General features: G+C 63.2%; 55 protein-coding genes and 1 pseudogene (2 of these 56 running past the window's edge). 24 read left to right on the top strand and 32 right to left on the bottom strand.

The annotated features are described in order from the left end of the window. Both J2Y41_RS11610 and J2Y41_RS11605 read left to right on the top strand, forming a co-directional pair. On the top strand, positions 1-113 hold the 3' portion of the coding sequence (locus J2Y41_RS11610) for an amino acid permease (RefSeq protein WP_309928552.1). It extends 1,192 nt beyond the left edge of the window; only the last 113 of its 1,305 coding nucleotides appear in the window; the start codon falls outside the window, past its left edge; its stop codon occupies positions 111-113. Next, a complete protein-coding gene (locus J2Y41_RS11605; protein ID WP_309928550.1) occupies positions 88-900 on the top strand; it encodes a hypothetical protein in 813 nt (270 codons plus the stop codon). The genes J2Y41_RS11610 and J2Y41_RS11605 overlap by 26 nt, the downstream gene beginning before the upstream one ends. 51 nt (positions 901-951) lie before the next feature. Here the strand turns inward: J2Y41_RS11605 and J2Y41_RS11600 are convergent, their stop codons facing one another. Next, positions 952-1,845 carry a sigma-70 family RNA polymerase sigma factor gene (locus J2Y41_RS11600; protein ID WP_309928549.1) on the bottom strand — a complete coding sequence of 298 codons (894 nt, stop codon included), beginning with the start codon at positions 1,843-1,845 and terminating at the stop codon, positions 952-954. Positions 1,846-1,862: 17 nt separating this feature from the next. Then, the gene (locus tag J2Y41_RS11595) at positions 1,863-2,321 is read right to left on the bottom strand and encodes a carboxymuconolactone decarboxylase family protein (protein ID WP_224089223.1); all 459 of its coding nucleotides are present in this window, start codon (positions 2,319-2,321) and stop codon (positions 1,863-1,865) included. A 92-nt stretch (positions 2,322-2,413) separates the two neighbouring features. On the opposite strand from J2Y41_RS11595, the gene J2Y41_RS11590 reads away from it, so the two are divergent. Continuing rightward, positions 2,414-3,451 carry a zinc-dependent alcohol dehydrogenase family protein gene (locus tag J2Y41_RS11590; protein ID WP_309928548.1) on the top strand — a complete coding sequence of 346 codons (1,038 nt, stop codon included), beginning with the start codon at positions 2,414-2,416 and terminating at the stop codon, positions 3,449-3,451. A gap of 77 nt (positions 3,452-3,528) precedes the next feature. Here J2Y41_RS11590 and J2Y41_RS11585 read toward each other — a convergent pair whose 3' ends face one another. The 13 genes from J2Y41_RS11585 to J2Y41_RS11525 form a co-directional block, all read right to left on the bottom strand. After that, entirely contained in the window at positions 3,529-4,755 is a 1,227-nt protein-coding gene (locus tag J2Y41_RS11585; protein ID WP_309928668.1) for a pyridoxal phosphate-dependent aminotransferase, read from the bottom strand. 52 nt (positions 4,756-4,807) lie between these two features. Then, complete coding sequence (locus J2Y41_RS11580; protein WP_309928547.1) at positions 4,808-5,737, bottom strand: PASTA domain-containing protein; 930 nt, start codon at positions 5,735-5,737, stop codon at positions 4,808-4,810. 54 nt (positions 5,738-5,791) lie between these two features. Beyond that, positions 5,792-6,265 carry a hypothetical protein gene (locus J2Y41_RS11575; RefSeq protein WP_309928545.1) on the bottom strand — a complete coding sequence of 158 codons (474 nt, stop codon included), beginning with the start codon at positions 6,263-6,265 and terminating at the stop codon, positions 5,792-5,794. Beyond that, on the bottom strand, positions 6,262-6,825 hold the full coding sequence (locus tag J2Y41_RS11570; RefSeq protein ID WP_309928544.1) for a phage tail protein: 564 nt from the start codon (positions 6,823-6,825) through the stop codon (positions 6,262-6,264). Before J2Y41_RS11570 ends, J2Y41_RS11575 begins: the two co-directional genes overlap by 4 nt. Further along, positions 6,818-9,421 (bottom strand): baseplate J/gp47 family protein, encoded by a 2,604-nt coding sequence (locus J2Y41_RS11565; protein ID WP_309928543.1) that lies wholly within the window; start codon positions 9,419-9,421, stop codon positions 6,818-6,820. Before J2Y41_RS11565 ends, J2Y41_RS11570 begins: the two co-directional genes overlap by 8 nt. Positions 9,422-9,429: 8 nt before the next feature. Beyond that, a complete protein-coding gene (locus J2Y41_RS11560) occupies positions 9,430-9,864 on the bottom strand; it encodes a GPW/gp25 family protein (protein WP_224089213.1) in 435 nt (144 codons plus the stop codon). 13 nt (positions 9,865-9,877) lie between these two features. Then, the gene (locus J2Y41_RS11555) at positions 9,878-10,216 is read right to left on the bottom strand and encodes a hypothetical protein (protein ID WP_309928541.1); all 339 of its coding nucleotides are present in this window, start codon (positions 10,214-10,216) and stop codon (positions 9,878-9,880) included. Between the two features lie 3 nt (positions 10,217-10,219). Then, positions 10,220-11,740: a phage baseplate assembly protein V gene (locus J2Y41_RS11550; protein ID WP_309928540.1), complete on the bottom strand. Its 1,521-nt coding sequence runs from the start codon at positions 11,738-11,740 to the stop codon at positions 10,220-10,222. Between the two features lie 13 nt (positions 11,741-11,753). Then, the gene (locus J2Y41_RS11545; protein WP_309928538.1) at positions 11,754-12,512 is read right to left on the bottom strand and encodes a hypothetical protein; all 759 of its coding nucleotides are present in this window, start codon (positions 12,510-12,512) and stop codon (positions 11,754-11,756) included. Between the two features lie 1,178 nt (positions 12,513-13,690). Then, positions 13,691-14,170, bottom strand: coding sequence for a phage tail protein (locus J2Y41_RS11540; RefSeq protein WP_159708998.1), 480 nt, complete (start codon positions 14,168-14,170; stop codon positions 13,691-13,693). Position 14,171: 1 nt separating this feature from the next. Further along, entirely contained in the window at positions 14,172-15,656 is a 1,485-nt protein-coding gene (locus tag J2Y41_RS11535; protein ID WP_309928536.1) for a phage tail sheath subtilisin-like domain-containing protein, read from the bottom strand. A 36-nt stretch (positions 15,657-15,692) separates the two neighbouring features. Further along, positions 15,693-16,334: a hypothetical protein gene (locus tag J2Y41_RS11530; protein ID WP_309928535.1), complete on the bottom strand. Its 642-nt coding sequence runs from the start codon at positions 16,332-16,334 to the stop codon at positions 15,693-15,695. 186 nt (positions 16,335-16,520) lie between these two features. Next, the gene (locus tag J2Y41_RS11525) at positions 16,521-17,474 is read right to left on the bottom strand and encodes an NAD-dependent epimerase/dehydratase family protein (RefSeq protein ID WP_309928534.1); all 954 of its coding nucleotides are present in this window, start codon (positions 17,472-17,474) and stop codon (positions 16,521-16,523) included. 136 nt (positions 17,475-17,610) lie between these two features. Here J2Y41_RS11525 and J2Y41_RS11520 point away from each other — a divergent pair, with 136 nt between their 5' ends. From J2Y41_RS11520 to J2Y41_RS11510, 3 genes are read left to right on the top strand one after another with little or no spacing between them, the layout of a single operon-like run. After that, positions 17,611-18,351, top strand: a complete 741-nt coding sequence (locus J2Y41_RS11520) for a WHG domain-containing protein (RefSeq protein ID WP_309928532.1) — start codon at positions 17,611-17,613, stop codon at positions 18,349-18,351. A gap of 41 nt (positions 18,352-18,392) precedes the next feature. After that, entirely contained in the window at positions 18,393-19,199 is an 807-nt protein-coding gene (locus J2Y41_RS11515; RefSeq protein WP_224089180.1) for an oxygenase MpaB family protein, read from the top strand. Next, a complete protein-coding gene (locus J2Y41_RS11510; RefSeq protein WP_309928531.1) occupies positions 19,192-20,163 on the top strand; it encodes a DUF817 domain-containing protein in 972 nt (323 codons plus the stop codon). Before J2Y41_RS11515 ends, J2Y41_RS11510 begins: the two co-directional genes overlap by 8 nt. A gap of 21 nt (positions 20,164-20,184) precedes the next feature. Here the strand turns inward: J2Y41_RS11510 and J2Y41_RS11505 are convergent, their stop codons facing one another. Then, positions 20,185-20,751 carry a hypothetical protein gene (locus J2Y41_RS11505; RefSeq protein ID WP_309928530.1) on the bottom strand — a complete coding sequence of 189 codons (567 nt, stop codon included), beginning with the start codon at positions 20,749-20,751 and terminating at the stop codon, positions 20,185-20,187. A 253-nt stretch (positions 20,752-21,004) separates the two neighbouring features. On the opposite strand from J2Y41_RS11505, the gene dnaK reads away from it, so the two are divergent. The 6 genes from dnaK to J2Y41_RS11475 all read left to right on the top strand — a co-directional run bounded on the left by dnaK (position 21,005) and on the right by J2Y41_RS11475 (position 26,411). Then, on the top strand, positions 21,005-22,870 hold the full coding sequence (dnaK, locus tag J2Y41_RS11500; RefSeq protein ID WP_216926739.1) for a molecular chaperone DnaK: 1,866 nt from the start codon (positions 21,005-21,007) through the stop codon (positions 22,868-22,870). Positions 22,871-22,872: 2 nt separating this feature from the next. After that, the gene (locus J2Y41_RS11495) at positions 22,873-23,553 is read left to right on the top strand and encodes a nucleotide exchange factor GrpE (protein ID WP_309928529.1); all 681 of its coding nucleotides are present in this window, start codon (positions 22,873-22,875) and stop codon (positions 23,551-23,553) included. Between the two features lie 154 nt (positions 23,554-23,707). Next, a complete protein-coding gene (locus J2Y41_RS11490; RefSeq protein WP_223934638.1) occupies positions 23,708-24,682 on the top strand; it encodes a DnaJ C-terminal domain-containing protein in 975 nt (324 codons plus the stop codon). 10 nt (positions 24,683-24,692) lie between these two features. Then, positions 24,693-25,112 (top strand): heat shock protein transcriptional repressor HspR, encoded by a 420-nt coding sequence (locus J2Y41_RS11485; protein WP_224089172.1) that lies wholly within the window; start codon positions 24,693-24,695, stop codon positions 25,110-25,112. Positions 25,113-25,205: 93 nt separating this feature from the next. Next, positions 25,206-25,973, top strand: a complete 768-nt coding sequence (locus tag J2Y41_RS11480; protein WP_309928528.1) for a carboxymuconolactone decarboxylase family protein — start codon at positions 25,206-25,208, stop codon at positions 25,971-25,973. 135 nt (positions 25,974-26,108) lie between these two features. Then, entirely contained in the window at positions 26,109-26,411 is a 303-nt protein-coding gene (locus J2Y41_RS11475) for a DUF3040 domain-containing protein (RefSeq protein ID WP_309928527.1), read from the top strand. Between the two features lie 85 nt (positions 26,412-26,496). Here J2Y41_RS11475 and J2Y41_RS11470 read toward each other — a convergent pair whose 3' ends face one another. Beyond that, a complete protein-coding gene (locus tag J2Y41_RS11470; RefSeq protein WP_309928526.1) occupies positions 26,497-26,955 on the bottom strand; it encodes a hypothetical protein in 459 nt (152 codons plus the stop codon). Positions 26,956-27,041: 86 nt separating this feature from the next. Continuing rightward, positions 27,042-27,662 carry a CG0192-related protein gene (locus J2Y41_RS11465; RefSeq protein ID WP_309928525.1) on the bottom strand — a complete coding sequence of 207 codons (621 nt, stop codon included), beginning with the start codon at positions 27,660-27,662 and terminating at the stop codon, positions 27,042-27,044. 109 nt (positions 27,663-27,771) lie between these two features. Between J2Y41_RS11465 and J2Y41_RS11460 the strand changes: the two genes are divergently transcribed. The 3 genes from J2Y41_RS11460 (at position 27,772) to J2Y41_RS11450 (ending at position 30,403) form a co-directional block, all read left to right on the top strand. Beyond that, positions 27,772-28,110 carry a hypothetical protein gene (locus tag J2Y41_RS11460; protein WP_224089164.1) on the top strand — a complete coding sequence of 113 codons (339 nt, stop codon included), beginning with the start codon at positions 27,772-27,774 and terminating at the stop codon, positions 28,108-28,110. Positions 28,111-28,562: 452 nt separating this feature from the next. After that, positions 28,563-29,228, top strand: coding sequence for a GntR family transcriptional regulator (locus J2Y41_RS11455; protein ID WP_309928524.1), 666 nt, complete (start codon positions 28,563-28,565; stop codon positions 29,226-29,228). Further along, positions 29,225-30,403, top strand: coding sequence for an MFS transporter (locus J2Y41_RS11450; RefSeq protein ID WP_309928523.1), 1,179 nt, complete (start codon positions 29,225-29,227; stop codon positions 30,401-30,403). The genes J2Y41_RS11455 and J2Y41_RS11450 overlap by 4 nt, the downstream gene beginning before the upstream one ends. Before the next feature lie 190 nt (positions 30,404-30,593). On the opposite strand, the gene J2Y41_RS11445 is transcribed toward J2Y41_RS11450, so the two are convergent. Together J2Y41_RS11445 and J2Y41_RS11440 are read right to left on the bottom strand one after the other, a co-directional pair. Beyond that, entirely contained in the window at positions 30,594-32,765 is a 2,172-nt protein-coding gene (locus J2Y41_RS11445) for an FG-GAP-like repeat-containing protein (RefSeq protein WP_309928522.1), read from the bottom strand. Positions 32,766-32,835: 70 nt separating this feature from the next. Then, the gene (locus tag J2Y41_RS11440; RefSeq protein WP_309928521.1) at positions 32,836-36,294 is read right to left on the bottom strand and encodes a DEAD/DEAH box helicase; all 3,459 of its coding nucleotides are present in this window, start codon (positions 36,292-36,294) and stop codon (positions 32,836-32,838) included. Between the two features lie 165 nt (positions 36,295-36,459). On the opposite strand from J2Y41_RS11440, the gene J2Y41_RS11435 reads away from it, so the two are divergent. After that, on the top strand, positions 36,460-37,308 hold the full coding sequence (locus J2Y41_RS11435) for a hypothetical protein (RefSeq protein ID WP_309928520.1): 849 nt from the start codon (positions 36,460-36,462) through the stop codon (positions 37,306-37,308). Positions 37,309-37,582: 274 nt separating this feature from the next. Next, positions 37,583-38,557, top strand: a complete 975-nt coding sequence (locus tag J2Y41_RS11430; protein ID WP_396133522.1) for a hypothetical protein — start codon at positions 37,583-37,585, stop codon at positions 38,555-38,557. Positions 38,558-38,649: 92 nt separating this feature from the next. Here J2Y41_RS11430 and J2Y41_RS11425 read toward each other — a convergent pair whose 3' ends face one another. Continuing rightward, positions 38,650-39,198, bottom strand: a complete 549-nt coding sequence (locus tag J2Y41_RS11425; protein WP_224089148.1) for a hypothetical protein — start codon at positions 39,196-39,198, stop codon at positions 38,650-38,652. A gap of 150 nt (positions 39,199-39,348) precedes the next feature. On the opposite strand from J2Y41_RS11425, the gene J2Y41_RS11420 reads away from it, so the two are divergent. Together J2Y41_RS11420 and J2Y41_RS11415 are read left to right on the top strand one after the other, a co-directional pair. Beyond that, complete coding sequence (locus tag J2Y41_RS11420) at positions 39,349-39,846, top strand: sigma-70 family RNA polymerase sigma factor (RefSeq protein ID WP_224089146.1); 498 nt, start codon at positions 39,349-39,351, stop codon at positions 39,844-39,846. Further along, positions 39,843-40,517, top strand: coding sequence for a zf-HC2 domain-containing protein (locus J2Y41_RS11415; RefSeq protein WP_309928518.1), 675 nt, complete (start codon positions 39,843-39,845; stop codon positions 40,515-40,517). The genes J2Y41_RS11420 and J2Y41_RS11415 overlap by 4 nt, the downstream gene beginning before the upstream one ends. 33 nt (positions 40,518-40,550) lie before the next feature. Here J2Y41_RS11415 and J2Y41_RS11410 read toward each other — a convergent pair whose 3' ends face one another. From J2Y41_RS11410 to J2Y41_RS11385, 6 genes and pseudogenes are all read right to left on the bottom strand, one after another. After that, positions 40,551-41,033 (bottom strand): SRPBCC family protein, encoded by a 483-nt coding sequence (locus J2Y41_RS11410; protein ID WP_309928517.1) that lies wholly within the window; start codon positions 41,031-41,033, stop codon positions 40,551-40,553. Continuing rightward, complete coding sequence (locus J2Y41_RS11405) at positions 41,034-41,423, bottom strand: hypothetical protein (RefSeq protein ID WP_224165467.1); 390 nt, start codon at positions 41,421-41,423, stop codon at positions 41,034-41,036. Between the two features lie 21 nt (positions 41,424-41,444). Then, positions 41,445-42,350, bottom strand: coding sequence for a tRNA (guanosine(46)-N7)-methyltransferase TrmB (gene trmB / locus J2Y41_RS11400; RefSeq protein WP_224165466.1), 906 nt, complete (start codon positions 42,348-42,350; stop codon positions 41,445-41,447). A 144-nt stretch (positions 42,351-42,494) separates the two neighbouring features. Continuing rightward, on the bottom strand, positions 42,495-42,734 hold the full coding sequence (locus J2Y41_RS11395; protein ID WP_309928515.1) for a toxin: 240 nt from the start codon (positions 42,732-42,734) through the stop codon (positions 42,495-42,497). Next, positions 42,734-42,994 carry a ribbon-helix-helix domain-containing protein gene (locus J2Y41_RS11390; RefSeq protein WP_309928514.1) on the bottom strand — a complete coding sequence of 87 codons (261 nt, stop codon included), beginning with the start codon at positions 42,992-42,994 and terminating at the stop codon, positions 42,734-42,736. The genes J2Y41_RS11395 and J2Y41_RS11390 overlap by 1 nt, the downstream gene beginning before the upstream one ends. 12 nt (positions 42,995-43,006) lie before the next feature. Then, positions 43,007-43,303 (bottom strand): annotated as a pseudogene (locus J2Y41_RS11385) (Rid family hydrolase); the annotation flags it as partial. 167 nt (positions 43,304-43,470) lie between these two features. Between J2Y41_RS11385 and J2Y41_RS11380 the strand changes: the two are divergent. Then, the gene (locus J2Y41_RS11380; RefSeq protein WP_396133521.1) at positions 43,471-44,760 is read left to right on the top strand and encodes an MFS transporter; all 1,290 of its coding nucleotides are present in this window, start codon (positions 43,471-43,473) and stop codon (positions 44,758-44,760) included. A 71-nt stretch (positions 44,761-44,831) separates the two neighbouring features. On the opposite strand, the gene J2Y41_RS11375 is transcribed toward J2Y41_RS11380, so the two are convergent. After that, entirely contained in the window at positions 44,832-46,124 is a 1,293-nt protein-coding gene (locus J2Y41_RS11375) for an MFS transporter (protein ID WP_309928513.1), read from the bottom strand. Between the two features lie 31 nt (positions 46,125-46,155). Continuing rightward, positions 46,156-47,373, bottom strand: a complete 1,218-nt coding sequence (locus J2Y41_RS11370) for a M20 family metallopeptidase (protein WP_309928511.1) — start codon at positions 47,371-47,373, stop codon at positions 46,156-46,158. A gap of 140 nt (positions 47,374-47,513) precedes the next feature. Here J2Y41_RS11370 and J2Y41_RS11365 point away from each other — a divergent pair, with 140 nt between their 5' ends. Next, positions 47,514-48,551, top strand: a complete 1,038-nt coding sequence (locus tag J2Y41_RS11365; protein ID WP_309928508.1) for an Lrp/AsnC family transcriptional regulator — start codon at positions 47,514-47,516, stop codon at positions 48,549-48,551. A 101-nt stretch (positions 48,552-48,652) separates the two neighbouring features. Here the strand turns inward: J2Y41_RS11365 and J2Y41_RS11360 are convergent, their stop codons facing one another. After that, positions 48,653-49,417, bottom strand: a complete 765-nt coding sequence (locus tag J2Y41_RS11360; protein WP_396133520.1) for an SAM-dependent methyltransferase — start codon at positions 49,415-49,417, stop codon at positions 48,653-48,655. A gap of 228 nt (positions 49,418-49,645) precedes the next feature. Here J2Y41_RS11360 and J2Y41_RS11355 point away from each other — a divergent pair, with 228 nt between their 5' ends. After that, positions 49,646-51,538 carry an FG-GAP-like repeat-containing protein gene (locus tag J2Y41_RS11355; RefSeq protein WP_309928505.1) on the top strand — a complete coding sequence of 631 codons (1,893 nt, stop codon included), beginning with the start codon at positions 49,646-49,648 and terminating at the stop codon, positions 51,536-51,538. Here J2Y41_RS11355 and soxR read toward each other — a convergent pair. After that, complete coding sequence (gene soxR, locus J2Y41_RS11350) at positions 51,535-52,005, bottom strand: redox-sensitive transcriptional activator SoxR (RefSeq protein WP_309928502.1); 471 nt, start codon at positions 52,003-52,005, stop codon at positions 51,535-51,537. The genes J2Y41_RS11355 and soxR overlap by 4 nt on opposite strands. 68 nt (positions 52,006-52,073) lie before the next feature. Between soxR and J2Y41_RS11345 the strand changes: the two genes are divergently transcribed. Both J2Y41_RS11345 and J2Y41_RS11340 read left to right on the top strand, forming a co-directional pair. Further along, positions 52,074-53,468, top strand: coding sequence for an MFS transporter (locus J2Y41_RS11345; protein WP_309928501.1), 1,395 nt, complete (start codon positions 52,074-52,076; stop codon positions 53,466-53,468). Between the two features lie 290 nt (positions 53,469-53,758). Next, positions 53,759-55,504: a DEAD/DEAH box helicase gene (locus J2Y41_RS11340; protein WP_309928500.1), complete on the top strand. Its 1,746-nt coding sequence runs from the start codon at positions 53,759-53,761 to the stop codon at positions 55,502-55,504. Positions 55,505-55,522: 18 nt separating this feature from the next. Here J2Y41_RS11340 and J2Y41_RS11335 read toward each other — a convergent pair whose 3' ends face one another. After that, positions 55,523-55,689 carry the final stretch of an MBL fold metallo-hydrolase gene (locus J2Y41_RS11335; RefSeq protein WP_309928499.1) on the bottom strand. Its footprint extends 484 nt past the window's final position, so 167 of the gene's 651 nt are visible here — the last part of the coding sequence; its start codon lies off the right edge, out of view; its stop codon occupies positions 55,523-55,525.

The raw sequence follows: 55,689 nt of genomic DNA, 5'->3' as shown, positions 1-55,689 counted from the left end.
GGGCGTTGCTGGTGCCCGCAGTGCTGGGTGCTGCGGCATTGTTGGTAGGGCGCTTGTATTTGAAACCCCCGGTGCCACAATTGAGCCATGGCCGCAGCGTGGTCAATTCGTGAGGGGTTCCGCAGCGGGCCTGACCCTGATGCCCTGCGCCGCCCCTTCTTCATTGCGGCCGTTGTTGTCTTTGCCCTGGTAGTCCTGGCCGAGGTGGGGATGTCGCTCCTGTTGGGGCAGACCGCCGTCGATCCCGTCTCGGCAAACGACGCCAACAACCTGGGCGTTCCGCTGGATGTCTTCCTCAAGACGCAGCGGGCCGATGCCGAACCGCCAGGCGCGGGCATTGGATTCCTCGCATTCCTGGATGGCTTGCTGCTGTTCACCGTGGTGATGCTCGGGCTCAGCCTGATCATCGATCTTCGAACATATGGCCGGATCCAGGGGCTCACGACGTTCATCGTGACGCTGCTTTGGGTTATCGCGGCGTTCCTCACCGCAATGTTGGCTTTGGCGAAGCTGTTCCTGATGATCGGGTTGTTCGTGGCTACCCCGTTTGGAACCATTGCCTACCTTGCCCTGTGGGGGAGCTTTCCTACCGGGCAGGCAGCGGCGATTCTGGGACTATTGCTGGTCCTGAAAATCGTGTTCGCAGTGTTGCTGATTCTCAGCCAGCCAAAGTTCCTCAAAGTCACGGGACTCGTGGTGCTGCTGGTGGTGTCCGTGCTGCTTCAGATGATCCTGGGGCTGATCCACGGGTTCCTGCCCGGTCCGCTGGTGTCCATTGGAGATCAGTTCTGGGCGCTGATCACTGTGGTGGTGGCGCTGGTGTGGGCATTGATCATGCTGATTGCCTCGATTCCGGCCATCATCAACGCCCTGCGCGTGAGCGGTTCGGCGGGGGACTAGCCTTGCCGCCAGTCCGGTGATTTCGCGGGAATCCTGCCACTTCGAGTCAACTCACAGCGAAACCCGCGTCAGCTTGTCCGGATTCGAGATCTGCCGCAACCCGCGGATGGTGCCGTCAGGGCCGCCGTCGAGCACCAGGACGTCGGCGCGGCCCGAGTGCCGGAGTACCAGCGCTGGTTCACCGTTCACAGCGATGAGCTCGGCGGTGACGGGCTGTACGGGATCGAAAACCACTGCTTTGCCGAGGATGCCCGCGAAGAACCGCCCGATCCGCTCTGCCCCGAACACCGGGTTCATTGCGCTCTTGACCTTGCCGCCGCCGTCGGCCCATAGCACTGCATCCTGGTCGAGCATCGCCACTACCGTGTCAATGTCACCCTGCTCGATGGCGCGTACCAGCTTCTCTAAGGCTGCGCGATCCTTGGTCCTGGGAGCGGGAGCGTCCGGGTCGATGTCCAAGCGGCGCTCGGCCCTGGAGATCATTTGGCGGACGGCAGTGGGAGTCTTTTCCAGGATGTCCGCGATTTCCGGCGCGGACATCCCAAAAGCGCGGTGGAGCACCAGAGCAGCCCTCGCCTCCGGCGCCAGCTGCTCGGCCAGGTGAAGCAAGGTCAAGGACAGGAGCTCGCGGTTGGCCACGGTTTCCTCCGGAAGCCTGGAAGTGTCCACCGGCTCCGGCAACCAAGGCCCGGTGTAGTCCTCGCGCGCAGCAGCGAGTTGGCGGACCCGGTCAACCGAGCGCCGCACGCACACTGTGGTCAACCACGCGGGCCAGGATTCCACGCGGTGGCCATCGGCCTTGCGTTCCTGCCGAACGGCGTCGATGGCAACCTCGGAGACGACGTCCTCCGCATGGCCGAAATCTCCCAACATCCGGTAGGCGATTCCCAGCAAACGATTCCGTTCGCTCTGCCACGCGGCCGTGGCCGATACCGCAAGACTCATGCCCTCCACGCTACCCCTCAGACGATCGGGTTCTTCTCGTCTACCGGTGGCTCCATTTGCGTGCTCACGGCAATCCTGTTCCACACATTGATCGTGGAGATGGCCAGGATCAAACCGCCCATCTGGCTGTCGTCGAAATGGGTGGCGGCCGCATTCCAGATCTCGTCGGTGACGGTATCCGGACCGAGCTGCGTGACGGCGTCGGTCAAGGCCAGCACCGCCTGCTCGCGGGCATCGAAGAACACCTTCGAATGCTGCCACGCCGCCACGGCATGCAACTTGCGGGCAGGAATCCCGCGCTTCCGACCGTCAGTGGAATGCATGTCCACGCAGAAACCGCAGCCATTAAGGATGGAGGCGCGGAGCTTGATGAGTTCGTACAAGTCGGGATCAACCGACTTCCGGGCGTAGCCCTCCAGCCCGATGACAGCGGCGTAGCCGAGTTTGTTGCTGTGGCCGATATTGATGCGGGTCATGCTGTTTCCCTTCCGTGGTGGTGCTTTACATCAGGGATGTCGTAAGGGACGGCGGAAGTGTGACAGGGGCGGCTAATTGTTAGAGTCGGTCGATGCGCGCAGTAGTTTTTGATGAGGTCCGGACCCAGCCCGACGTTCGGGAGGTCACCAAACCCGAGGCTCCCGCTCGAGGTGTGGTGGTGAAGGTTTTGGCCACCGGCATGTGCCGCAGCGACTGGCACGCCTGGGCCGGCCACGATGACATAGCGGTGCCCCACGTTCCAGGCCACGAGCTCGCCGGTGTCATCGACTCCGTCGGGGAAGACGTCCAGCGCTGGAAGGTCGGCGACCGCGTCACCGTCCCCTTCGTTTGCGGGTGCGGTAAGTGCGAATGGTGCCTTGATGGTGACGCGCAGGTGTGCCCCGACCAGGAGCAGCCCGGCTTCACCCACTGGGGATCGTTCGCCGAGTACGTGGCCCTGCACGCTGCCGACAGCAACCTGGTTGCCATACCGGAAAGCGTTGAATTTACGACGGCGGCAAGCCTCGGCTGCCGCTTCGCCACGGCATATCGTGCCCTGGCAGCCCGTGCCCAGGTGAAGGCCGGCGAATGGGTGACAGTTGTGGGCGCGGGAGGCGTGGGCCTCAGCGCTGTGATGATTGCCAAGGCCATGGGAGCCAAGGTCATTGCCGTGGATCGGAACCCGGAGGCCTTGGCCATGGCTGCACGTTTGGGTGCAGACCACACCGTGCTTGCTGACGGTGCGGATATCCCCGCCGCGGTCAACGTCCTCTCCGACGGAGGCAGCCACGTGGCGGTAGACGCCGTCGGAAGTGAACAAACCTGCGCAGACGCAATCCTCAGCCTTCGCAGGCGGGGCCGGCACGTCCAGATCGGCCTGTTGCCCTCCATTGACGGCAATCCGCAGGTGCCGATGGCCCGCGTGATCGGCTGGGAACTGGATGTCCTGGGCAGCCACGGCATGGCCGCGGTGGACTATCCCGGAATGATGGCCCTCATTGAACAGGGTGCGCTCCGGCCGCAGCTGCTGATCGAACGCACTATTGGGCTGGAAGAAGCAGCGCTCCTATTGCCCGGCTTCGATAAGGCCAGCCCCGCAGGCATGACGATGGTGGACCCGGCGCGCTAACTGCCCGGCACCCCAACTGGGTCGCATTTGTGCGCGTTTTGAGGCGTCAAAACGCGCACAAATGCGACGTACTTGGGTTAATCTGCCGGGCGGTTCCGGTACGCGGCGAGGAAGTGCTCGATCCTGCGCACGGCTTCCTCGATGTCCTCCACGGTCGGCAGGATCACGAAGCGGAAGTGGTCCGGGGTGGGCCAGTTGAAGGCCGTTCCGTGCGAGACGAGGATCTTCTGTTCCTGCAGGAGTTGAAGGACGAACTTCTCGTCGCTCTCGATCGGGTAGATCTCCGGGTCCAGCCGGGGGAACAGGTACATTGCGCCCGCGGCGCGGACGCACGAAACGCCCGGGATCGCGGTCAACAACTTCCACGCCAGGTCCCGTTGCTCACGCAGGCGGCCGCCGGGACGAATGAGTGCCTCGATGCTTTGGTATCCGCCCAGGCAGGTTTGGATGGCGTGCTGGGCGGGAACGTTGGAGCACAACCTTAGCGAGGCCAGCAGTTCCAGGGATTCGCGATAGGCAGCGGTTGCGGTCAATGGTCCCGTCACGGCAACCCAACCCGCACGATAGCCGGGCATGCGGTAGGCCTTGGAAAGTCCGCTGAACGTCAGAACCGGGATGTCGTCCGCTACCGCTGCGGTATGAATGTGCGGGGCGTCGACGTAGCGGATCTTCTCGTAGATCTCATCGGAAAACAGGACGAGATCATGCTTCCTTGCTAACGCCGCGAATTGCTCAAGGATGTGCCTGGGGTACACGGCCCCTGTGGGATTGTTCGGGTTGATGATCACGATGCCCCGTGTGCGCGGAGTGATCTTCGATTCGACGTCGGCCATGTCCGGCCACCAGTTCTCGTCCTCATCGCAGAGGTAGTGCACGGCTTTGCCTCCCGTGAGTGTCACGGCCGCGGTCCAGAGCGGGTAGTCGGGCGCCGGGATGAGGATCTCGTCGCCGTTTTCCATGAACGCCTGCAGGGTCATGGAGATGAGTTCGCTGACGCCGTTGCCGATGAAGACATCCTCGACGCCGATCGTCATCAGTCCGCGCGTCTGGTAGTACTGCGAGATCGCGGTCCGGGCGGAGAAGATGCCCTTGGAATCGCTGTAGCCCTGGGCCCCGCGGATGTGGTGGATCATGTCCACCACTACGGACTCCGGCGCTTCCAACCCGAACGGTGCCGTGTCCCCAAGGTTCATCTTGAGGATGCGGTGTCCCTCGGCTTCCATGGCCTTGGCGGCCTGGAGGATGGGACCACGGAGTTCGTAGCGGACATTCTGGAGTTTGCTGGAGTGCTGCATCGGACGCATGGTTGATCTTTTCATGTCAGCTCCCCGGCAAGGCAAACCCGTCCCGAAATAGTCACGGGTTCAGCCTCACCTCGCAAAGTTGGGGGTTGCTGAGACAAATGTTTACGGGATCAAGGATGATGCTGGACCTCAACTCAGTCCGCACCAAAACGAGTGCGTTGACGTTGACTTTAGTGCCGACGTCGGGATTGACGCCCACCACTATGCAGCGCGTCAGGGAGAGGGGAGGCGAGCTTTGGCAGGCGGAACCCTGGGTGAAGTCCAATTGCAGTTGTGCTGCCTGGAAGGCGTTGCGGGCTGTTTCGATCCGTGATCCCAGGACACTGGGCACGGTGGCCTTCACAGGCACCGCAATTTCCAGGTTGACCGTGCTGCCGCGGCCCACTTTCTCGCCGCCGGCGGGACTCTGGTTGACCACCGTACCTTCGGGCGAGGCGCTTTCGACCTCGCTCGTGGCTGCTTTGAAGCCGGCGTCCGTCACGATCTTGACCGCCTCAGCTTGCGGCTTGGCTTTTACGTCCGGAACGTTGGCGTCCTTGAACATGAAGTACAGGATCACGCCGATAACGGCCAGCAGCACCACACCCCCGATGATCACCCACAACCAGGGGAATCCCGGCGTCGGCTTCGGCTTCTCAGCTGCCGGAACCGTCAAGGTGACCACATGCGCCTGGTCCGCGTAGTCCTCGGGTGCGTCGTCGGCGGAGTAGGCGATCAGCTTCACCGGGTAGCTCCCCTCGGATGCCCCCGCGGTGTCGAAATTGACCACGTATTGTTCGGTGGCCCCCGCGGCGATGGTCCGCAACGGGTTGGGGATCGTGGTGTACGTTTTCGACGGCGGATTGGTCACCTGCCCGGGGAAGGCGCCGAGCACCACACGCTCGGAAGTGGTGGAGCCGTTGGTGACGGACGCTGTCAGCGACCCCTTCCCATCCTTAAGGACGACATCCGGGGAGCTCAACGTCATGGTGATGGCAGTCATGGCACAACAACTCCTGGGATCGCGGTTTGTAGTTTCGGCACACAGCAGCTCATCTCAGCCTCCGGGCTTCTGGATCAGCAACACACAAGTCCCCAGGGGACAGTCGATTCCCAGCTGTCCGCCGGAGGTCCCGAAGGTCAGGTCCACGGTTTTCCCTGGGCCTGAATTCTGCTCAGCGCGCGTGCCCTGCACCAACAGCGAGACGGTGACCGCCTGCTGCGGGGCGAGTCTCGCCCGCTTGGTGGGAGGTCCGAAATAGAACAGGCCTCCACCGAATTCCTTCACATCGAACACGCACGCACCCGTTACCACCAGCTGCGTATCGGACGCCGAACACGAACCGCCTTGGGCAGACAGGTCTGCCGAGGTGAGTTGCGCGCCCGCGGCTGCGTCGGAGAATCCGCCCTGCCAGTCCCGTGCGGCATCGTTGTTTCCGCCACCGCAGCTGACGCCGAACACCAGCACCAACAACGCGATAACTCCACAAGCGACCACCACAAGAATCGGCGTGCGGTTCTCCTTATTCATGCGTCGTCACCGTTCATCCCCCGCACCTGAACCTCATCCGTCACGTGCGCGGGCTTCATGCCTTTGACGATTCTGCGGATCAACTCCAGCTGCCCACCCGCTTCCGCAGGCACCAGCACCCTGATATGGAAGGCGCCGGGCACGGATTCGACGTCGAACCCGGGCACCCCGGTGGCCAGGTGCAGGAAGCGGGTGAGCCCGTCCACAGTGCCGCGGCGGGCAGAGAGCTGCGCCGCAGCTGCAATGAGGTCCCGTTGCCGCGATATGGGAATTGCGCTGGCCACCGGAATGCTCCCGGATCCAGCGCCGGCCGCCGGACCGGGCAGCGTCAGCCAGTCCAGATCCACCCAGCGCGAGAGAAAAGGAATCAACGACGACGGCGCGCGGCCGGGATCGGGAACGGTATGGATGCGGTCCAGAACCTGCCGGACGGGCTCATGCATGTCCTCGGCCACGGCAAGCAGGGCCTGCAGGGGAGAGCTGGTATCGGCGGCCACCTGGAAAACTTCCGGCAGGACCTTCAGCAGCTTGGACCCGGATGGCCGCACGGGCTCAGCCATTGCCATGGACCACCTCGATCCTGTGGTCACCCGAGCAGAACAGCCAGGTGTCGGGCAACGTCACGACGTCGTCCGCCACGCGCCGTGTGCAGCTCTCCCATTTCACGGCGTTGTCAGTGCTGCGGTACACGCCTTTGGGACCGGCGGCGAGGACCAAGGGTTTGCCGTCAAGGATTGCCCCGGACACGGATTTGACCGGCTCGAAGCGGGTGCGGTCCCTCAACGGCAGATTGCAGTTGACGTCCGGCACGCTCCACTGCGCCGACGCCTGGCCCAATTGCAGTCGCAACACCCCGCCGCTCTGGGTAGCGGCATAGGCAGCGTCGCCCATCACGTGGACACCCCAGCAACTTCCCCCCGTCCAGCCAGTGCTGAACTGCTCCCACGAATCCATGAACGAATCATCGAAATCGGTACGGCCCAGCTCATCGATCTTCAGCCGCAGGCATCCCGTCCCGGTCCCTTCCGGCACTGCGCGGCCGAGCCACACATAGCTCGCACCGCCGTCGTACTGGATGGTCATGCAGCGGATGTCCTCGCCGGCGGCCTTGACCTGCTTGAAGCTGTCTGCGATACCGGCGTCGGGGGAGAGCCAGACGCCTTCCGAGGCCTCCGCAGCCACCACAACTCCTGTCCGCCCGCGGACGTCCACCAAGGCGTCCACTGCGTAAAAGCCACGATCCGGCTGGGACGTATCCACCACGTTCTGCACGGGGATTGCCCCTTGGCTCATGGAAAGTTCGTACAGTCCGCGTTCGCCGGCAAGCAATAGCAGCGGCTCGCCTTGGCGGTCCACCCAACACAAATCGGCGACGACGAACCCCAGCTCGGCTGCTTTGCGCCAGGATTCGCCGAGGTCCTCGCTGATGTAAATACGGGAACCAGTGCCGGTCACTGTGCTTACGGCCACCATGCCCGGATGCCGCTCCGGACCCACCCGGCCAGGTGCGGGGGAACGGAACGGGGCGATGGCGCGTACGGTTTCTTCCGCCTGGTCGCCGTCGTCGCCAAAATCCGCACAAGCTTCCCAGCCGTCGGCGGCGTTGGTAGTGCGGAACAGGGTGCCGCCTTGGGCTACGAACCACGTCTTGTCCTGGCCTTCAGCCTGGACCAAGGACACGGCATCACTGTCCGGAACTTTGTCCACTTCCAGCCTGACCCGGTCCACATACTGAACGCCAGGCTCGGCCTCCTCCATGGCGCGGTACAGATTGGAGACACGCAGTGGCTTCCCAAAGCCGGATCCGTAACTGGACGAATCCGGGCTCAGCGGACTGATCCCCTCAGACAGACGGCCCACGATCCTGGATTTCACGGCCTCGGCGTCCTCATCGGGACGAACAACGATCCTCGCATCCACCAGCACCTGTTTGTAGAGGCCCCAGCGCACTACAGGCTCGGCGCCAACCGTGGACCGCCTGCGGAGATATTGTTCCACTTCAATCCGCACTTCGTCGCGTGCATGTGACGCAAGGTCCGCTGCGCGTAATGGTTGGGCCGCCCCCGCCCTGCCGCCGGGAACGAATGGCACCAACACAATTTCTACTTCGCCGGGCCTGGCAAACGCCCACAAATCCTTCCGAGTGAACGCCCTCGCGCGGCCCACCCCGCCGTGGCGACGTGCCAGGACCTCGTAGTCCCTGACGGTGACTGCGCGGTCGCGGGCCTGAAAATCCTGGGGCGCGCGCCTCAGGGCGTTCTCCAAGGACTCGCCATCGCGGCCCCCGGTGGCTGGTTCAGGATTAGTGACCTTGGCACCTGGAACAGGGGAACGCAACACCGTGAGCTGACCCGCTCCCACGTTGCCGTCCGAACCGCCACCGCTGCGGTACCAGGCGCGAACCTCGGCGCCCGGCCCTGGTACCAACGGCCCCTGCCCGGATTCCGTCCGCCCCCTGGACTCGTCGTCCCACCACGCGAACATCGCGACGCCGGCACTTCGATCAATCCGCACCGGCATCTCACCCGGCCTTGCGTCAGCAAACGCCTCCACTTCCTTGCAATACCGGAACGGCTTTCCGTCCACCAGGACAGCCTCGCCACTGCTCAGCCGCGTCCCCGCTGGAACTTCGACGGCGACCGCCAGCCCAGCGCCCGAGACGATCGGTGCGTTCGGGATCACGAAGCTCTGGCCCGGCCTGCCGGTCCCGATACCAATCGGTACGGCGTCATACATGGTGACGTCGGCTGCGGGGACCAGCACGCTGGTCTTGCCAGGCGCCAGAGTGGCCGCCGCCGTCGTCGTAAATACCGGCTGGGGTGAACCCGGAACCCCTGGCGGGCAGCTGACCTGCGTGCCCCTGGGGATGCGGATTTCCTGATCGGTGCTTGTGGAACGGCTGAATTCCAGCATCGTTTCGGCAGTGCTCGGCGGGTACAGGGACGTGCCGAGGAGATTCAAGTAGACGGCGTAGAGCTTGTCCGGCACGCGGTTGAGCCGGTACATGAGCGTGTCCGTGAGGTAGGCGAAGGCCTCGACGATGGTGATGCCGGGATCGTGGACGGAGAGGTCCGTCCATTCAGGGGCGATTTGCTGGATGCGTTCCCGGGCACCGGCCACGAGGTCCGCGAAGCTGCGGTCATCCAGATTGGGCACTGGAAGACTCATGCTGCACCGCCGGATTCCACGGGCAGGGCGATGGCGATCTCGTCCTCAAGCTGGGTGGTGCGGACACGGTATTTCAGCCGTACCTCGAGGACTTCAGGATCCTCCGGCGAGCGTGACGCATCCAGGGAAAGGACCGTGATGCGCCGCTCCCACTGCTCCACGGCCCGGGCTACGTAGTGGATAGCCAGGCCTGCCGTGGTGTCGTCGGCCGGAGCAAACGCCAAGCGGAACAAGTGGCAGCCGTACGTCGGGCGGTTAACGCGCTCGCCGGGCCTGGTGCTTAGCAGCAGGAGGAGGGCTTGGCGGATGGAGGCTGCATCCGTCACAGTCGCCAGCCTGCCTGACGGGGTGATGCGCAGGCCCGGGACCCCTGCCGCGGCGTCGAAGTCCGGATGGATGAAAGCAATCGAAGTGTAGCGTGGGGCGCTCATGCCAGTGCCTCTCTCATGAACCCGACCCCACGAACGTTTGGCCGGGCCGGCGCACGTTGTATTTAACTGCGCCCGGAGGTGTGCCGTCGGTGAAGCCCTCCACAGTGTCCAGGCAGATGGCTTTGCCCCCGATCCTGATGAAGGTTGAGTAGCCCTTGGTGACCGGCAGGGTTTTATTGCACGGTTTGATGTTGATGCCAATATGCGGGCACATGCTGATATCCCGGCCTTGGGGATCCGTCGCCACCAGGATGGGCGACTTCTTGATGCGGACCCACTCCTGCGACGGTACGTTCTCCACTTTGCCGTCGTGCCCACAGCGCAGGATGGCCTCCTTGACCAGGATCCTCATGGCTTAGGCCTCCTCAAAGTCGACTGATTTCGCGCGAATTCTCATGGCTTTACCCGGAGCTTCCAGCACCAGGTCCGTGGCAGCGGTGATTCGAAGCTTGTCCGGCCCCAGCTCCACCGACGAGCCATGTCCGTCCGTGAAACTCACGGTGCGCGCACCGCCGTCGAGCACTATTTGTTGGCCGTCCGCACTGCGGAACGTATAACGGCTCTCCCGTGGTGTGCTGACGTTGTTGTCGGGCGTTTGTTCGCTGCCGTACAGGCCGCCGAGGATGATGGCCTGGGCCGGATCCGTGGCCGGAAGAAGCACCAGGACGTGGTCGCCCGGAGCTGGCGGGGTGACAATTCCCTTCCCGGAACCGGCGGCCGCAGTAAGAACAGGAGCCCACGCGGTCTGGAGATCCGGGTAGGCCGGCAGTTGCACACGGGCACGCCCCCGGGCTTCGGGATCGTCCACGTCAGTGATGATCCCGAGCGTAAAGACGTCCGGTCGTCGTTCAGGGACCGGGCTGGGCGGGCGGGTGGTGAGGGTAGTTTCGTAGCCCGTGCCGTCCAAACGGTGTGAGGCGCTCGCGATCAGGTACGTTCCCTCGATGGATGGCGCCACCCCCTTGATCCTGACGCGCCCACCCGCCCTGAGCCGCGGATTGCCCTCGGCCACGAACACTGCCGTGACCTGGCCGGCCATCCTGACGTCCAGCTCGGACTGCGCCAATCCGTCCGCCTCCTGGGTGGATTCCAGTACCTCGTTGTCCCGCCGGAGTTCGCCGCCCGCGCCCACACTGGCCAACGTCGGGTCAGCTGTGACGCGGGCCTTCGCGTCGCTGCTGCTCGTTTCGGCCTTGTGGACTGTGGCGTCCTCCGCACGCCAGCCGTTGATCATTGCGGAGGCGTACGCGGGTTCCTGGCTGACCTCGATCTCTGCCGAATGAAGCGACTCCCCGAGGGTGAGCTCCAAGGGTTCGCCTTCGCCGTCGAGTCCTGTGAGCCTCAGGGCGCCGTCGTGGACCACAGGGTAGGCGCCCACCCGGGCACTTTGTTCCACCAGGAGGCTCAGGTCCGTGCGGGCGCACTGGTACACCTGCCCAAGTTTCGCCCCGCCTCCCACTACGTCCAGTCCCGTGCCCTCGCAAAGTTTCCGTGCCAGGCCTGCGAGATCCACGTCCTCGTGCAGCCTGGTGAATTGGCGCTTCCTCAGACGATGGAGGGCATCGTAGGCACGGATGCGGATTTCTTGTCCGAGGTTGGCCTCGTAGCTGTACTCCACCACGGTCACCTCACCCACGAAGAGCGGAGTCCGATGGCCGCCGAGCTCAACCCTCAGGGCATCACCGGGGGCCGGATCCACGCCACCCCTGGCCGCAGCAGTCCTCCCCGGGCCCGGTCGCCAACTGATGAGGCACTGGGCTGGCCTCGCCAGAGAACCCAGCACCTGGACCGAAACGATGGCAGCTGTTTCTGCGGTTGTCAGTCGCCGTCTACCCAGGCTGACGATGAGTTCGGGAAGGCCCTGGACCTGCCTCATAATGCTTCACGCCTCATGGTGCTTCACCAACCGGCGGAACGGCGAGCGGCCCGCTGAAGTGAGCGGGGTCGTCAATGTCGTTGTACTCCAGGAGCAGCTTCCAGAGCAGGGGCGTCCCGAAGGCCTCAACCGAAAGACGCCCCAACTCAGCCGGCGGCACCTCAGGAAGGAGCTCGCCGCCGTCGGGCATTGCTGCGTCCCTGTCCGTGCTGCCATCGCCCGTGACAGCCAGCGTGTCCACGGGCGGGGCCGTCAGATCCACGGCTGGGAGTCGCTGGGCGAGCTCGTAATTCTCCCCGCCTTCTTCGTCGGCTGACTGGCCCACGCGCACGAAGACCATCCGCATCCAGGACCTGAGCGGTGAACCGTCCGGGGCGAAGCGGTCAAAGCGCTCCGCCACTTCGGTCACGACTCCGGGCACATTCCAGGCGCGGCCCCACACAAACCGGACCGACGGCGGTCTCCGCTGGCGCTGAACCTCCGCGCTGTTCTCCGCGAGGGCCCAGATGGGCCTGGTCATTTGCCGCACGTCCTGCACATGGAGCGACGCCGGCGCGAGGTCGACGTCGAAGAGCAGGTCCAGCCTCAGCTCGGTGTGGCCGCCTCCCGTAAAAAGCAGAGGGTCATCGGCCAGTCCGCTGCCGCTAAGCTTGCCGCCCGCACTTCTCCGGGGCTCCACTCCGGCCGAGCGCTGCATCACCACCGTTTCCGGGTTGAGGAGGCAGCCAAGGTGTTCCCCGGTGTCCTCGATCAGGAAGGCGACACGTTCCATGTCAGACCGCCAAGTGTTCGTCGGTGAGGCGGGCTTGGCGGGCGATTGCCTGGGTTAGCGGAGCGGTTGCCGGCCTTGATTCGTTGGCGCTTGGAATGGGCCGCGGGGCGAGGTCCGGCCAGGCTCCCTTGAGTGCTGGCGCAGGGGTATGGGTGTGTTGTGGGGCCTGCTTTGCGTTCCGTTCTTGGTTTGAAGCAGATATATCGGGCCTGGCGACGGGAGGTGTCTGCGAGTGGTTCGTGTTTAGGGGCAGCGTGGGGGTGTTTTGTGGGGCCTGCTCTGCGTTCCATTCTTTGTTTGAAGGGCGCATATCGGGCCCCGCGACGGGGGGTGTCTTCGATGGATTAGTGTGTTGGCGCCGCGTGGGGGTGTGTTGTGGGGCCTGTTGTGCGTCCCGTTCTTGGTTTGAAGCACGCATATCGGGCCCCGCAACGGGGGGTGTCTTCGATGGGTTAGTGTGTTGGCGCAGCGTGGGGGTGTGTTGTGGGGCCTGTTGTGCGTCCCGTTCTTGGTTTGACTCGTGCATATCGGGCCCCTCAACAGGGGGTGTCTTCGATGGATTCGTGTGCAGGCGCAGCGTGGGGGTGTGTTGTGGGGCCTGCTCTGCCTCCCGTTCTTGGTTTGAAGGGCGCATGTCGGGCCCCGCAACGGGCGGCGTCTCCGAGCGATGAGTGCGAAGCCCCAACATAGGGATGTCTTGTGGGGTCTGCTCTGCGTCCCGTTCTTGGTTTGAAGGGCGTATATCGGGCCCCGCAACGGGCGGCGTCTCCGAGCGATGAGGGCGAAGTCGCAGCGTGGGGGTGTGTTGTGCGGCCTGCTTTGCGCGCCAAGAGCGTCCCCAAGCACGCAGGGTGGGCCTCGCAACGGGAGGGGTGTTGGTCGGCGCGGAGGGAGGGACCAACCCGGCGTCGCGCAGTAACTGGACCCAATGCTCCGGTGCGCCTTCCACGTTCAGGCCGCGCACCGGCGTCGAACTTTCCCACGAAGAAGGCTCCGAAACGCCCGCGTCCTCGGCCGAAGGCCCCAACGCGCCGACACTCAAAACGCCACCCCCAGAAACACCCGCAGCCGGAGAATCCACACCCGGAGAACCCGGGTCCCGGCCCGACCCACGATCCAGCCACGCAGCCACTGCCCGCAACCGGTGCGCAGCCGCCCGCCGCCAGGAAAACCCAGGCTCAGGCGACGGGAGCGCGGGCATCGTCGAGCTCCAGGCGGTCGTATGCGATGCTGAGGGATTCGATGGCGAGGTCCTTGCCCAGTGCGTCAAGGGGTGCGCCGAACCAGTCGCATGGCCAGGCCCCCAGGAGGTTCCAGCGGCGGACTTCCACGGAGCCGGCATCGTTGAGCATGGCGATGGAGACGTTCCGGCGTTCCACCTTTCCGTCCACGGCTTTGAAGAGCCACTGCAGCATCTCGGTGGAGTCCGTGAGCCCGTACTTCAATGTCACCGGGGTGTACTCCACTTGCCCGGGGATGACGCGGACTGTGCTGTTTTCGCCGCCTGAGCGGTAGAGGATCCGGTCGATTTTCAGGCCGAGGCCCTCCACTTTGGTGAAGTGGCCCTGAACTACGCCTTGGATCACGAGCTTGAAGTTGTAGGCCCTGTACGGGTCCACCACGTTGCCCGGTTGGGCGGCAGGTGTTGGGGTTGTCATGTCAGGCTCCTGCGCTCTCTGTCTCGCTGGTGTTGTCCGCCGACTGCATGAGCTTGAAGATCACAAACTCGGCCGGTTTCACGGGCGCGATCCCGATCAGCGTGACCACTTGCCCGGCATCGCGGACCTCTGGAGGGTTGGTTTCTTCGTCGCACTTCACGAAAAATGCCTGTTGAGGAGTAGTTCCGAGCAGGGCGCCGTCCCGCCACACGTTGGTCAGAAACGCCCCGATATCGCGCCGGATCGACTTCCACAGCGTGTGATCATTGGGCTCAAACACCACCCAGCGAGTCCCGTCAGCCACCGATTCCTTGATCATGTTGGTCAGGCGACGCACATTCACGTACCGGTATTCGCTCGCTTCCGGAGCCTTGGTCCTGGCACCCCAAATCCGGATGCCCTCGCCCGGGAAGTATCGGATACAGTTCACACCCGCCGGGTTCAGGACCTCCTGCTCCCCCCGGCTCACGCGCCGCACAAGATCGATCGCGCCTTGGATGGGCTCGTTGGCTGGCGCCTTGTGGACACCGCGGGTGGCGTCAACGCGCGCCCAAACGCCTGCAATATGGCCCGACGGCGGCTGCGTCACCTTTTTCCCGGACACGGGATCGATCATCACGATCCACGGGAAATACAGGGCCGTATAGCCGCCGGGGGATTGCGGGGCGCCGAGGTCCTGCTGGCTTGCTTCGATGGCTGACCCCTCCCGGCTGCCTGCGGCGGCGGGTCGCGGTGAGTCGGGCCAGTCGGGGGAATCTGAGGAAGCCGAGGAGGAGGACGACGGCGTGCTGTCGTTGGCTTCTGTGCCTGCAGGTTGTTCAGACGTGTCTTCGGCTTCGCTGGCTTCAGCTTCGTCGGTGTCGCCCGAGCCGGCGTCGCCCGAGCCGCCACCACCCGAGCTGCCACCGCCTGAGCCGGCGTCGCCACCCGGCCCCTCATCCGCCGTCGACCGTTCGTCTGCCGTGCCCGAATCCCGCGCACCTACCGGAACGCCGGACGTCGCGGCCCTGGTGAGCGCCCCGACGTCGTCAACTTTTTCCACTGTGTCCATGATGGCCATGCGGTCCTGGCGGAGCGGGTGCTCCACATGCGCCGCCAGTGCCGCATAGGATTCAGCGTCCGCGAAGCCCGGCGCAGCCACCATGGAGATGTCGTCCACGGCCTCGAAAAGCGTGAGGCCTGTGGGCTTGGTGGCTGTGCCCGTGAGGCTGCCGTTGGCCCCAATGTTCACCACATAACAACGGCTTCCTCCGTTTGAGAAGAAGCCGTAAACAGCGTTGGAGAGCGGTGTGCCCGCTGTCGCGTTGCCGACATATTGGTCAACGAACTGGGTCCAGTTGTCCAGCACACGGAGTTCATCCACCAAGGCGTCCTGGTCCGGGGCTACGCCTACGAACGCTGCGATGCTGGTGTTGACCTGCCCGATTGCGCGTGCGCCGCTGGGCACTTCCTGAACATAGACGCCTGGCGCCTGGTAGTTCACCATGGTGCGCTCCCTTTCCTGCCCGCGGTGTCCGCGGATTTACTCCCACCGGATGATGACCGGCAGGCTGCTGGTGCTGGCCGAGACTTCCTTTTCGGTGCCGCTTACTGCCACGGCAAAGTGCTGGAGTTCATCCGCCGAGGCCAGGACCTCGAAGTGGCCGGTCGCATCGCTGACGACTGCCGTGGCGGAAGAATGGGCATGGATGTAGGCGTCGGGGATGCCTTTGTTGTGGACGTCAACGAGCCGTCCGTGGATTCGGCGGGCAACGCCAGTCTTGGCAATGAGCGGTTCAAGGACGGGCGGTCCGGAAGGCTCTTCGAAGCGCAGCGCCACGGGGATTCGGACCAGGAACCCGAGCCCTTGCCGGATGGCGCCTGAGTACTCTTCGGGACGGAATTCGCCGGTGGATACTACCGAGTATTGGCTGTGGCGTTCCACGGCCAGGAGCAGTTGCTCCATATTGTCCAGTTGTTCGGGGCCGTGGCATTCCACTGCCACCCGGAGTTCGAGATCCAGAACCGGGCCATCGCGACGGGACCTTCCCACGCGGTTGAGCGTCACTGCGTGGACGGTGACGGGAGCGTCAGGGGTGGAAACGACGGCGTCGGGGGAACCGTCGTCGAACCTTACGCGCTGCGGAGTGACGGCGTCGGAAAGTACCCCCAGAAGGTCGGTCAACGACGAACGCACATAGCCCACGGCAGAACCCAGAACTCGAAAGGTGACCAGAATTGCAACTGGGACTAGGTTACTCCCGCTGTTGCGTGTAGTCACTGGGGAAACAGGAGTAACTCCATTCGATTGAAGCTGACGCAACTGAGTCGCAGCAGATGCCCTTTTGAGCGCCCAAAAGGGCACCTGCTGCTACTTACTTGGGTGACGGGTGGTGGCAGCTTGCCGGACAGCGTCCCGCCACCACGCCACTGTTGCTGCGGCAGCTTCCGGGAGGGGCGTCGGTTCGAGGCCCAGGAGACGCTGGCTTTGGGAGGAATCCATCACGAACGGCCGCTCGAATTGGTACAGCATCTCGGCAAGCTCCCGCATATCGGTCGAAAAGAGACCCGCCGTCCTCAACACCCACCCGGGAACGGCACTCACCTTCGGAACAGAAACGCCGGCAGCATCAGCGAACGCCGCAGCAAGTTCGCCTTGGGTCAGGGCTGGGCCGGTGGGAGCATGGAGCACGGTGTTCCAGAGCCTTGGATTCCGGGCCGCCGCGATCATGGACGCCGCGAGGTCCGGGACGTACGTGAACGAGTGCGGTTGCCGAGCGTTGCCAATCACCTGGACGGTTTTTCCCTCCGTGACAAGCGGAACCATCCGCTCGCCGGCGTGGGCCATCCTCACCCGTGGGCCGAAGAAGTCACCGGCCACGACGCTGACTGTGTTGGCTTTGTGCGCAGTGCGGGCCCTTAGCAGTTGCGTACGGACCCCGCGCTTGCCGCCTGAGGCTTCCCGAGGACCCGCTTCAGTCATCACGCTGTCCGGCTCGCTATAGGAATAGAGGCTCTCTGGAAATACGACGACGGCGCCCGCGTCTGCCGCTGCATCCATCACCACTTGTTCGGCTTGCGGTAGCTCGGCCGCCCACGCTGCGGCCCGGTATGCCGATCCGTGGATGCAATGGAAGACCGCGGCCGCGCCCTTGATTGCTTGGCCTATTTGCTTGGGATCGGAGGCGTCGACGCGCATCCGTTCAATGAGGGGATGGTCCGGGCCGCTGCCGGAGCGGGTCAGAGTGCGAACGTCTTCCCCCTGCTCAGCGAGCTGTTCGGCTACGGTCCAACCAACGGGTCCTGCTCCGGTGACGACGTACATGCTGATCTCTTTCCTCGAAGTTCAATCTAATGAGAGAGCACTGCTCTCTGAATTCAGAATGAACCTCAGTAACGCCAAAGTCAAGAGCAGTGCTCTCATTTGTTGATGGTGCTCTCTCTTGTGGCAAGCTGGTTCCATGTCCTCCATAGCGCCCGGCGCCGAAGCTGCCCCGAAAGCCAAGCCCCCGACTCCCCGCGAGCGTGCACGTGCTCAAACCATCGCCGATATTGTCCGCCTCGGCCGGGAGCACCTCGCGGTCCACGGTGCGGCGGGGCTGTCGCTGCGGGCTGTTGCCCGGGACCTTGGCGTCGTTTCTTCGGCCGTTTATCGCTACGTGGAAAGCCGGGACGAACTCCTCACGCTCTTGCTCATCGACGGCTACAACGAGCTCGGCGACGAAGTGGATGCAGCCGTAGCGGCTGTTCCCGAGGATGATTTCGCAGGCCGGTTCCGCGCCTTGGGCAAGGCTGTTCGTGCGTGGGCGCTCAAGGAACCAGCCAGCTATGCCCTGCTTTTCGGCAGCCCGGTTCCCGGCTATCAGGCACCAGGTGAGCGAACCACGGTTCCCGGAACACGTGTCATCTATCGCCTCGTGGGCATCTTTGAGGCAGCTCATCGCGCAGGCGCCCTGGAGGCGGAAGTGAATCCCGCCGTCGTCATCCCACCAGGCCTGGCAGAAGACATGCGGAACATCCGGACTGAACTTGGGGTCACGGTGCCCGAGTCTGCGCTCGCTCGGGGCGTGCTGGCGTGGACGTCCGTCTTCGGGGCTGTGAGCTTTGAAGTGTTCGGCCAGTATGGGCCGGATACGTTCGCCGCGCGCGACGAACTTTTCGAGCACCAACTGCTGGTCCTCCAGGGCATGGCGGGCCTGTGACCATCGGACCAGCGACCAGGAGCAGACGGTAAAGTATCAAGATGGTTCGAGGGCTTGCTGACATCGGCGCGGAGGGCATTTTGCTCGCCGGTGCCGGGCGCGCCATCCTCCTTCAGATCGCTGACCCGAGGGTGGGGCACGGCGTCGCGGACCATAGCGACTTTGCCCAGCGGCCGCAGGATCGTTTGCGGGCCACCCTGACATACGTTTATGCGATTGTTTACGGTTCAGACGAGCAAGTTGCTGCGGTTCGCCGCGCCGTCAACCGCGCCCACGCACCGGTGCGCCGGAACCCGGACGATGCGACAAAGGGCTACAACGCTTTCGACCCCGGTTCACAGCTTTGGGTTGTCGCCACCCTGTACGACACCGCCGTCACCGTTTATGAACAAGTGCATGGACCGCTCGACGACGATACCGCCGAGCGCATGTACCGCGACTATGCACGCATTGGGACGGCATTACAGCTTCCCGCTAACATGTGGCCGCCGGACCGTGCAGCCTTCGCAGGGTATTGGTCTTCGCACGTGGACATGCTTAGGCCTGATGATAAAGCCCGCAAGATAGCCAGGGACTTGCTGTATCCGGCAGGTGGTCCTGCACTCATGCGCCTGGCCATGCCACTTGCCCGCTTCCTGACCGCCGGCCTGCTTCCGGACCACCTGCGCGAGGGCTTCGGCTTGGAGTGGACTCCCCGCGATGACCGCCGCTTCGAGCGGACCATGCGGTGGCTCGGACGCGTCTATCCCCGGATCCCGCGGCGGATCCGCCACTGGCCCAAGGACTACTACCTCAGCCACCTGGAAACCACCCCGTCCAAGTCGAGGGGCAGGGCAGGGAATGCGTAATTCGACCTCGGTGGAGCAAGCCATCGACGACCTCGCGCACCGCTATCTGCAGCGTACGCATGCAGACATGCAGCACGTCCATGGTGGCCGACTCCGCATGCGCCTTACCGAGTTCGTGGTGTTCGGACTGAAACAGGCATGGGCCTGCGTCTTCGGTGCAGCCCTGCTCGCGGTGATCATCGCGGCCCGCCTCTGGTACCCGGACGACGCCCACCTGGCGCGGAATGACTTCCTGACAATCGCCGCCGTCGTGATTCAGATCCTGATGATCAGTTTCAAGCTTGAAACGCTGCGCGAGTTGCGGGTGATCCTGCTGTTCCATGCGGTGGGAACAGTAATGGAGCTGTTCAAGACAGACGTGGGCTCGTGGTCTTACGAGGCCGAGGGCTTCCTCCGGATCGGTGCTGTTCCATTGTTCAGCGGCTTCATGTACGCGGCTGTGGGCTCGTACATGGTTCGTGTGTTCCGGCTCTTTGACCTCCACTTCGACCACTACCCATGGCGGTGGATCACGGCTCTTGTGGCTGCCGGGATCTACGTCAATTTCTTCTCGCACCACTACATCTTCGACGCGCGCTGGGTGCTGCTTGCCGCCGTCGTGCTTGTCTACGGGCGGTGTGTGATGCACTTCCGCGTGTTCCGTAAGCGCTTCCGGATGCCGATCCTGGTGTCCTTCCTTTTGGTGGCGCTGTTCATTTGGTTCGCCGAGAACATCGGCACGTGGTCCCACGCGTGGCTCTACCCCAACCAGCTGAATGGCTGGCAGGCGGTCTCGATCGATAAGCTCCTCGCCTGGTTCCTGCTGATGATCATTTCCGTGGTGCTCGTGGCGTGGGTGTACAAACCTGAGCCGCCACCCTTGGGCCCTGCCGACACCCAAGCCCCTGCCGACACCCAAATCCCTGACGACACCCAAATTCGCGGGGGACGCCCGGATATACGTGTCGCCCGCCCGCCGGAGTGACGTCGGGCCGTTTGCGTGGCATCACGCTTCGCCGCGGGCGGCCTTGAGCGCCGCGCGCCTGGCTTGGAGTAAAGGCTCGACGTCGGGAATCCGCCTGAGGTCCATGGCTTGCGTATCGCTACGGTTGCCCCGCGCATCGATGACGATTCCATAGCTGCCTGCAGCTCCCGCCGCGAACCAGTAGTCGGTTCCGTTCCAGAGGGTGAAATCCGCAGGAGCGCCGTCCACCATGGCGCTCAGGTGCTCGGTAGTGTGTGCCGCGAAGGTCGCGGATTGACTCTGCAACTCCTCCAGCGACTTCGGCGGCCCGGCGATGGCCTGCCACCGGTTTCGCACCACCTCCAAGGGATCACGCGTAGTTGTGATCACTTCCAATAGCGGGCCAGTGGCTGGATTCGCAGGAAACGCGTTCCCGTGCACTACGCCACCCTCACTGGCGTCCATTTGCCATGAACCCAGCATCAAGGGTCCGCCCCAATCCTCAAGCCGGAACAGGGGGAGGCGCTCGGCAGCATGCCGGACCCTCTCCTCCAGCTCGTCGTTCATAGCCCAGAACGCATCCGGCGGCATGAATCCAGCGAAGTCCATCGCGTAAGTCTGCCAGTTCACGCTGGGCGAAACCAGCCCTCAGAACCGCTTGATTCCGGGGCAAATTTGGGCCCGAAAGACAAAGTTGAGCGTACCTCACTCAACTTTGGATTGACATTGAAACGAGGCTGAGTACAGTTGAGTGCAGAACGCTCAACTAGCCGATTGTTGAGTGGGCTCCCGATAACCCAACCGCCCAACGGACCGGTGCCGGGGGCAATCTCCAACATCGGCCATTGAAAGGAAACAAGATATGTCACGTGCAGTAGGTATCGACCTCGGAACCACTAACTCCGTGGTCTCTGTCCTTGAAGGTGGCGAGCCCACCGTCATTGCGAACGCAGAAGGCGGCCGCACCACGCCGTCGGTCGTTGCGTTCTCGAAGTCCGGCGAGGTCCTGGTTGGTGAAATCGCAAAGCGCCAGGCCGTCAACAACATCGATCGCACCATCGCTTCCGTCAAGCGCCACATGGGCACCGACTGGTCCGTCGCCATCGATGACAAGAAGTACACGCCGCAGGAAATCTCCGCGCGTATCCTCATGAAGCTCAAGAACGACGCCGAGAGCTACCTGGGCGAAAAGGTCACCGACGCCGTGATCACCGTTCCGGCATACTTCAACGACGCCGAGCGCCAGTCCACCAAGGAAGCCGGCGAAATCGCAGGCCTCAACGTCCTCCGCATCGTCAACGAGCCCACCGCGGCTGCACTGGCCTACGGTCTGGACAAGGGCAAGGAAGACGAACTCATCCTGGTCTTCGACCTCGGTGGCGGTACCTTCGATGTCTCCCTCCTCGAGGTTGGCAAGGACGAAGACAACTTCTCCACCATCCAGGTCCGCGCAACCGCAGGCGACAACCGCCTCGGTGGCGACGATTGGGACAACCGCGTCGTCGAGTGGCTGCTGAACCAGCTCAAGATCAAGGGCATCGATCTCTCCAAGGACAAGATCGCCCTCCAGCGTCTCCGCGAAGCTGCAGAGCAGGCCAAGAAGGAACTGTCCTCCTCCACCAGCACCAACATCTCCCTCCAGTACCTGTCCGTCACCCCTGACGGCCCGGTCCACCTGGACGAGCAGCTGACCCGTGCAAAGTTCCAGGACCTCACCAAGGACCTGCTGGACCGCACCAAGAAGCCGTTCCACGACGTCATCGCTGAAGCCGGCATCAAGGTTTCCGACATCGACCACATCGTCCTCGTGGGTGGTTCCACCCGTATGCCCGCTGTCTCCGAGCTCGTCAAGGAACTCGCTGGCGGCAAGGAGCCCAACAAGGGCGTCAACCCGGACGAAGTTGTGGCCGTCGGTGCAGCACTGCAGGCCGGTGTCCTGAAGGGTGAGCGCAAGGACGTCCTCCTTATCGACGTCACGCCCCTGTCCCTCGGCATCGAAACCAAGGGTGGCGTCATGACGCACCTCATCGAGCGCAACACGGCTATCCCCACCAAGCGTTCCGAGACCTTCACCACCGCAGACGACAACCAGCCGTCCGTGGCCATCCAGGTCTTCCAGGGCGAGCGTGAATTCACCCGCGACAACAAGCCGCTGGGCACGTTCGAACTGACCGGCATCGCTCCGGCACCGCGTGGCGTCCCGCAGGTCGAGGTCACCTTCGACATCGACGCCAACGGCATCGTCCACGTGTCCGCCAAGGACAAGGGCACCGGCAAGGAACAGTCCATGACCATCACCGGTGGCACGGCACTGTCCAAGGAAGACATCGACCGCATGGTCCGTGAAGCCGAGGAGCACGCCGCAGAGGACAAGGCCCGCCGCGAAGCTACGGACACCCGTAACTCCGCCGAGCAGCTCGCCTACTCCGTGGACAAGCTGATCGCCGACAACGACGACAAGCTGCCCGAAGAGGTCAAGACCGAGGTCAAGGCCGACGTCGACGCCCTCAAGTCCGCGCTGGAAGGCACCGACGACGCCGCCGTCAAGACTGCGTTCGAGAAGCTGCAGGCTTCCCAGACCAAGCTCGGCGAAGCCATCTACTCGCAGGCAGCCGCAGCTGACGCTCCGGGCGCCGGCGCTGAAGGTGCTCCGGCCGGCGAGAAGACTGCAGCCGACGAAGACATCGTCGACGCTGAAATCATCGACGAAGACGAAGCGAAGAAGTAGCCATGCCCCACCACGGCAACGAAGCAGAGCACTCTGAAGGAAACGGCGACGAGCGCGAAGGCGCCCGTCAGCAGAAACCGGTGATTCGGGACAACCGCAAGGTTGACCCGGAGACCGGGGCTGCCCGCCACCCCGAAGGCGAAGCTGCTGCTCCCACCGAAGGCAACGCTGCCCCCACGGAAGGTGACGCCCTGTCCCAGGCTGAGGAAATCCTCAACGGGGTAGAGGTCCCTGCCGAGGAGTCGGTAGCCTCCGGCGCCGCGGCTGAAGCCCAGGCAGCGGAGCTCCGCAACGACCTCCTTCGCCTTCAGGCTGAATACGTCAACTACCGCAAGCGCGTCGAACGCGACCGCGCCGTAGCAGGGGAAATGGCCGTCATTGGCGTCCTGAACTCCCTGCTCCCGGTGCTGGACGACGTCGACGCCGCACGCCAGCACGGTGACCTCGAAGACGGCCCCTTCGCCGCCATCGCCACCAAACTGGAAAACGCGCTGAAGACGTACGGACTGGAACGCATCGCGGAAACGGGTGTCGAATTCGATCCCACCATCCACGAGGCACTCATCCAGCAGCCCGGCGAGGACATCGACGTGGACACGGTCAGCCAGGTGCTGCGCTCGGGATACCGCTCAGGTGAGCGGGTCCTGCGTGCGGCCCAGGTCATCGTCGCGGTTCCGGCGTAGTCTCACCTTGTCGCTCCACCGGATATGGGGCGGTGCCCGCTCCGCGGTGCCCTCCACACCGCCGCCCCATATCCGGTTGCGCGCCCGCTGTAAGCTCGCCTGAGGTGAGCTGACTGCGGCCGTACGCATTGTTTGTTTTAGAAAGGAAACGCTCTTGGCCAGCCAGGACTGGGTTGAAAAGGATTTTTACGCGATCCTTGGTATCGCCAAGGACGCGTCCGACGCGGATATTAAGAAGGCTTACCGCAAGCTTGCGCGGCAGTATCACCCGGATACCAATTCCGGGAATGCTGCTGCGGAGAAGAAGTTTAAGGACATTTCCGAGGCTTATTCTGTCTTGTCGAGTCCTGAGGACAGGCAGCAGTATGACGCGATCCGTGCCATGGGTGGTGCCCGGTTCGCTCCCGGTGCGGGAGCCGGGCGTGGCGGCGCTGGCGCCAATGGTGGGTTCGAGGATCTGTTCGGTGGTTTGTTCGGTGGCGGCGCGCGTCAGCCCTCGGGTGCCGGTGGCATTCCTCCGGAGTTTGCTGACCTGTTTGGTGGCGGTTTTGGTGGTGGCCAGACCGGGTTCCAGCGGGCACCGCAGAAGGGCTCGGACCGCACTGCGACGACGTCCATCTCCTTTGCTGGATCCATCAAGGGCACTACGGTAAGCCTGCGCGAAAGCAACGGCCACGTGATCGACGTCAAAATCCCCGCCGGCATCAAAGACGGGCAGAAAGTCCGCCAGCGCGGCAAGGGCAACGTTGGTCCTGCCGGCAACGGCGATCTCATCATCACGGTGAACGTGAAGCCGCACGAGTTTTTCCAGCGCGACGGCGACAACATTCGCATCCACGTGCCTGTCACGTTCGCGGAAGCTGCGCTTGGCGCGACCATTGAGGTTCCAACGCTCGACGGCGACACCGTCAAGGTGCGTGTCCCGGCCGGAACACCGTCGGGTCGTACCCTCCGCGTGAAGGGCCGGGGCGTGAAAACGTCCAAGGCGACCGGAGACCTCCTGGTGACTATCGACGTCGCCGTCCCACAGAACCTGAACAAGGAAGCGGAGGAGGCCGTGAAGGCATTTGCTGCCGCGACCACCGATGCCAACCCGCGTCACGACCTGGCCGCGAAGGCCCGGTTGTAAGGAGACGGTCATGGCAATCGACGTCAACCAGCCGATCTTTGTCATCTCCGTCGCCGCGGAGCTTGCCGACATGCATCCGCAGACGTTGCGCCAGTACGACCGCCTGGGCATCGTCTCGCCCAGCCGCGCCCCCGGGAAGTCGCGCCGGTACTCCCAGAACGACGTCGAAAAGCTGCGCGAGGTCCAGCGCCTCTCGCAGTCCGGCGTCTCGCTCGAAGGCATCAAGCGCATTTTGGACCTGGAAAACCAAGTTGCTGCACTGCAGTACCGCGTGGCCGAGCTGACGGAGGAACTGACCCGGCGCCGGAGCCCCTTGGACACCCGCATTTTCGCAGCGGGAGCAGCCGGCGACGTCGTCAGTCTGGCCCGCGGTCAACGACCCCGTGCACGGTCGCAAGCCGTCGTGGTGTGGAGGCCGCGGCCTGAGTAGCAACGCCGCGGTTCGTGGCTGGACCCCCGCGGTGGGGAGCATCCACAGGAACCACGCATTGATGGGAGAGCTCCCACGAAAGAGAGGCCTACTATGGCACCCAGCGAAACGGCACGACGAAATCACGACGAACTGTTCCCAGGTCAGCTTCCGGCCTTGGCGGTTACAGACCCCGAGCTCGTGGAGATTTTCAACAACTTCGCATTCGACGAGGTGTTGAGCCACGAAAGACTGGATACCAGGACGCGGCTCATGGTTCAGCTCGCCTCCCTTATCGCGTCACAAGGAATGCGGGAATACCGGGCGTTGCTCGGCGCGGCCCTTACCGTTGGGGTAACTCCGGTGGAGGTGAAGGAACTTATCTACCAAGCCGTCCCGTATGTCGGCATGGGCAAAGTTTCCGATTTCCTGCACGCCACCAATGAAATCCTCAAAGAATTCGGCGTGGAGCTTCCTGTTCCGGGCCAGTCCACCACAACGCCCAAGGACCGGGCGGAGAAAGGGCTGGCTATCCAGAAGGAGATCATAGGTGCAGAACGCATCGACGATATGCGCGCAGCTGCCTCAGCTGATGAAATGCACTTTCAGGAGTACCTCGCCGCGAACTGCTTCGGCGATTTTCTGACACGCACCGGCATTGATGTTCCAAGGCGTGAACTCCTCACCTTGTCCATGCTCGTTTCCCTTGGCGGCTGCGAGCCACAGGTCAAGGGGCACATTCTGGCCAATCTGAACGTGGGTAACAGCCGAGGGTTGATGCTTGAGGTCATCACGCAGTTGCTGCCGTACATCGGGTATCCACGTACGCTCAACGCCCTGCGCGTACTCAACGAGACCGTGCCGGCACCCAACGCCGGGTAGGGCTTCCTTATGCTGTGGATAGTGGCCGGAAAAGGACGATAATAATGTCATGGCACGGCAAGAAGTGCACGTGCTGGTGGTTGGCGTGTAGGCGCTGGAAAGCGTCCCATGCTCGTGTAGTGAGGGAAGATTCCGATGTCGTTGTCGGATGAAGAGCGCAGGAGTTTGGAAGAGCTTGAGCGGGATCTCGCTTCATCGGATCCTGACCTGGACCTTCAGCTGAAGTCGGGGCGGCCGCGCGGTGCGGTGGCGCGCTCAGTTTTTGGTGTCCTGGCAGTTTTGGCCGGTTTTGCAATGGTCATTGCCGGGATCATCACACAACTCGTCCTTGTGGGTGTGGTCGGGTTCCTGCTCGCTGGAACAGGCGCCTACCTACTGTTCAGCAGGATGGTCCTTAGGAGAAGGACGCGGCGACACGACGAGAGCAAGCCGGACTAGCCCAACACGGGTCTAGCCCAGCTCCGAGCTAGGCGTCCAGCCTCCGAGCTAGGCGTCCCGCCAGCCCGTAGAAATCCGGCTGAATTTAGTACGTCTCCGGTGGCAAGTCCGCAGACGAACCAGCGAGGTCATTCGACGTGGACGGGTTCGCCGTTTGCGTGGCCGGCTTGGCAGGGGCCGGCTCGCCGGGAGGCACCATCATTCGCCACGCCAGCACCAGGCCCGCGCCGACGCCACCAACTGCCAAAGCAACCAACCACCCGGCACGCGGGGAACTCCGCTGACTGGTTCGACGACTCAAAGTTTGCGTCGCCCTTTTGACCGCTCTGGCTGCGGTGCGCCGAGCCCTCTTTGCGGCTTTACGGTTCCCGGTCAGCGTGAGCATTACGCCGTGCACCACCGACGGGACATCGGCGTGATTGATCCGGGATAACGCCCACCCCACTACTGCGTCGGCTTGCGACGACGTGCCCTCCGCTGCGTGCTTCACCCACTCGGCTGCGAGGTCCTGCACTGCCGGAATGATGTTTTGTGCTTTGTACATATGAACCCCTCACGGAGTAGATGGCCCCGTTGCCAGACTACGCCGCGGGCTGCAGGACCAAAAGGTGCCTGAACGCAGCGCTCTTTTCAGGCCGGGATTATGGCTGCCAGCTCCACGGGGTTCTCCAGTCCCGCCCATTTGCCGCTGAGGGTCAACTCGTTGTGGACCTCAGCTGCGACATCCACAACCCGGGCAACCTTCAAGCGAAGCTCACCTGCGTCAATGATGGTCACGCCACTGCCCGACACAGGGGCCGAGGCACTCAAGGCGGGGACACCGGCGTCGAGCGTTCCGCTTCCCTTCACGTTGACGGAGCTGGGCCGGGGCTCAGGCTCGCCGTCGACGATCAGCGCGGCCTCTTCCTGGCCCGTGAGGATAGCCGTGGCCAGGGCTTTGACGTAAACGGGATCTGCGCAGGCGTCATAGACCCACCGCTTGCCTAGGACGGAGTGGTCCATGGTGCCGATGAGCCATTCCCGGGCGCCGGCCAGTTCGTAGCCCCTGTAGCTCAGGGGTACCTGGTAGATGCGCTCGCCGGCGGCGACCACATGCGTCTCGAGCCCCACCTCGCCGGCGGGGTCGTCAAAACGGTAGGCCCCAATGAGCTCCGGGGCCCCTTCCTGGCTGAACCAGGGCTGCGTCGGCAGGTATCCAGCGATGAGTTCGAGCTTGGACGGGGACAGGGTTGCCTTGTGAATGATCGCCATGTTCTCCAGCCTAGGCCAGGGAGGCGTGCTGTTCGGTACGGGTCCCAATGCGCGGCCTCGCCCCTGCACTGTTTACAATCGAAGGGACGCGCCGACTATTGAGGGAATCATGAAGAAACTCACCACTGTCCTGATCGCTGCCGGGCTGCTTGCCACGGCATCAGCCTGCTCCTCGCCGCAGCTGACCACCGCAGAAACGTGTGACCGGGTGGGTGTCGCCGTTGCCAGCCTCCCGAGCAACGCCAGCAAGACCGCGACCATTCGCGTCGCAAACGCCATCCGCCCCATTGAACCCGTTGCCTCCAACGAAATGAAGCCCGTGGTCACGGCCATCCTTGAATACTCGGACGAGCTCGTGAAGGAATCCCCGGACGAGAAAAAGATGGGCGAGCTCTCCGCCGCCTACCAGGAAGCCGGCACCAAGTACGGCGAACTCTGCCGCGGCTAATGACGCCCGCTGCCTAACGGCCAATGAAGGCGAAGAAGGGGACCAGCTGAGTTGGTCCCCTTCTTGCGTCTGGAACCGGAAAAGACGTTGGGATGTGCGACAGAAACCGGTTCGGGTCAGGCAACCCTGGATGCTCTCTCACATCACCGCCCTTAATCCTGGATCTTCTCTCACATCACCGCCCAGAATCCGGGATGCTCTCTCAGATGATCGAAGAGAAGTCCCGGACGACGTCGGCTGTGTGCCCAGGTAAGGCCCGACGTCGAAACTTACCTTGAGCGCCCGGCTTCGGCACCCTTGGCGGACCAGCGAATCAGCGGATTACGCAACGCGGGGTCACTTACGGCCGGTTATCGCCGAGAACATGGGCCGTAAGTGACCCCGCGTTGCTTTGGCTTCGCGCGCAATGTATAGATGTATACAAGTACACATATCCAAGCCAAGGAAGCCGCATGGCCCATCAACAACCACGGAACACAGGGGCACACCTGGTCTACAGCGAGCTCAAACGCCGGATCCTCAGCCTTGAACTCAAGCCAGGTGAGCGCGTTTACGAGCCGGCCATGGCTACTGCGCTGCAAGTCAGCCGAACCCCGCTGAGGGAAGCCATCCGGCGTTTGATTTCGGAGAGCCTCCTGGAGCAACAGGCAACCGGGGGAGTGGTGGTTCCAGCGCTGGATGAGACGGTGATTGCCGAACTGTACGACGTTCGGGCAGCACTGGAATCGTTGATGGCACGGGAAGCGTGTGCCAAGGCAACTAGTGAAGATATCGAAAAGCTGCAGGGCATTCTTGAACGAAATGCGGCCATGGTGGGATTCGCCGATGAAGCCATGAAATACGGCGTGACATTGCACGCCACCATCGCTGGGATCGCCGGAAATTCGTGGGCACAACGCTTCCATGACCAGATCTCCAGCCAGGTTGAGCGATACCGGCATTTCACCAACAATTCCGGTGAGCGCCGGGAACAGGCCCTTGCCGACCACCGCGTACTGGTGGAAGCCATAGCCTCAAAGAAGCCAGACAAGGCAGCGAAGGTCGCGTTCGACCACGTCATCGCCGCCCGTGACGAGACGTTGCGTGCCATTTCAGGCGCGGGCCTTGTGGTCGAATGATTGGCGAACTCGGGCGACGCTCGTCCCTTGCACTTCTGATCCACTCCGCACTCATCCAGGCAGTCACGTTCCTGGTGCGGCCAGCCACCAGCTACCGGGCACTGGAACTCGATGTCCCCGGGTTTGCACTCGGTCTTCTCGCTGCCAGTTATGCAGTCTTCCCGCTACTCCTAGCGTTGCCGATCGGCGGACTGGTGGACCGCCTCGGTGAGCGTCGCCTCATGGCGATCGGCTCCGCCGTCGTGCTGGGTTGTTCCGCTTTTCTGCTGTTGTTCGGAACGTCGGTTCCTGCGTTGGTGGCCGGAACTGCGCTTCTTGGCGCCGGCCAGTTGGCTTGCGTGGTGGGGCAGCAGGCGGTGGTTGCGAACAATGCCAACTCCACCCGGCTCGATTCAGCCTTCGGGTACCTGACGTTCGCCGCGTCGCTGGGCCAGGCACTTGGGCCGTTGGCGATTTCCTTGGTGGGCGGCGCCTCTGTCCGCCCGGATACGAACGCGATCTTCCTTCTCGCGACGGCCATGAGCCTGGTGCTGTTCCTCGCGACGTTCGTTGTGTCGTCCCGCGTCAGTGGCCGGAGGGACAAGGCCAAAACAGCGGACAGCCCCAAAGGCGGTGCCATCTCCTTGTTGAGAACGCCGGGCGTGGTCCGGGCATTGGCAACGAGCGCAACCGTCCTGGCAGTGGTGGATCTTACGGTGGTCTACCTGCCTGCGCTTGGCGCCGAACGGGGTCTGACCGCGGCCACAGTCGGTCTCATGCTGACTGTTCGCGCGGGGTTCTCGATGGTCTCCCGGATTGGGCTTGGCAGCATGTCCCGGAAGTTGGGGCGGATGAGGTTGCTGGTCCTGAGCCTTGCGGTTTCCACGGTCTCGTTGGCAGTAGCGGCCATTCCGATGCCCATGTGGTTGCTCTTCGTCGTCATGGCGTTCCTCGGCCTCGGGCTGGGAATCGGACAGCCGCTGACCATGTCCTGGTTGTCGGCCCAAGCGCCCGAAGGCCAACGCGGACGTGCGCTGGCCTTGAGGCTCGCCGGGAACAGGGTAGGCCAAATTGTCCTGCCCAGCGCCATCGGTGTTGTGGCGGTAGGGCTCGGTGCTGCGGGTGTGTTCCTGGCGTCCGCTGTGGCCGTGGGCGGAACGATGCTGTTGCTGCGCGGGGTGCGGTTGGACGACTGACTTTGTTTTGAGCGGCCGCCACTGGCTCCATCCGTCACGTTTTGTGGGTCACGTCCACTGATAGCTATACGGATGTGAGGGGACCAGTTGCCGGAGGCAAAGAAGCGCGTTCAAAATGATGGATCCGGACTCAGTATCGAAGCGCGAGGGTGTACGGCGGCCTCCCCGCGGAAGGCCGCCGTCGATAGTCCTAGAGAACAGCCGTCATGACGCCCCATCCCCAACCAACAGCGAAGCGCGGCATCCAGCCACCCTTGCCGTCGCCGGGGTAGTGCCAGAGGACGCCTTCAGTATCGCGGGCCAGGAGGTCGGCTGTGCCGTCCGGTAGGAAGTTGCTGTTGAAGTCGCCGGGACCAACGACGGCGGTCATGGAGTTCCAGCCCGAACCCACCTGGACGCGGGGGAGCCAGCCGCTTGTGCCGTTGCCGGGGTAGAGCCATAACGTGCCCCCGGTGTCGATGGCGAAGACATCGTGCTTGCCGTCTCCATTGAAGTCTCCGGGGCCCACGATCTTGTCCATCGCATTCCAGCCTGAGCCAACCGCGACCCGAGGGAGCCACCCGGCAGCACCGTTGCCCGGATACAGCCACAATGTCCCTGAAGAGTCCCTGGCTAAGACATCGTGCTTGCCGTCGCCGTTGAAGTCGCCAGGGCCCACGATTGAGGTCATGACATTCCAACCGGCACCGACCTGGATCCGGGGGTACCATTCGCCGTATCCGTTGCTTGGGTAAAGCCACAGGACTCCGGCTGCGTCACGTGCAAGGACGTCCGGCTTGGCGTCACCGTTGAGGTCGCCTGGAGCCACGAGCGATGTCATGGCGTTCCAGCCGGAACCAACTTGAGTACGGGGCAGGAAGTGACCGCCTGTGTCGCCCGCGTATAGCCATAGAGTGCCTGCCGAGTCCCGGGCCAGGGTGTCGGCTTTGCCATCGGAGGTGAAATCGTTCTTGGCAGCGTTGACCGTGATCGCGAACCACTTGCTGAAGGCTGAGGGGCTGACACCATTGGACGCAGCCACCTGGACTTTGTAGGTCCCCGCCTTGGTTGCGATGCCGGAAAGAACGCCGGTCTGCTTGTCCAGGGTCAGCCCTGGAGGCAAAGTGCCCGCGTAGACAGAGAATTTAGGTGCTGGAGAGCCCTTCGCTTGGAAGGTGTATTTGTAGGCCGAGCCTACCGTTGCCGCTACGGGCGGCTGGCTTGCCGTAAACGCAGGAGGAGCGTCAGCGCCGTCGATGACTGAAAGTGCGCCGCCCGTCTGGTTTGCGACGTAGGTTCTATTTGTTACCTCGTTGACGGCCGCCACTTGAGGCCAGTTGCCCACCTGGATGATTTCAAAGACGCCAGTGCTGGCGCGAAGTACGATCAGTTTGCCGCGGTTTGGAATGACACCGTAGACCTTGTTGGTGGTTTCGTTGACAACCAGGCTGACGGGGGAGTCCAGGAAGTCGCCGTATTCGAATTTCCTGACTTTGTTCGTTGCTCCGTCCAATTCGGACAGGTAATAGGCGCCCGTTGAAACGTAAACCTTGTTTGTCTTCTCGTTTACTGCAAGGGCGCCAGGTGCGTCAGTGATGCCAATATCAGTAACGGCGTTGGTGACGCCGTCAATGACGTTAACGATGTATCCGCTACTGAGGCTGTTTTGCTCATTGCTCACATAGATCTTGTTGGTCGCGGAGTTCACGGCAACGTGAAAGGGTCGCTCCCCTACCGCCACTGGAGTCGACGTCTTACGGGTCCCGTCGATGACGAAAACTGTGTTGCTGTCCGCATCCGTTACATACGCCTTGTTAGTGACAGGATTCAGGGCCATGTCGGACGAGTAGGTTCCCACCGCCACCGTCGCGGTTGCCTTAGTGGCGGCGTCGAAAATGAGAACACTGTCGGGTCCGCCGCCTCGGGCGAAGATCTGGTTGGTCGTCTCGTTGACCAACAATTTCCCAACGCCAGGGCCCGAGTACACAACGGCGACAGCGTTGCTTGCGCCGTCGATGGCAAGGATTGTCCCGTTCACGGATGCATAGATCTTGTTGGTGACAGTATTGATGGCCAGGCCTGTAGACAGACCGGGGAGCGGGATGCTTGTAGCAACATTGGTGGCCCCATCAACCACCAAGATGTAGGGGCTGCCCAGATGCGAGACGTAGATTTTGTTCGTCACTGGGTTCACTACGGTGGTGTCGGGCCCGCTGCCTGTCACGATGTCTGCGACGCGCACGTCCGCCTGTGCCGGCGACGCCATTCCGAACAGAGCGGCGGCCGTCAGGCTCACGGCAAGCAGCGTAGCGGAAAGAGTCCGCAGGAGTCCCTTCGAACGGGCCCTCAAATGTTCTTGCGTCGAAAACAGCAGAGTGGTCACTGCAGCTCCCCCTATTGATGTGCCAGCGACCACATTCTTGGGCCGGGGAGAGTCTACAGCCAAGCAGCGACTATTCCGCGAACAGCGCCGCCAGGTCCTCCGCCGTCAACGAGCCACCAGCCAGGGCGTCGCCTTCCATCACGTCCGCGAACAGCTGCGACTTCTTGGCCTTCAGCGCCATGACCTTTTCTTCGATGGTGTCCTTCGCAACCAACCGGTAGACCATGACGTTCCGGGCCTGCCCGATTCGGTGCGTGCGGTCCACAGCCTGTGCCTCGGACGCCGGGTTCCACCATGGATCCAGCAGGAACACGTAGTCAGCCTCGGTCAGGTTGAGTCCGAAGCCACCGGCCTTCAGCGAAATCAGGAACACCGGAGCGGCACCGTTCTTGAACTCGCTCACCACATCCCCCCGGTTCCGAGTGCTGCCATCGAGGTAGCAGTACTCCACGCCCTCGGCATCCAAACGCTCACGCACCTTGCCAAGGAATCCCGTGAACTGGCTGAAAATCAGTGCCCGGTGGCCCTCGGAGATCAAATCCTCCAACTGTTCGAACAACACATCCAGTTTGGAGGACCGCACTCCTGACAACGACGAATCCACCAACGACGCATCCAGGCTCAGCTGCCTGAGCAACGTCAACGACTGGAAGATCGTGAAGCGGTTCTTGTTGACGTCGTCGATCAGCCCGAGGATCTTCTGCCGCTCACGCTGGAGGTGTGTCTGGTAAACCTTCTGGTGCCGCGGGTTGAGCACCACTTCCAGGACCTGCTCCTGCTTGGGCGGCAGATCCTTGATGACCTGCTCTTTGGTCCGGCGCATCATCAGTGGACGGACACGACGCCGGAGCTTGGCCAGCTGCGCCGAATCACCGTTCTTTTCAACGGGCTTTTGGTAGTTTTCCGCGAACCGTTTGGGGCTCGGGAACAGCCCAGGCGCCACGATCGACGTCAATGCCCAGAACTCCATGAGGTTGTTCTCCAGCGGAGTGCCCGTGATGGCCAGCTTGAACCGGGCCGGCAGCTTGCGCGCGGACTGGTACGCCTTGGATTGGTGGTTCTTTACGAACTGCGCCTCGTCCAGCATGAGACCGGCCCATTGGAATGAGGCGTAGGCATCGTAATCAATGCGGAACAGGGCATAGGAAGTAATAACGACGTCGGCGCCCGCCAACGCGTCGCTCGGTGAGAGGCCACTCTTGGCGAAGGTTTCACCGACGGTCCGCACCACGAGTCCGGGAGCGAACCGTTGCGCTTCGGCGGCCCAGTTGCTCACCACGCTGGTTGGGGCCACCACCAGGAACGGAGCGCGGGGCGGGCTGTCTGCGGCCACACGGACGTCGGCCGTATCAACAGCAGCAGCCAACTCCTTGGCCGCACAGATCAACGCGATCGCCTGCACGGTCTTGCCCAAGCCCATGTCATCGGCCAACACGCCGCCGAGGCTGTGCTTGAAGAGGAAGCTGAGCCAGTTGAAACCTTCAAGCTGATACGGACGCAGCTCGGCGTTAAGGCCTGCCGGCAGCGGCAGCCCGGTCACGCCGTCGTCGAGCAATCCGCCAACAGCTTCGCGCCACGCGGCGGCCTGTTCGTCAACGATGCCGAGTTGCGCGAGTTCATCCCAGAGCCCGGCCTGGAAACGGCTGATCTGCAGGGTGCCGTCTTTGTTGTCCGGGTTGTCCTGCAGGGAACGGGCTTCGTCGATCAACGCACGGAGCTGGTGGAGCTCAGGCAGGTCGAGCGAGAAGTAGGCGCCGCTGGGAAGCAGCATGCGGCTCATCCCGGCAGCCAGTGCAGAGAACACGGCGGCGAACGATACCGGTTCGCCTTCGAGGGTGATGACGATGCCGAGATCGAACCAGTCGCCGCTCGCCGTTTCCTTCGTGGAGATGGAGACAACGGGAGCTTCGGCAGCTTCGCGGTAATCAGCGATGTCACCGGAGGTCTCTACTACGACGTCGGGCAGATCCTTGAGCATTGGCAGGACCTCCTCGGTGAAGGCCAGCGTGTCCAGTCCGGAAAGCTCAGCCGAGGCCGCGAGCCGCGGAGCGCCCCAGCCACCCGTGGCCGATTCCGCCAACGCCGGAACCACGTCCCACGGCCGACCGATCGAATCCAGGATCCGGGCTTCCTCGAGGTCATCCCGGTAGCCACGGTCATCCGGGTGCCGCCACAGGGGCTGTGCGGTGACCAACGTGCCGGACTTGTAATGCCATTCCCAGTGCAGCCGCACCTTGTGGTCGGTGCCGTAATTGGCGAGCAGGGAGAGCGTGGGGACCGCCAGCGTTGGCAGCTCTACAGATTCATCCGCTGCCTTGACGGGCGTTGACTGCCGCAGCTTCGGGTAGAACGAGGTCAGGAACCGGCTCTCATCTTCGGCCGGAATCAGAAGGGTCTCGCCCTCGGTGACAAACTCGAGCAGTTCGTCGCTGATACCGCCCTCAATCGGGGCGAGCGTGATCAGGTTGTTCTGCTGCGGCACCCCGGGCAAGGCTTCGGCGCCGGAATGCGTGAAGAAAATCCCATACGCGGGCTTGCCGAGGAAGCCCACAGTCCCGGCATCAATCTGCTCACCGCCTACCGTCACCGACGGCGCAAGCTGCAGGCCGCCGTCGGGCGTTTGCTTCCCGTCTTTGCCGCCCAACGCTTCAAGGCGCGCCAAACTGAGTCCGACGACGGCGGGTTGGGTCTCGACGTGGACAGGCTCGCTACCAGCCGCGTGAATCAGCGGAATCCCGGCTTTAGTTGCGTCGGCGAGAAGGGTCCAAAGGTTCTTGGCGGCGAAATCATTCAGGCTCAACCACATGGCGCCCGACGGTTGCTGGCGGCCATTGCTGGAACCATGGGCAGCGAGGAAAGTCTGAAGCCACTCGACGTGTGCCTCATTGAATTCGCGGCGGAAACTGATGTAGCTGAGGTTGTTCCAGGAGACGTCGCCGCGGATCCATTTTCCCTTGGCGCCCATCATCACGGGCCGGGCCTTGAGCTGCCGGACACTGCGCATGGGATCGCGGCGGCCTGTGTAGGAGAAGTGTGCGGCCGGTTCCTCAACCTCGAACTGCAGGGCGAGCGGAATGCCGGCAGTGCTCGGCGCGGTGCCCGGCTTCGCGATCAGCCTGTTGAGGGCTTGCTCCCAAGCCGGCCGCCCGGCACCGCCCTGCTCGGAGGAACCAAGGCGGGAGGTCTGGATCCCGGGTGCCTGGGACAGGAGCTGGGCACGGATAGTGGGGTGGTCTTCCGCCGTGAAAAGCAGGGCAGCCACATGTTTGCAGTCCTTGCGGACAGGGCAGCTGCAAATACCTACTGTGCAGCTCCAGCCGCTGGGCTTGCGAACCAGCTTGGCCGACGTCGAATATGGTTGCGGACCGGTGCCGCGGACCTTGCCAAGCAGAAGGCCGGTGGCCGAATCGAAAGAAATTCCGCTCACGCGGCTGCCCATGGCATAGGCCAATCCGGCCGCCAGGGAGCGGTCGTTAATGGCAGGAGTCTGAATGGCCAGTTCCCAGGTTTCGTCTGTGTGGGACGGCATGCGTCGGGCTACTTTCGGCAGGAGGTTATCTGCTCAATCTTAGTCAGCAGAAAACGGCTCCCAAACTTCGCCCTCCGTTAACCTCAACCTCGATTGCCGAACCGCTCCCATGCGTACGTTGAAAGGGTCCGGAGCACCAACAGCTTTCAGCAGTGAGGATTTCCCATGACTACCAACGAGTACCCCGTCGTCCTGAACAAGGCCAGCTTCGAAGCAGGCAATGCAGACGTAGTGGATTCCAACGTCAACGTCGTGAACCAGATGTATGCGGAGCTCCTCAACAGCGACGAAATCGCGTCCCCCGCGCTCAACAGCTACTTTGTTGATTTCTACCTGACCCAGGCGTTGGCCGGTGGATTCGCCCAATACGTGTTCACCGCCCCGGAGCGTGAAGAGTTGGACGCCTACGTGCGTGCCGGTTTGGAAGGCATGGGCGCCACCCGGCACCTGGACCTGTTCAACCGCACCGCTGCAGCCTTTGATGCGTTGAGTGAGGACGACGCCGAGGCCTACCTCGACGGCGAGCTGGACGATTCCGAAGCGCCCCTCGAGGCCGTCGTTGTCCTGGATGAGCTCGACGGCGAGTTCGAAGCCTTGCTGGAGGAAGAGGACATCATCGACCTCAACGCCGCTTACCTCCGGAACCAGCCCGGGCTGCTGGTTCTGTCTGACGAGGAGTTGGAAGCACACATTGCCAAGCGCGTTGCCCTGATTCCGGACCTTGCCGATCGCCAAGCCGAAGCTGACGAAGAAGCCCTCGCCAACGCACCCGAGTTTGAGGTCATCATCCGGGAACTGTGCGACGTGGCCGGCTACGCGCTGCAGAAGATCACCATGGGAGACCCCAACTACGAGCACGACGGCGTGAAGACCCTCGCCTGGCACTTCTCCACCGACCACGGCGACTACATCATGGTGGAGGACGATGAGGAAGCCTTCATGATCCACCCTGAGACCAAGGAAATCATCGCGGCGGTGGAGTTCGAAGAGTCCGACGAGCTCGCGGACGCGTAGACCGCAGCGTTGCAGGCTTCACCCCCGCAGGGCTGAGTTCGCGGGAAAGACCCGCCGAGATCGCCGGAACGCTCCGCAATCGCCGTAGCGTTCCGGCGGTCCCGCGCTTTTCGGGCGATTTGGCTGTCACCCCTGCGGTGATGGTAGGCCTGGCGTCTCCTCACTTCGCTGGAAACGTGCGCGTTCATGGGCAAACTTCCGGCGTATTCGCATCGGTCCGGGAGCCTCGGCACTCGGATGTCCACATAGCGTCGCGCACCCCTTTAAGGACTGGATGCTTCGTCGGCATGCTAAGGCCACGGATCCAACATCATCGCCTGAAAGCACCGCCCCGTTAGTCCACCTGCTTCCTGTGCGCGGGTACATGTGGAGAACCGACGAGTTACTCCGCTTTGGCCTAAACAGTCGAAAGGTCAAGGCCCTGGTGGACTCCGGTGAGCTGCACCGCTTGAGGTACGGCTGCTACATCAGGGGCAGCAAGTGGAGTGCACTGGGTCCGAGGAGACAGGCCAAGGAGCGGATCCTGGCACATGCGCACGGGACGCTGACAACGTCAACAGGCGGTTTCGTCTACAGCCATTTGTCGGCGGCACGACTCCACGGCCTGTTTGTGTGGGGCGTGGATGACAAGGTTCATGTTCTGCACACGACCAGGCCTTCCTCCGACAGATGGGGCAAGGACGTTCGGGGACACACAGAAAGCTTCACTGAGGACGACGTCGTGCAGGTTCAGGGTTTGCGGGCGACCACACTCGAACGCACCATCTTTGACAGTGCAAGGATGCTTAGCTATCCCAAAGCACTGGTGATTATGGATCATGGACTACGCGTCGGCGCTGATAGAAGCAGGCTGACCTCCTTGGCCACGGTGTCCTCCGGGAAGCGGGGTATCCGCACGCTGCGCAAAGCTTTGGACAACGCAGACCCCCGCTCCGAGTCTGCTGGCGAGACGCTTACCCGTGAGTTGATGCAAAGGCTCAGCATCACGCCCCCACAGCCACAATTCGAGGTGCAGTCCCGATTGGGTCGCCATCGCATGGATTTCGCTTGGGAAGAGCAAAAACTGGCTCTGGAGTTTGACGGTCGCACTAAATACTTCGACTTCAATCCGACAGAGGAGGTCATCTTTCAAGAACGACGGCGGGAAAAGGCACTCGTCGAGGAGGGATGGCGGTTTATCCGGATCGAGTGGAAGGACCTGTTTCAAGAGCGCGCCTTCAAGGAACGCATCCTTCGGGCACTCAGGTAATGCGGCCTGAGCGCGAGTGCGTGGGAACCCTGCCTGTACGCACGTAACCCTTCGGCGACACGGCAGGCTTCCCACGATCTCGGTGTCACGCCTCAGTAACCCGAGGCGGCCCCCTTGATCATCTCGCCGCTGGGGCTTACCAGGTACCAGACGTTCATCACGCCCTGGCCGTTGACATCGCCCGGAGCCTTGTCCTTGGCGTAGTAGTACAGCGGCATGCCATTGAGTGTGACCTGCTTCTTCCCGTCAGGGGTAGCTATGGTTCCCACGGTGCCACTGACGCCTTCAACGGCCGGCTTGTCCGACGTCGTCGTGAACACCGGCCAAGCGGCCAGGCAGGCGCCCGTGCATGCACTGGTTCCTGAATCCTTGACGTCCTTGGTGAAGAAGTACAGGCTCATGCCCTTGCTGTCCACCACGATCTGCCCGGCGCTGGATGATGCAACTTTCATCTCTGCGCCTGCCGCGGCCGGGCTGGACATTGCGTCCGTACTTGGGGACATGGAGGTAGGTGCCGTCGAGGAAGTGGCGGCCGTCGGCGCGGTAGTAGACGTGGTGCTTGTCCCGGGGCTTCCGGCGCAACCGGCAAGAGCCACGGCGAAAACCACTGCGCCGAGTCCAACGCTGAGTCTATTTCTCATCTTTAGCTCCTTTGACGGGCCGGCCGGAATGGGTCGGCGCTAACCCCTACGACGCAGGCGGGGGAAGAATGGTTCAAGGAACTGAACCTTTTCGCTGCACGTGGCGTCGTATGGGGTGGGGCAGCAGGAAACAAGGCGGAGGAGGTGGTTATGCCGTTGGACGAGGACGTGGTGGCGGCAATCTACCGCGATCACGGCACGGCCCTGAAACGCTTTGTGCTTAGCTGCACCTCGGACACGCACCAAGCAGACGACGTCGTGCAGGAAACCATCCTCAAGGTGTGGCAGCACGCGCCGGAGATCACGGGCAGTCTGCGCAGCTACCTCTTCCGCACTGCCCGCAACGTCATCATCGACAACTACAGGAAGGCCCAGAGGCGCCCTGTTGAGGCGGGCGAGCACGACTTTCCAGACCATGTTGCGACGGAACGCGTTGATGAGCTCCTGAACCGCGTCCTCATGGAAGAGGCGCTCCTGAGGCTCAGCCACGAACACCGCGAGGTCCTTGTGGCCCTGCACTACCAGCGGTTCACCGTCACTGAGGCAGCGCTGCAGCTGAACATACCTGCCGGAACCGTGAAATCCAGGGCTTTCTATGCTGTGAAAGCCCTCCGAACGATCCTTGATGAAATGGGGGTGGAACGATGAACGGCAACACCGTCCACCAATTGCTGGGCGCCTACCTGCTGGGAGGGCTCGACCCCGACGAGGCCCGCTCTTTTGAAGAGCACCTCGCCGGATGTGCTGCCTGCCGGCGCGAACTCGAGGAGTTGGAAAGCCTCCCCGCGCTGCTCGACGCCGTTCCTGCCTCCGACGCCGTCGCACTCACCGTGGCGGGTACCGCGGGTGCCCTCTCACCCTTGGAGCTGGGCCGGGAAGCGTTGCCGCAGAAGATCCTGGTTGACCTTGCGGCACGCAGGAAGAAATCACGACGGCGGTGGGCGGCTTTCGTGGGGGCGGTCGCCGCTGCATGCCTGGCACTTGGCTTCCTTGCGGGCCCGCTGCTGAACCAACCACCAAAACCCGATGCCAGCTACTCGGTCCAGTCCGAAACGGGGCTCCAGCTGACAGTGGGCATGGTCAAGAAGACCTGGGGCACACAGCTTGAGGTCGAAGGCAAGAGCATGCCGCTCGAAGGAACGCTCTACCTCTGGGTGAAGGGCCGGGACGGGGCGGAAGAGCGCACCTGCGGCTGGACGGCAACGCCGAGTGGCCGCATCAAGATCACTGGCGCTACGCCCGTGCAGCTTGGCGGTATAGCCGGAGTGGAACTCCGGGATGAGGCGGAAAAGACAGTGGCCTCAATATCGGTGCCGTAGATTTCGACGCCGCAGGTGTCAGCAAAGCAGATCTCAGTGCAGCAGGTTTGCCCGCAGCTCGGTGACGAGGGCGGGGTCCTCGCAGGCCCGTGCAAATGCTTCGATGCGGCGCTCGATTTCGCGGCCCAACAACCAGCTCCCGATTCTCTCTGCCACGGGCTTCACCCAAGCCGGGCGGCAGGAAAAGGTGTACTTCCAGACCGCCCGGGTGCCGCCGTCGTCGGGGGTGAATCGCCAGCCGCCGCCGAAGTTCTCGAAGAACCAAGGCCCGGACACCATGGTCATTCCTACGTTTCGGGGAGGGACGTACGAGACGTACTCGCTGACCATTTTCAGTCCCATACGGGACACGGTTCGTGTGCGGACTCCCTTGCCTGCTTCCTTGGCTCCGTCCACGAAACTTTGGGCCGAAATGAACGGATCCCATCTGAGCCTGAATTCACCAGTGGTCTGCGAGAGTGCGAAGGCTGTTTCGGGATCCAAACGGATGAACCGCTCGGCGCGGACCTGTGGCATTCAGGACCCCTGCCCTGAACCAAGCACCAGGAGCACCATGAAGGCAACGCCAAAAACATTGACCGCCATGATCGCCAGTCCGATGATCCCCGTGATGCGGCCGGCATTCATGCGCCCGGCCCGAAACACGGCGATCAGGCCACTGACGACGGAAACAATGGCAAGAATCACGGCAACCAGCGCCAGAATGAGTGCACTGAACCACCAGACGTCGTTGCCCGGATTGTAGCGGCTCATCGCCGAAGCCACGGCGGCGACGCCCAAGGGAATGCTGACCACTGCGGCAATCGGCGAGAGGATCGCGGAGACGATGCTTGTGATGCCAGCACCCAACCCCGGTGTTCTGGACCGTTGCTGCTGGTAGTACTCAACCGGTGGCTGATAGCTCATATTTCCCCCAAAGTCCGTGCGCTAGATCTTGCGATACGTGAGGTCGAAAATCATACGCCCGGCCTCGTGGGCTTTGTTTTCAAAGCTGGTGCGGATACGGCCCTCGAACCTGGGGGCCCAGCCGCCTTCCTCGTCCACGCCCTCGTTCGGCCCCGTATGTTCAGTGCTGACAGGTGCCCGGCCTTCCCGGACCGGCGCCCCTCCGACAACAGACTCGACGCCGGACTGCCACACTTGCGTCAGGGGGCTCTCCTCGCCCCTGCGCTCGCCTTCGTGCATGTTCTCAAATTCCGTTGAGCCTGCAAGAACCTCGCGGACGTGTACGGCGTAGTTGGACCAGTCGGTGGCAATGCGCCAGTAGCCACCTTTTTCCAGCGCCTTGGCGGCCACGGAAGCGAAAGCCGGCTGGATCAGGCGGCGCTTATGGTGGCGTGCCTTGTGCCATGGATCGGGGAAGAATACCCAGAGCTCACTGACCGAACCGGCAGGAAGCATCGACTCCAAAACTTCGGGCGCATTGGCTTCCACGACGCGCACGTTGGTCAGGCCACGGCTGTTGATCTTGATGATGGTGTTGGCCAGGCCCGGCGTGTAAACCTCGACAGCCAGGAAGTCCTTGTCCGGATTCTGTTCGGCGGCATGGACCACGGCGTCACCCAAACCCGAACCGATCTCGACGATCAGGGGAGCTTTGCGCCCAAACACTGCCTCGGCGTCGAACGTGTAATCGGGGTGGACTGAAGTGTTGGCGACGTGACGCGGAACCTGGACGGCCCAACGCTCGGCGTGCTCCTCCCACGCGGCCTGCCTGCGGCCCTGCAAACGGGTGCCGCGACGCACGAAACTGACCGGCCGGCCGCCGTAGGTTCCGAAGGACGCCTGGCTGCCGGGCGTGACTGGGCGCGGGGAATCTGGGGTTTCACTCATCCATTCCAGAATACTTGGGTTCCGGTGGGCGGATGGCTGGCTCAGGGCACCGCCGTCCGAGCGCCTTCCATAACCCCGCGGCTGGCCCTCCCGTCCTACCCAGGCTGAGCTTCGTCATCTGCTTTGTGCCAGCTGTGATGAATTTCAGGTGAGCAGGTTCAAGTACTGCGTCCGAGCCTTCATTGCGTGGATTAGCAACTCATTGCCGCTGTCGAAGCGAAGAACGACAACTTCGAGGAGGCGCTCCGCTGCGTCGAATCCGAGCCTTAGTTGGCGAGCCGGGCTGTCCTCGTCGAGGTCCGCAATGTAGACCGCGTGACCCGCCGCGTGGATTCCATCCTCGGCGCTGATGCCGTGTTTGAGTGCGGAAGCATGCGCCTGCACTACGCGGCGCTGATCCACGCCCGTACGGCCGCGCGTATGGCTTCCGACCGACTCAGGTGATCATGCTCGGCTCGAGCGGAGAGTTCCCGCAGCAGCTCGGCATCCATGCGCACCGGCACCACTTCGCCGGGGCCATCACCGACTGGACGGCGGCCTCGCCTGCGGAGTTGCTCAGTCGGGTATCCGTGCTCAGCCTCGTCTGCCCAAGCTTGGATCATCTCATCGGTGACCGGCGCGCCATTGACCTTCTCGTGACTCATCTACAAATCGTATTACGAAATGGGGGCGGGTGAAGGTGGCAAAGCGGGGGTTCGCGCCGTGAACAGCGTCATGGGCACTGAGTCAAGTGCTGGCTGGTAGCGTCCTGCTATGACTTCAGTGGAGCTTGTCCGATCGCAATCGCTAAGCGCCGACCATGCCTCCCACAGATCTTCCTGTTCCGACGACGCAACCAAAAGACGGGTGCTCATGACATCCGTCAATCCGGCTCCGGCGTCTTCGAGTGCTGTCGCCATGTTCGCGAAAGCCGCGCGCGTCTGAGCATCGAATGAGTCTCCTACAACCTTGCCGTCCGTCGGCGTGGCTGTGCTTGGATATCCCGGTCAGCTTGTTGAGATCGAGACGTTGGCTGCGACTTTCACGCACGCATGAAAAGGGATCCGCGAGTCTTCGACTTGTTCCGTGGTCACATCCCGCCCAATGAACCCAGTGCAGGCTGGCTGACAGAATGGGACGCGTGACCTCCTTCCCGAAGCCCTTCTACACCGAAAAGCCTGAGCAGGTACGCCTCTTGCCCGAGATCGCTGTCGACGCCGAGATCGACGACGTCCCGCCCGCCCCACCTACGCAGCTCCGCTCCAAGAGGGGCCTGATCTACCTCGGCATCTGCCTGGTCCTGATCGGACTGAACCTGCGGACGGTCTTCTCGAGTTTCTCGGCTGTCCTCCCGGAAATAACATCCGACGCCGGACTGCCGGGCTGGGCGGTGGTGGTCCTCACCACCGTTCCCGTGACATTGTTGGGCGTTTTCGCACCCCTCGCCCCGCTACTGGCGAGGAGGTTCGGTGCAGAACGGGTCCTGCTCGGAGCGATGGCTGTTCTCACGGCGGGACTCTTGCTCAGGCCAATGGAGGTCCCTGGAGCCGGGCACCTTCCAGCACTCCTCGCCGGAACGGCAGCGTGCGGAGCGGCCATCGCCCTCTGCAACGTACTCCTGCCGGGCGTGGTCAAGAGAGACTTCCCGCACCGGCTCGGGCTCATGGGCGGCCTGTACACCACGGCGATCTGCGCGTCCGCGGCTCTTGGTGCAGGGTTCACGTATCCGGTTTTTACGGCAACCGGCCAGTGGACTTCGGCGCTGTGGTCCTGGGCGGTGCCTGCCGGCGTCGTGCTGTTGCTCTTCCTTCCGCTGGCCGTCCGGCAGCACCCCGTTCGGCATCAGGCGGTCCGTGGCGGCGTGAATGTGTGGCGGTCGGGCGTGGCCTGGCAGGTCACGCTGTTCATGGTGCTGCAGGCCATGATGTCGTTCAGCGTGTTCGCGTGGCTGGCGCCGATCCTGAGGGACCGCGGCGTCGATGGCGGAACGGCTGGGCTGATTGTGTCGGTGTCGATCGTGCTGCAGATGCTCGGTTCACTTTTCGCCCCCGCCCTGGCCACCAGGTTCAAGGATCAGAGGGTGATCAACACCGTGGTGGCCCTGATGACCGGCGGTGGCTTTGCCCTCAGCATCTTCGGACCGACTGGGCTGATCTGGATCTGGACCGGACTGCTGGGCCTCGGCCAGGGCTCGCTCACGGCTGTTGCCCTCACGATGATCATGGTCCGCACCCGCGATGCCCATACTGCCGCGCACCTGTCCGGGATGATGCAGGGCGTCGGCTACGGAGTGGGATCGGTGGGAACGCTGCTGGTGGGGCAGCTCCACCAAGCCACGGGCGGATTCGCGGCCGCCGGAATCCTGTTCCTTGTGGTCGGAGCGCTGGCTGCCTTCTTCGGCTACCGGGCAGGTCGCGACAAGTTCGTTTAACCCAAGTAAGTCGCAGCAGATGCCGTTTTGAGCGCTCAAAACGGCATCTGCTGCGACGTAGTTGGGAGAACCTAGTGGGTTAGGTCCTTACCCTTGGTCTCGGGGATCGAGAAGGCGAACGCGATGCCGATCACCAGCAGGATCACTGCGTAGACGTTGAACAGGTAACCCTGGCCAATGCTGGCGAGCCAGGTCTGGAGGTACGGAGCAGTGCCACCGAAGGCAGCCACGCAGATGGAGTACGGGACGCCGACGCCAACAGTACGGATGTGGGTCGGGAACAGTTCGGCGTAGACGGCCGGGACAATCGACGCGCTACCAGCAATGAAGAACAGCATCACGGACATGGACACGGTCAGCTGCCACGGGGAATCCTTGAGCAGCCACGTCATGGGGAAGTGCATGACCATGGCACCGATGGACGAGCCGATCAGCACAGGCTTGCGGCCAATGCGGTCGGACAGCTTGCCCCAGAACGGGAGTGCTGCGATGAAGACGACATTGGCGATCACGCCGGCCCAGAGCGCTGCGCCGCGGTCCATCTTCAACGTGCTGGCTGCGTAGCTCGGTGCCACGACACCCCAGATGTAGTAGACCACCGTGAGGCCAACCGTCAGGCCGATGACCTGCAAAGCCTGCTTGCGGTACTTGACGATCTGCGGCCACATCGGCAGGCGCTTTTCCTTGGGCGTCTCGGCCTCGAATGCGTGGGTTTCCTTCATCTTGGCCCGCATGAACAGCGCGTAGACGCCCAGTGCACCACCGATGAGGAACGGAATGCGCCAACCCCATGCGCTCATGTCCTCCTTGGTCAGGACAGCCGTGAGGATCGCGCCGAGCAGAGTTCCGGCCAGAATGCCGGCGGTGCCGGACGTGTAGATGAGCGTCGCCCAGAAGCCGCGCTTTTCCTTCGGTGCCATCTCGGACAGGTACGTTTGCGACGACGGCAGCTCACCACCGTGGGCAAGGCCCTGGATGAGCCTGGCGAGCAGGAGCATCACGGATGCGAACGCGCCCACAGCCTGGAATGTCGGAGCGATGCCGATGAGGAGGCTGCCGAGAGCGCCGAGGGCAACCGCTACCGTCATGGACGTCTTGCGGCCGATGCGGTCGCCGATCCAGCCGAAGAGGAAACCGCCGAACGGCCGGGCAACGAACCCGACGGCGAAGATCGCCAAGGTGGACAGCACAGCTGATGTTGGGTCTGCCTGGCTGAACAGTGCGCTCGCGATGAACGGCGAGAACGTGGCGTAAATGGCCCAGTCGTACCATTCAACGGCGTTGCCAATGCCTGTTCCTACGAGCGTTCGCAGGTGGGATTTGTGGACCTTGACTTCGGTGGACGTTCCAACGGTGGCGGTCATGTGTTTCTCCAAGGTGGGGTAGGGCTGGGAGTTAGTTGGCGGCGAGGGTCGCGATGCGGGATACGGCGAGCTCGGCGTAGAGGGCAGCGCCGTCGGTGAGGACGCCGTCGTCGAACGTCGCGTACGGCGAGTGGTTGAAGGGCGACGTCGCGTGGTCGGTGCCGGGGGTAACGGCACTGAGCCCCACGAAGGTTCCCGGAACCTCGGCCAGGACGCGGGAGAAGTCCTCGGAACCACCCAGGGGAGTTGCCATCCGGGTGAGTCGGGACTCGCCGAACATGCCGGCGATGACCTTTTCCGCGGTGTTCGTTTCGTCCTCGTCGTTGATGGTGAGGGGGTATTCCTGTTGGTAATCCACATCAACCTCCAAACCGTGGGCTGCAGCGATGCCTTGGAGCAGCTTGGGTACTACCTCCATCATCTTCTGCCGGGACTCTTCGGAGAAGGTCCTGATGGTGGCTTCGATGCGGGCGGTCTCCGGGATCACGTTCCGCTTGGTTCCGGCGTGAAGCACGCCGACGGTGAGGACAACGGGATCGAACATGTTGAACTGGCGGGTCACCATGACCTGGAGGGCGGTGACCATTTCCGCTGCTGCGGTCACAGGGTCCTTGGCTGAATGGGGTGCAGAGCCATGCCCGCCGGCGCCAAGCACAGTCACCACGAGTCCGTCCGAGGAACTGAGCATCACACCGTTCTTGGTGACGAACTGGCCATGGGGTTCCAGCGCGGAGAAGACGTGCATGCCGTAGGCCGTATCAGCGCGTCGGCCGGCAGCGTCCAGGACGCCTTCGTTGATCATGTAGCTGGCGCCGTCGAAGCCTTCTTCGCCGGGCTGGAACATGAGGACGACGTCGCCGGCCAGCTGATCGCGACGTTCAGCCAGGAGGGTAGCTGCTCCGGCGAGCATGGACGTGTGGAGGTCGTGGCCACAGGCGTGCATCGCGCCATCGACACGGGAGGTGTAGTCAACGCCCGTGGTTTCCTGGACCGGAAGGCCGTCCATGTCTGCGCGCAACAACACCACGGGCTTCTCGGCTGACGCGTAAGCAGCGCCACCGCGCAGGACCGCGGTGACCGACGTCGTGTCCTTGCCCAAGGTGATCTCGTACGGGAGTCCGTCGAGTGCTTTCAGTACTTTTTCCTGGGTACGGGGGAGTTGCAGGCCGATCTCCGGTTCGCGGTGGAGGTCGTGGCGGAGGCGGACGATGTCGTCCTGGAGTTCCTTGGCGTCGGCGGCGATGGTCATGTGTTCTCCTGCTCGTGCTGGGGGTATAGGTTCTTCCTGCAATTCTGTGGTGACTGAACTCACAATTCTGAAAACATCTATAAAAATGCACGAAAGGCCAAGAAACGCAGGATTCATGCACCGTTTGCGAGAATGAACACATGGAACTCAGCGAAGAGGATTTACGCCTCATCAATGCCCTGCAGATTTCGCCCCGCATCAGCTGGTCCGACGCCGGCGAAGTCCTCGGCGTCCACGCCACAACCTTGGCCGCACGGTGGGACCGCCTGAAGGCTGCCGGTGCGGCATGGACCACTGCGCATCTCATGGGCGATCCGAAGAACATGTGCCTTGCCATGGTGGACATCGACTGCGAAATGGATCTCCGGCCGCAGGTCACGGCAGCCCTGGCAGAGCTCCCCGAGGTCATCACCGTCGAAGAAGCGGCCAGCAACCGCGACCTCACACTCACGGTCATCACCCAGGACCTCGATCAGTTCAGCACCAGCCTGCTGCCGCGGCTCAAAGAAGTCCGGGGGCTCACCAAGTACCACACGTCGCTGTGTACCCGCATCCACACCAGTGGCTATGCGTGGCGGCTGAATGTGCTCACCAAGGGGGAACAGCAGGCGCTCCGGGCAATGGCCGGGCCCGAGTCAGCCAACCCGTCGGCTCCCGACGCCATCGTCGTGCCGCTACCGGAGAGCCATCTGGCCCTCATCCCGTTCCTTTCCCGGGACGGCCGTGCTTCTGCTGCTGAGATTGCGCGGGCTCTGGGGCGCCATCCCGCCACGGTGCAACGCCAGTTGGGGCGGGTGCTGAGCAGCAGGATGCTCTCCTTCCGCTGCGAGATCGCCCAGAAATTCTCCGGTTTCCCCATCACCGTTCAGTGGTTTGCGAACGTTCCGGCGGGCCAACACGAAGCCGCCGCGACGGAACTGCGTTCGGTCCGGAATGTCAGGTTCTCGGCGTCCACCACCGGACGCACCAACTTCACCATGATCATGTGGCTTCGGTCGCTGGCCGAGATCATGGAAATGGAACTCGCTATCCAACAGCGGATCCCGGGCATCGAACTCGTGGAGAGTGTGGTCATGTTGAACACGGCCAAACGGGTTGGCTGGATGCTGAACCCGGACTCGACCGCCACAGGGACAGTGGTGGCACCGTACGGGGAACTGCTGCCGGAAACTGCGTAAGTTCTTGCCGGAGCTGACGCCCGGGCCCGAGCTGACGCCCGAGCCCAGGCCCGAGCTGACGACGACGGCGTGGCCGGACTGGGTGCCGGTTCCCGCCAGTATCAGGGGTGCTTCGTGGCCCGCAGGACGGTGTCCAAAACAGTAGCCGCCCCGCCTTCTGGGCCGGTGACGGTGCGTTCCCGGGAAGTAAGGACGTTGACGAACCACGGCTCGCGGTCCAGGCGAAGCGCCCCAGCCAACTGTTCCGGCGAGAAAAACATGCCCGTTTCACGGTGGTGGCTCCACGGGGCGAGACCATGAGGGTGATGTCCGACCACCAGCAACGTCCCGCCCGGAGCCACGGCCTCTGCCGCGGAAGCCACGGAGTCGCGCCACGGCAGGAGGGGGCTGTGGAGGAATTGTGCTGATACGAGGTCAAAAATGGGTTCCGGCTTCCATTCGGCAAGGTCCTGCTGCTGCCAGGTAATCCGGTCGGCATAACCCGACTCCGATGCGTGGGCTGCGGCCCGTTCAAGCGCGACGGCCGAAACATCCATGCCGGTGACCATCCAGCCCTGCGCGGCAAGCCAGATGGCGTCTGCACCTTCGCCGCAGCCAAGGTCCAGGGCCGTTCCGGCGCGGAGGCCGGCCACTTCGGCGACCAACTGGGGATTCGGATTTCCGCTCCAGACCTTTGGACGCTCCTTGTACATGCCGTCCCACATGTCAGCGGCGTTGTCGGCGTCCTCGTGGAGGTTGAGCCCGCCATGTCGCGGTCCGCTGTGGTCAGTGTCCTGATGGGCGTTCTGGTGTGCGCTGCCAAGGGTGCTGCCGGAGGTGCCGTCCGCGGGGTGGGGAGTGCCGCCGTCGTGAGTGTGTTCAGCCATAAGCCAAGCGTGCCGTGAGCGGGCTACGAAAGGCAACGCCCGTTGCTGCTTCGGCAAAACACACATACGAACAAAATGATCTGGTTTTTCCATTTGATGGTGACTAGCGTTTGAGCCAAGCGCCGGACACAAGTCAGTGGCGCATGAAACGGGGGATTCATGATGTTCCGGACGCCTACATTCACTGCGCGTGCTGCCTTTGTGGCTTTGGCGGCAGCCTTAACGCTTATGGCTTCAGGGTTACCCGCCCAGGCCAATCCGCTAAAGCCCGACGCCGTCGCGGCAGCCACCGTGCCAACCGTCGCACCCATGGCGACTTTCGGGACGCCTTACAGGATCGAGGTTCCCAGCCCCAACTTTGCTGAGGCGAGTCCGGACGGCCGCAAGCTGTTCACAGTGTCCGGCTCCGGGGCGTTCGCCACGATCGATGTTGCCACCAGCACCGTGACTGCGAGCATCGATGTCCGGGATGTTACTGCCATGAAGGTCAGCCCGGACGGCGCCAAGGTTTACCTGGCAACAAGCGAGTCCCAGGAGCATTTCCTGACTGTCGTGGACACCGCCGCCATAACGGTCGTGGACATACCGGTGGACGGCCCGGTCTTCAGCCTCGCATTTACTCCCGACGCGTCCAGCGTTTACGCGGCTGTGTATGGGACGCCGGCGGACACGGGCTCGACGCCGGGCTCGGTTGCGGTCATCGATGTTGCGGCGGCGTCCGCGGTTTCCTCGATTCCCGTTGGTCGCGAGCCCACGCAGGTACTTGTGACGCCGGATGGGGCCAAGGTCTTCACACTGAATCTCCTGGACCAGTCGGTTTCCGCCATCGAGACGTCGACGAACACGGTGACCAGCACCATTCCGCTCGGCGGGACGTCAACCGGAGGATCCATGTCTCCGGACGGATCCAGGCTGTACTATCCCAAGCTCGAAGGCGGGATCGCCATCGCAGGCGTCACCACGAATACCGTGATCGGGGAAGTGTTGACTCAATCCGTGGCCACCGCACCAAGCTTCACCCCTGATGGTTCACGGGCCTTCGTGGTGGACCAGCGACCCAATGACTATTACGTGGCTGAAGTCGATCTTCAAGGGAATTCACTGAGGCCGGTCAGCCTCTCTGAAGGCCCGGTCATGAACATGGGGCCCCTCACGGTCCAGGTCAGCCCGGATGGCCGACGACTCTATGTGCTTGGCCACAGCATCAATGTCCTCAGCTTGCCGACGCTCAAGCCTGCGGGCGTCATCAACCTGGAGGACGGGTTGCTTCCCCGTCAACTTGTCTTAGTTCCGGATAGCTCCATGGGGTACGTCGTTCCTGGCAACCAGGGCGATTACGTCGTGGCTGTTAGTACGGGACAGCCGGAGAATGTGTGGAAAGACTACAACTCTGACGGCGCCACGGATGTTCTGGCGAGGGACTCCGCCGGCGGCCTGTGGCTGTACCCCGGAAACGGCAATAAAGGCTGGCTGCCCCGTTCACAGGTTGGCTCCGGTTGGAACATCATGAACCTGTTGATGGCCTCAGGCGACTTTGACGGTGACGGCAAACCGGACGTCCTGGCACGCGACGAGGCTGGTGATTTGTGGCTGTATCCGGGCGACGGCAATGCTGATTGGCTGCCCCGCTCCAAAGTCGGCGTTGGCTGGAACGCGATGACCGCCGTCGTGGCCCCAGGCGATTTCGATGACGATGGAAAAGCCGATGTCCTTGCCCGGGACAGTGCTGGGGACCTCTGGCTGTATCCGGGGAACGGCTCAGGCAGTTGGCTTCCCAGATCGAAGGTGGGCACGGGCTGGAACGTGATGACAGCCATCATGGGGCCGGGGAACCTGCGCTCGCCAGGGCGCGACATCCTTGCCCGCGACACCTGGGGCACGCTGTTTCTTTACGAACCCGACGGTTCGGGCGGTTGGTTTCCACCCTTGCTTGTTGGCATTGAGTGGAACGTCATGTCTGCAATCGTCACGCCGGGCGACTTCGACAGCGACGACGTGCCGGACATCCTTGCCCGCGATGCAAACGGCATCCTGTGGCTATATCCCGGGCAAGGTTTCGGGGGATACTCGCCGCGCGTGCAGGTGGGAGTGGGATGGAATGTCATGACGGCGATCATCTAATGCGGCTGGCCGGGCAGGTTCCAGCGTTGCGCTCCTGCCCCGGTCGCCCCCAGCTCGTCGGCGGGGTTCTGAAGCGTGCACGATTTCAGGCTCAGGCAACCGCAACCGATGCAGCCATCCAGATCGTTCCGCAGGTGTTGCAGCGCAGCAATCCGTTCGTCGAGTTCCTTGCGCCACCGCGACGACAACCGTGTCCAGTCCCGTTTGGTGGGCGTCCGTCCGTCCGGCAGGGAGTCCAGCGCCTCCCGGATGTCCTTCAGAGGAAGGCCAACTCTTTGCGATGTTTTGATGAAAGCCACCCGCCGCAGCGTTTCACGCCGGTACCGCCGCTGGTTTCCGGCCGTGCGTTCAGCCGTGATGAGCCCATTTCGTTCGTAGAAGTGAAGGGCCGACGGCGATACTCCACTCCGCTCGGAAAGCTCGCCAATGCTCAGGGGCCGGTGGGCGCTGCCGGGAACTTGTGGCATGGCTGGTCCTCCGGTGGTGGTCGTGGTGGATTGACCTCAACATTAGTTGAGGTTCTAGGGTAGCGTCCATGACCTCTGATACTTCAACGGCCGGGATACTCCGCCGTCCATACCTGCTGGCTACCGTTGGTGCTTGTGCGCTCGTTTTCCTCAGCGCCTTCGAGTCCCTGGCGGTAACCACCATCATGCCGCTCGTCAGCCGCGACCTGGACGGAGCCACCCTTTACGCGCTGGCCTTCGCCGGCCCCTTGGCGACCGGCGTGATGGGCATGGTCGGAGCAGGTAATTGGTCGGATCGCCGGGGTCCGGCGGCACCGTTGTACGCGTCGGTGGCACTGTTCGTCGCCGGCCTGTTGATCGCAGGAACAGCCGGAAGCATGGAGGTCCTGGTGCTGGGGCGCCTCGTGCAGGGACTCGGTGGCGGTGCCATGACCGTTGCCCTGTATGTGTTGGTGGCCCGCGTCTACCCGCCGACTCTGCATCCCAAAATCTTCGCCGCGTTTGCCGCATCCTGGGTGATCCCTTCACTCGTGGGCCCGTTCGCCGCTGGCATCGTTGCACAGCTCAGCAGCTGGCACTGGGTATTCCTGGGCGTGGTGGGGCTGGTTGTTCCGGCACTGCTGATGGTGGTGCCGGCTGTGCGGGGAATGACCTCGGAGCCCGTCACCGAAACGGTGCCGTGGGCTTTCGGACGCATGGGCTGGGCGGCGCTGGCCGCCCTGACCGTCCTCGCGCTGAACCTGTCAGCAGAGGTGCCGGGCGTGGGCGGGGTGATTGCCGTCGTCGCGCTTGTCCTTGCCGTGGTGGCGGTGCGGCCCTTGGTCCCGCGCGGAACGCTGGTCGCCCACCGCGGCCTTCCCAGCGTGATCCTCACCCGCGGTTTGGCGTCGGCAGCGTTTTTCGGTGCCGAGGTCTACCTGCCGTACCTGCTGACCGAACAGTACGCTTTCACGCCGACGTTTGCCGGGCTCACACTGACCGGCGCTGCGCTCGCATGGGCAGGGGCGTCTGCCCTCCAAGGCCGGTTGGGTTCCAAGCTGCCCGATGCCCTTGCGGTGAAAATTGGTGCCGCGCTGGTGCTGGTGGCAATCGTGCTGGCCCTGGTGACTGCGGCATTGGCGCTGCCGGCGGCCATTGCCATTGGGGGCTGGATCCTTGCCGGCGGGGGCATGGGGCTCATGTACCCACGCCTGAGCGTCATGACGTTGGCTCTCTCGACTCCCGATAACCAGGGCTTCAACAGCGCAGCGATGTCCATCTCCGATTCCCTGGGAGGCGCCCTGGCCCTCGCTGCCACGGGACTCGTCTTCGCAGCATTTACGACGACGAACCCGTTTGCGGGGGTCTTCGCACTGACGGCGGTGATCGCCGTCGTCGGGCTCGTCATGGCGCCACGGGTCGCCACCCGGGCGGGCGCCTCCACAACGCGGGAAGCCCAACCTGAGCCCTCGCTCCATAAGTAGCCGGACGTACGCATAAGTAGCCCGATGCGGGGCTCGACGCCGAACACTGCTAGACTGGGGACACTTGATGTGCGGTGACGCCCTGAAGCAGGTGGCCCAAAAGGCTACGTGACGGGGCATTTTTCATGTGAGAGGCACATCCTGCGTCGATGAACGCGTTCCATTTGGTCCCGGCCAACGCTCCAGCAGCGAACCGGTAGACCACCTGACTTTTCCTCGGCGAACCCCTGGCCCAACCGGCGTCGGGGGCCGATGTCCGCAACTGGACACCGCCCGAAAGACATTAGTAAATGACTACTTTTGCTGCCCTTGGCACGCCCAAGGCCATTGCTGAATCCCTCGCCGCAGACGGCATCGAAGAGGCATTCCCCATCCAGGTGAAGACCCTCCCGGATACGCTCGCAGGCCGCGACGTCCTGGGCCGTGGCCGCACCGGCTCCGGCAAGACCATCGCTTTCGCCATCCCGCTTGTGGCCCGCCTGGCCGAGCGTGAAGCCAAGCACTTCCGCAAGCCGGGCCGCCCGATGGGCCTCGTCCTTGCTCCGACGCGTGAACTCGCAACACAGATCAACGCCACCATCGAGCCGCTGGCCAAGGCCATGGGCCTGAACACCACGGTGATCTACGGCGGCATCTCCCAGGCACGCCAGGAAAAGGCGCTGCGCGCCGGCGTCGACATCGTCATTGCCTGCCCGGGCCGTCTCGAAGACCTGATCCGCCAGCGCATCCTGACCCTTGAGGCCGTCGAGGTCACCGTGCTGGACGAGGCAGACCACATGGCCGACCTCGGCTTCCTTCCGGTGGTCAAGAAGCTCATGGACATGACCCCCACCCAGGGTCAGCGCCTGCTCTTCTCCGCGACGTTGGACAACGGTGTTGACAAGCTGGTCAACCGTTACCTCTCCAACCCGCTCACCCACTCCGTGGATGACCCGCAGGCTGCCGTCACCACCATGGAACACCACGTCCTGGTAGTCAACGACCAGACCGTCAAGAAGCAGCTCATCGTCGAACTGGCCTCCGGCGCCGGACGCCGCGTCCTGTTCATGCGGACCAAGCACCACGCCCGCAAGCTTGCCAAGACCCTCACCGACGCCGGCATCCCCGCCGTCGACCTTCACGGCAACCTGTCGCAGAACGCCCGCGACCGCAACCTGGCCGAGTTCTCCAACGGTGACGTTCGCGTGCTGGTGGCCACCGACGTCGCAGCCCGTGGCGTTCACGTTGACGATGTCGAACTCGTCATCCACGTTGACCCGCCCACGGAGCACAAGGCATACCTCCACCGCTCAGGCCGCACGGCCCGTGCCGGTTCCGATGGCACCGTTGTAACGCTGACACTCCCGGAGCAGCAGAGCGACGTCAAGAAGCTCATGAAGGCTGCCGGCGTGGACGTATCGTTCGAGCGCGTCACGGCCAACTCCCCGCTTGTCGCCGAGCTCGTGGGCGACATCGCGGACAAGGTCGACCCCCGCACCCGTGCGGCCCTTCTCGCGGCGAAAGCCCCGCAGGGTGGCGGCACGTCCACTGGCGCCAACGCCCAGCGCAAGCGCGCACGTCGGACCGGCGGCCAGGCGGCTCCCACCGCGGGTGGCCGTGGCGGTCGCGGCGGACGCGGCAAGGTGGCAGCTGAGCCGGTTCGCACGGACGTCAACCGCGCCGATCGTCGCGCAGCAATGAACGACGACGTCGCCCGCAGCTCACGTGGTCGCGGCAAGGCTGGCGCAACTCACCGCAACGACGTTCCCGGCTCCCAGGGTCAGGGCGGCCGCAGTGGTCGTCCGGCTTCCGGGCAGCGTGCTGCTACCGGTGGCCAGCGCTCTGCCTCGGCTCCGCGCACGGCTTCCACCACGAGCACCCGTACCAGCGGAAACAAGGCCGTATGGTCTTCCGCTACGGGCGCTACGTCCGGTGGATCCTACGGTTCGGGTGCCTCCGGCAACTCCGCTCGTGGGGGCTCAGGCGCGGGTCGTCCGGCACGCAGTGGCCCGCGTCGCGCCTCGGCTCCCGCGTCGAACGAGCGTCGCGGCCGCTAAGTCCCCGCAACGCATGGCTCACCAGCCTCGGGCGCGCCACTCCTCAAGGTGTGGCCGCTCGGCGCCGAGGGTCGTGGGCAATCCATGGCCCGGGTGCACCACGGTCTCGTCCGGATAAACGTCGAACAGCCGCTCTTTCACGTCGTTCAACAGTGAAGTGAAACGTGAAGGATCGCCCTGTGTGT

Origin of the sequence: Arthrobacter sp. 1088 (genome assembly GCF_031455315.1) — a bacterium.
Taxonomy (GTDB): Bacteria; Actinomycetota; Actinomycetes; order Actinomycetales; family Micrococcaceae; genus Arthrobacter.
Note: the sequence above shows the minus strand (reverse complement) of the source record. Positions and strands in the feature narration are given on the sequence as shown.

Bases quoted from the DNA above. Each gene is read 5' to 3' on its own strand.
- J2Y41_RS11605 (WP_309928550.1), top strand. From the start codon at position 88: ATGGCCGCAGCGTGGTCAATTCGTGAGGGGTTCCGCAGCGGGCCTGAC.
- J2Y41_RS11600 (WP_309928549.1), bottom strand. From the start codon at position 1,845: ATGAGTCTTGCGGTATCGGCCACGGCCGCGTGGCAGAGCGAACGGAAT.
- J2Y41_RS11595 (WP_224089223.1), bottom strand. From the start codon at position 2,321: ATGACCCGCATCAATATCGGCCACAGCAACAAACTCGGCTACGCCGCT.
- J2Y41_RS11590 (WP_309928548.1), top strand. From the start codon at position 2,414: ATGCGCGCAGTAGTTTTTGATGAGGTCCGGACCCAGCCCGACGTTCGG.
- J2Y41_RS11585 (WP_309928668.1), bottom strand. From the start codon at position 4,755: ATGCGTCCGATGCAGCACTCCAGCAAACTCCAGAATGTCCGCTACGAA.
- J2Y41_RS11580 (WP_309928547.1), bottom strand. From the start codon at position 5,737: ATGACTGCCATCACCATGACGTTGAGCTCCCCGGATGTCGTCCTTAAG.
- J2Y41_RS11575 (WP_309928545.1), bottom strand. From the start codon at position 6,265: ATGAATAAGGAGAACCGCACGCCGATTCTTGTGGTGGTCGCTTGTGGA.
- J2Y41_RS11570 (WP_309928544.1), bottom strand. From the start codon at position 6,825: ATGGCTGAGCCCGTGCGGCCATCCGGGTCCAAGCTGCTGAAGGTCCTG.
- J2Y41_RS11560 (WP_224089213.1), bottom strand. From the start codon at position 9,864: ATGAGCGCCCCACGCTACACTTCGATTGCTTTCATCCATCCGGACTTC.
- J2Y41_RS11555 (WP_309928541.1), bottom strand. From the start codon at position 10,216: ATGAGGATCCTGGTCAAGGAGGCCATCCTGCGCTGTGGGCACGACGGC.
- J2Y41_RS11550 (WP_309928540.1), bottom strand. From the start codon at position 11,740: ATGAGGCAGGTCCAGGGCCTTCCCGAACTCATCGTCAGCCTGGGTAGA.
- J2Y41_RS11545 (WP_309928538.1), bottom strand. From the start codon at position 12,512: ATGGAACGTGTCGCCTTCCTGATCGAGGACACCGGGGAACACCTTGGC.
- J2Y41_RS11540 (WP_159708998.1), bottom strand. From the start codon at position 14,170: ATGACAACCCCAACACCTGCCGCCCAACCGGGCAACGTGGTGGACCCG.
- J2Y41_RS11535 (WP_309928536.1), bottom strand. From the start codon at position 15,656: ATGGTGAACTACCAGGCGCCAGGCGTCTATGTTCAGGAAGTGCCCAGC.
- J2Y41_RS11525 (WP_309928534.1), bottom strand. From the start codon at position 17,474: ATGTACGTCGTCACCGGAGCAGGACCCGTTGGTTGGACCGTAGCCGAA.
- J2Y41_RS11520 (WP_309928532.1), top strand. From the start codon at position 17,611: ATGTCCTCCATAGCGCCCGGCGCCGAAGCTGCCCCGAAAGCCAAGCCC.
- J2Y41_RS11515 (WP_224089180.1), top strand. From the start codon at position 18,393: ATGGTTCGAGGGCTTGCTGACATCGGCGCGGAGGGCATTTTGCTCGCC.
- J2Y41_RS11510 (WP_309928531.1), top strand. From the start codon at position 19,192: ATGCGTAATTCGACCTCGGTGGAGCAAGCCATCGACGACCTCGCGCAC.
- J2Y41_RS11505 (WP_309928530.1), bottom strand. From the start codon at position 20,751: ATGGACTTCGCTGGATTCATGCCGCCGGATGCGTTCTGGGCTATGAAC.
- dnaK (WP_216926739.1), top strand. From the start codon at position 21,005: ATGTCACGTGCAGTAGGTATCGACCTCGGAACCACTAACTCCGTGGTC.
- J2Y41_RS11495 (WP_309928529.1), top strand. From the start codon at position 22,873: ATGCCCCACCACGGCAACGAAGCAGAGCACTCTGAAGGAAACGGCGAC.
- J2Y41_RS11485 (WP_224089172.1), top strand. From the start codon at position 24,693: ATGGCAATCGACGTCAACCAGCCGATCTTTGTCATCTCCGTCGCCGCG.
- J2Y41_RS11480 (WP_309928528.1), top strand. From the start codon at position 25,206: ATGGCACCCAGCGAAACGGCACGACGAAATCACGACGAACTGTTCCCA.
- J2Y41_RS11475 (WP_309928527.1), top strand. From the start codon at position 26,109: ATGTCGTTGTCGGATGAAGAGCGCAGGAGTTTGGAAGAGCTTGAGCGG.
- J2Y41_RS11470 (WP_309928526.1), bottom strand. From the start codon at position 26,955: ATGTACAAAGCACAAAACATCATTCCGGCAGTGCAGGACCTCGCAGCC.
- J2Y41_RS11465 (WP_309928525.1), bottom strand. From the start codon at position 27,662: ATGGCGATCATTCACAAGGCAACCCTGTCCCCGTCCAAGCTCGAACTC.
- J2Y41_RS11460 (WP_224089164.1), top strand. From the start codon at position 27,772: ATGAAGAAACTCACCACTGTCCTGATCGCTGCCGGGCTGCTTGCCACG.
- J2Y41_RS11455 (WP_309928524.1), top strand. From the start codon at position 28,563: ATGGCCCATCAACAACCACGGAACACAGGGGCACACCTGGTCTACAGC.
- J2Y41_RS11450 (WP_309928523.1), top strand. From the start codon at position 29,225: ATGATTGGCGAACTCGGGCGACGCTCGTCCCTTGCACTTCTGATCCAC.
- J2Y41_RS11440 (WP_309928521.1), bottom strand. From the start codon at position 36,294: ATGCCGTCCCACACAGACGAAACCTGGGAACTGGCCATTCAGACTCCT.
- J2Y41_RS11435 (WP_309928520.1), top strand. From the start codon at position 36,460: ATGACTACCAACGAGTACCCCGTCGTCCTGAACAAGGCCAGCTTCGAA.
- J2Y41_RS11430 (WP_396133522.1), top strand. From the start codon at position 37,583: ATGCTTCGTCGGCATGCTAAGGCCACGGATCCAACATCATCGCCTGAA.
- J2Y41_RS11425 (WP_224089148.1), bottom strand. From the start codon at position 39,198: ATGAGAAATAGACTCAGCGTTGGACTCGGCGCAGTGGTTTTCGCCGTG.
- J2Y41_RS11420 (WP_224089146.1), top strand. From the start codon at position 39,349: ATGCCGTTGGACGAGGACGTGGTGGCGGCAATCTACCGCGATCACGGC.
- J2Y41_RS11415 (WP_309928518.1), top strand. From the start codon at position 39,843: ATGAACGGCAACACCGTCCACCAATTGCTGGGCGCCTACCTGCTGGGA.
- J2Y41_RS11410 (WP_309928517.1), bottom strand. From the start codon at position 41,033: ATGCCACAGGTCCGCGCCGAGCGGTTCATCCGTTTGGATCCCGAAACA.
- J2Y41_RS11405 (WP_224165467.1), bottom strand. From the start codon at position 41,423: ATGAGCTATCAGCCACCGGTTGAGTACTACCAGCAGCAACGGTCCAGA.
- trmB (WP_224165466.1), bottom strand. From the start codon at position 42,350: ATGAGTGAAACCCCAGATTCCCCGCGCCCAGTCACGCCCGGCAGCCAG.
- J2Y41_RS11390 (WP_309928514.1), bottom strand. From the start codon at position 42,994: ATGAGTCACGAGAAGGTCAATGGCGCGCCGGTCACCGATGAGATGATC.
- J2Y41_RS11375 (WP_309928513.1), bottom strand. From the start codon at position 46,124: ATGACCGCCACCGTTGGAACGTCCACCGAAGTCAAGGTCCACAAATCC.
- J2Y41_RS11370 (WP_309928511.1), bottom strand. From the start codon at position 47,373: ATGACCATCGCCGCCGACGCCAAGGAACTCCAGGACGACATCGTCCGC.
- J2Y41_RS11365 (WP_309928508.1), top strand. From the start codon at position 47,514: ATGGAACTCAGCGAAGAGGATTTACGCCTCATCAATGCCCTGCAGATT.
- J2Y41_RS11360 (WP_396133520.1), bottom strand. From the start codon at position 49,417: ATGGCTGAACACACTCACGACGGCGGCACTCCCCACCCCGCGGACGGC.
- J2Y41_RS11355 (WP_309928505.1), top strand. From the start codon at position 49,646: ATGGCTTCAGGGTTACCCGCCCAGGCCAATCCGCTAAAGCCCGACGCC.
- soxR (WP_309928502.1), bottom strand. From the start codon at position 52,005: ATGCCACAAGTTCCCGGCAGCGCCCACCGGCCCCTGAGCATTGGCGAG.
- J2Y41_RS11345 (WP_309928501.1), top strand. From the start codon at position 52,074: ATGACCTCTGATACTTCAACGGCCGGGATACTCCGCCGTCCATACCTG.
- J2Y41_RS11340 (WP_309928500.1), top strand. From the start codon at position 53,759: ATGACTACTTTTGCTGCCCTTGGCACGCCCAAGGCCATTGCTGAATCC.